Source organism: Vibrio sp., assembly GCF_047973365.1.
Taxonomy (GTDB): Bacteria; Pseudomonadota; Gammaproteobacteria; order Enterobacterales; family Vibrionaceae; genus Vibrio.
Window position 1 is genome coordinate 1 of the sequence record NZ_JBKEBW010000085.1, and the last position, 57,671, is coordinate 57,671.

50 protein-coding genes and 3 pseudogenes (1 of these 53 running past the window's edge) are annotated in these 57,671 nt (G+C 44.3%); 43 read left to right on the forward strand and 10 right to left on the reverse strand.

The window, feature by feature from the left end; all coding sequences use genetic code 11:
* Window positions 1-667, forward strand: a pseudogene (locus tag ACK5MF_RS11200) (group II intron maturase-specific domain-containing protein); the annotation flags it as partial.
* Between the two features lie 90 nt (window positions 668-757).
* Here the strand turns inward: ACK5MF_RS11200 and ACK5MF_RS11205 are convergent.
* Complete coding sequence (locus tag ACK5MF_RS11205; RefSeq protein WP_416922223.1) at window positions 758-1,519, reverse strand: DUF1853 family protein; 762 nt, start codon at window positions 1,517-1,519, stop codon at window positions 758-760.
* 103 nt (window positions 1,520-1,622) lie between these two features.
* On the opposite strand from ACK5MF_RS11205, the gene ACK5MF_RS11210 reads away from it, so the two are divergent.
* Window positions 1,623-2,381 carry a Nif3-like dinuclear metal center hexameric protein gene (locus ACK5MF_RS11210; protein WP_416922225.1) on the forward strand — a complete coding sequence of 253 codons (759 nt, stop codon included), beginning with the start codon at window positions 1,623-1,625 and terminating at the stop codon, window positions 2,379-2,381.
* A gap of 139 nt (window positions 2,382-2,520) precedes the next feature.
* Here ACK5MF_RS11210 and ACK5MF_RS11215 read toward each other — a convergent pair whose 3' ends face one another.
* The gene (locus ACK5MF_RS11215) at window positions 2,521-3,810 is read right to left on the reverse strand and encodes a citrate synthase (protein ID WP_416922227.1); all 1,290 of its coding nucleotides are present in this window, start codon (window positions 3,808-3,810) and stop codon (window positions 2,521-2,523) included.
* 395 nt (window positions 3,811-4,205) lie between these two features.
* Here ACK5MF_RS11215 and sdhC point away from each other — a divergent pair, with 395 nt between their 5' ends.
* From sdhC to sucD, 8 genes are all read left to right on the forward strand, one after another.
* Window positions 4,206-4,598 carry a succinate dehydrogenase cytochrome b556 subunit gene (sdhC, locus tag ACK5MF_RS11220; RefSeq protein WP_416922229.1) on the forward strand — a complete coding sequence of 131 codons (393 nt, stop codon included), beginning with the start codon at window positions 4,206-4,208 and terminating at the stop codon, window positions 4,596-4,598.
* Window positions 4,592-4,936 (forward strand): succinate dehydrogenase, hydrophobic membrane anchor protein, encoded by a 345-nt coding sequence (gene sdhD / locus ACK5MF_RS11225; protein ID WP_416922231.1) that lies wholly within the window; start codon window positions 4,592-4,594, stop codon window positions 4,934-4,936. Before sdhC ends, sdhD begins: the two co-directional genes overlap by 7 nt.
* Complete coding sequence (gene sdhA / locus ACK5MF_RS11230) at window positions 4,937-6,703, forward strand: succinate dehydrogenase flavoprotein subunit (protein ID WP_416922233.1); 1,767 nt, start codon at window positions 4,937-4,939, stop codon at window positions 6,701-6,703. It abuts the gene before it with no gap.
* A gap of 14 nt (window positions 6,704-6,717) precedes the next feature.
* A complete protein-coding gene (locus ACK5MF_RS11235) occupies window positions 6,718-7,428 on the forward strand; it encodes a succinate dehydrogenase iron-sulfur subunit (protein ID WP_416922235.1) in 711 nt (236 codons plus the stop codon).
* A gap of 88 nt (window positions 7,429-7,516) precedes the next feature.
* A complete protein-coding gene (gene sucA / locus ACK5MF_RS11240; RefSeq protein WP_416922237.1) occupies window positions 7,517-10,327 on the forward strand; it encodes a 2-oxoglutarate dehydrogenase E1 component in 2,811 nt (936 codons plus the stop codon).
* 28 nt (window positions 10,328-10,355) lie between these two features.
* Entirely contained in the window at window positions 10,356-11,570 is a 1,215-nt protein-coding gene (odhB, locus tag ACK5MF_RS11245; RefSeq protein WP_416922239.1) for a 2-oxoglutarate dehydrogenase complex dihydrolipoyllysine-residue succinyltransferase, read from the forward strand.
* Window positions 11,571-11,764: 194 nt separating this feature from the next.
* Complete coding sequence (gene sucC, locus ACK5MF_RS11250) at window positions 11,765-12,931, forward strand: ADP-forming succinate--CoA ligase subunit beta (protein ID WP_416922241.1); 1,167 nt, start codon at window positions 11,765-11,767, stop codon at window positions 12,929-12,931.
* The gene (gene sucD, locus ACK5MF_RS11255; protein ID WP_416922243.1) at window positions 12,931-13,803 is read left to right on the forward strand and encodes a succinate--CoA ligase subunit alpha; all 873 of its coding nucleotides are present in this window, start codon (window positions 12,931-12,933) and stop codon (window positions 13,801-13,803) included. Before sucC ends, sucD begins: the two co-directional genes overlap by 1 nt.
* Before the next feature lie 258 nt (window positions 13,804-14,061).
* Here sucD and znuB read toward each other — a convergent pair whose 3' ends face one another.
* Entirely contained in the window at window positions 14,062-14,844 is a 783-nt protein-coding gene (gene znuB / locus ACK5MF_RS11260; RefSeq protein ID WP_416922245.1) for a zinc ABC transporter permease subunit ZnuB, read from the reverse strand.
* A complete protein-coding gene (znuC, locus tag ACK5MF_RS11265) occupies window positions 14,837-15,625 on the reverse strand; it encodes a zinc ABC transporter ATP-binding protein ZnuC (protein WP_416922247.1) in 789 nt (262 codons plus the stop codon). The genes znuB and znuC overlap by 8 nt, the downstream gene beginning before the upstream one ends.
* An 80-nt stretch (window positions 15,626-15,705) precedes the next feature.
* Here znuC and znuA point away from each other — a divergent pair, with 80 nt between their 5' ends.
* From znuA to ACK5MF_RS11290, 5 genes are all read left to right on the forward strand, one after another.
* A complete protein-coding gene (znuA, locus tag ACK5MF_RS11270) occupies window positions 15,706-16,584 on the forward strand; it encodes a zinc ABC transporter substrate-binding protein ZnuA (RefSeq protein WP_416922249.1) in 879 nt (292 codons plus the stop codon).
* Between the two features lie 196 nt (window positions 16,585-16,780).
* On the forward strand, window positions 16,781-20,164 hold the full coding sequence (locus ACK5MF_RS11275) for a helix-turn-helix domain-containing protein (protein ID WP_416922251.1): 3,384 nt from the start codon (window positions 16,781-16,783) through the stop codon (window positions 20,162-20,164).
* A 504-nt stretch (window positions 20,165-20,668) separates the two neighbouring features.
* Complete coding sequence (locus ACK5MF_RS11280) at window positions 20,669-20,896, forward strand: FeoA family protein (protein ID WP_416922253.1); 228 nt, start codon at window positions 20,669-20,671, stop codon at window positions 20,894-20,896.
* On the forward strand, window positions 20,896-23,169 hold the full coding sequence (gene feoB, locus ACK5MF_RS11285; RefSeq protein ID WP_416922255.1) for a Fe(2+) transporter permease subunit FeoB: 2,274 nt from the start codon (window positions 20,896-20,898) through the stop codon (window positions 23,167-23,169). The genes ACK5MF_RS11280 and feoB overlap by 1 nt, the downstream gene beginning before the upstream one ends.
* Complete coding sequence (locus tag ACK5MF_RS11290; RefSeq protein ID WP_416922257.1) at window positions 23,166-23,396, forward strand: FeoC-like transcriptional regulator; 231 nt, start codon at window positions 23,166-23,168, stop codon at window positions 23,394-23,396. Before feoB ends, ACK5MF_RS11290 begins: the two co-directional genes overlap by 4 nt.
* An 81-nt stretch (window positions 23,397-23,477) precedes the next feature.
* On the opposite strand, the gene ACK5MF_RS11295 is transcribed toward ACK5MF_RS11290, so the two are convergent.
* Both ACK5MF_RS11295 and argS read right to left on the reverse strand, forming a co-directional pair.
* Window positions 23,478-23,906, reverse strand: a complete 429-nt coding sequence (locus ACK5MF_RS11295) for an HIT domain-containing protein (RefSeq protein WP_416922259.1) — start codon at window positions 23,904-23,906, stop codon at window positions 23,478-23,480.
* Window positions 23,907-24,012: 106 nt separating this feature from the next.
* The gene (gene argS / locus ACK5MF_RS11300; protein ID WP_416922261.1) at window positions 24,013-25,746 is read right to left on the reverse strand and encodes an arginine--tRNA ligase; all 1,734 of its coding nucleotides are present in this window, start codon (window positions 25,744-25,746) and stop codon (window positions 24,013-24,015) included.
* Window positions 25,747-25,970: 224 nt separating this feature from the next.
* Between argS and ACK5MF_RS11305 the strand changes: the two genes are divergently transcribed.
* Complete coding sequence (locus ACK5MF_RS11305; RefSeq protein ID WP_416922316.1) at window positions 25,971-26,564, forward strand: VOC family protein; 594 nt, start codon at window positions 25,971-25,973, stop codon at window positions 26,562-26,564.
* Between the two features lie 66 nt (window positions 26,565-26,630).
* Here the strand turns inward: ACK5MF_RS11305 and ACK5MF_RS11310 are convergent, their stop codons facing one another.
* Complete coding sequence (locus ACK5MF_RS11310) at window positions 26,631-29,408, reverse strand: insulinase family protein (protein ID WP_416922263.1); 2,778 nt, start codon at window positions 29,406-29,408, stop codon at window positions 26,631-26,633.
* Window positions 29,409-29,783: 375 nt separating this feature from the next.
* On the opposite strand from ACK5MF_RS11310, the gene sixA reads away from it, so the two are divergent.
* From sixA to ACK5MF_RS11430, 24 genes and pseudogenes are all read left to right on the forward strand, one after another.
* A complete protein-coding gene (gene sixA, locus ACK5MF_RS11315) occupies window positions 29,784-30,251 on the forward strand; it encodes a phosphohistidine phosphatase SixA (protein ID WP_416922265.1) in 468 nt (155 codons plus the stop codon).
* A 273-nt stretch (window positions 30,252-30,524) separates the two neighbouring features.
* Entirely contained in the window at window positions 30,525-32,621 is a 2,097-nt protein-coding gene (flhA, locus tag ACK5MF_RS11320; protein WP_416922267.1) for a flagellar biosynthesis protein FlhA, read from the forward strand.
* A 174-nt stretch (window positions 32,622-32,795) separates the two neighbouring features.
* Window positions 32,796-33,228: pseudogene (locus tag ACK5MF_RS11325) on the forward strand (flagellar biosynthesis protein FlhF); the annotation flags it as partial.
* A gap of 59 nt (window positions 33,229-33,287) precedes the next feature.
* Window positions 33,288-34,334: pseudogene (gene flhF / locus ACK5MF_RS11330) on the forward strand (flagellar biosynthesis protein FlhF); the annotation flags it as partial.
* Between the two features lie 13 nt (window positions 34,335-34,347).
* Window positions 34,348-35,235 carry a MinD/ParA family protein gene (locus tag ACK5MF_RS11335; RefSeq protein ID WP_416922269.1) on the forward strand — a complete coding sequence of 296 codons (888 nt, stop codon included), beginning with the start codon at window positions 34,348-34,350 and terminating at the stop codon, window positions 35,233-35,235.
* The gene (locus ACK5MF_RS11340; RefSeq protein WP_416922270.1) at window positions 35,228-35,962 is read left to right on the forward strand and encodes an RNA polymerase sigma factor FliA; all 735 of its coding nucleotides are present in this window, start codon (window positions 35,228-35,230) and stop codon (window positions 35,960-35,962) included. The genes ACK5MF_RS11335 and ACK5MF_RS11340 overlap by 8 nt, the downstream gene beginning before the upstream one ends.
* A gap of 45 nt (window positions 35,963-36,007) precedes the next feature.
* The gene (gene cheY, locus ACK5MF_RS11345; RefSeq protein ID WP_416922318.1) at window positions 36,008-36,376 is read left to right on the forward strand and encodes a chemotaxis response regulator CheY; all 369 of its coding nucleotides are present in this window, start codon (window positions 36,008-36,010) and stop codon (window positions 36,374-36,376) included.
* 56 nt (window positions 36,377-36,432) lie between these two features.
* Window positions 36,433-37,158 (forward strand): protein phosphatase CheZ, encoded by a 726-nt coding sequence (locus ACK5MF_RS11350; protein ID WP_416922272.1) that lies wholly within the window; start codon window positions 36,433-36,435, stop codon window positions 37,156-37,158.
* A gap of 9 nt (window positions 37,159-37,167) precedes the next feature.
* A complete protein-coding gene (locus ACK5MF_RS11355; protein ID WP_416922274.1) occupies window positions 37,168-39,450 on the forward strand; it encodes a chemotaxis protein CheA in 2,283 nt (760 codons plus the stop codon).
* Window positions 39,451-39,477: 27 nt separating this feature from the next.
* On the forward strand, window positions 39,478-40,611 hold the full coding sequence (locus tag ACK5MF_RS11360; RefSeq protein WP_416922276.1) for a protein-glutamate methylesterase/protein-glutamine glutaminase: 1,134 nt from the start codon (window positions 39,478-39,480) through the stop codon (window positions 40,609-40,611).
* A gap of 9 nt (window positions 40,612-40,620) precedes the next feature.
* The gene (locus ACK5MF_RS11365) at window positions 40,621-41,397 is read left to right on the forward strand and encodes a ParA family protein (protein WP_416922278.1); all 777 of its coding nucleotides are present in this window, start codon (window positions 40,621-40,623) and stop codon (window positions 41,395-41,397) included.
* Entirely contained in the window at window positions 41,390-42,385 is a 996-nt protein-coding gene (locus ACK5MF_RS11370; protein WP_416922280.1) for a chemotaxis protein CheW, read from the forward strand. Before ACK5MF_RS11365 ends, ACK5MF_RS11370 begins: the two co-directional genes overlap by 8 nt.
* Before the next feature lie 50 nt (window positions 42,386-42,435).
* The gene (locus ACK5MF_RS11375) at window positions 42,436-42,930 is read left to right on the forward strand and encodes a chemotaxis protein CheW (protein WP_416922282.1); all 495 of its coding nucleotides are present in this window, start codon (window positions 42,436-42,438) and stop codon (window positions 42,928-42,930) included.
* Window positions 42,930-43,427 carry a DUF2802 domain-containing protein gene (locus ACK5MF_RS11380; RefSeq protein WP_416922283.1) on the forward strand — a complete coding sequence of 166 codons (498 nt, stop codon included), beginning with the start codon at window positions 42,930-42,932 and terminating at the stop codon, window positions 43,425-43,427. The genes ACK5MF_RS11375 and ACK5MF_RS11380 overlap by 1 nt, the downstream gene beginning before the upstream one ends.
* 224 nt (window positions 43,428-43,651) lie before the next feature.
* Window positions 43,652-44,272, forward strand: coding sequence for a cytochrome c biogenesis heme-transporting ATPase CcmA (ccmA, locus tag ACK5MF_RS11385; RefSeq protein ID WP_416922285.1), 621 nt, complete (start codon window positions 43,652-43,654; stop codon window positions 44,270-44,272).
* Window positions 44,272-44,940, forward strand: coding sequence for a heme exporter protein CcmB (ccmB, locus tag ACK5MF_RS11390; RefSeq protein ID WP_416922287.1), 669 nt, complete (start codon window positions 44,272-44,274; stop codon window positions 44,938-44,940). Before ccmA ends, ccmB begins: the two co-directional genes overlap by 1 nt.
* Before the next feature lie 89 nt (window positions 44,941-45,029).
* Window positions 45,030-45,776 carry a heme ABC transporter permease gene (locus ACK5MF_RS11395; protein WP_416922289.1) on the forward strand — a complete coding sequence of 249 codons (747 nt, stop codon included), beginning with the start codon at window positions 45,030-45,032 and terminating at the stop codon, window positions 45,774-45,776.
* A gap of 2 nt (window positions 45,777-45,778) precedes the next feature.
* A complete protein-coding gene (gene ccmD, locus ACK5MF_RS11400; protein WP_416922319.1) occupies window positions 45,779-45,985 on the forward strand; it encodes a heme exporter protein CcmD in 207 nt (68 codons plus the stop codon).
* On the forward strand, window positions 45,982-46,464 hold the full coding sequence (gene ccmE / locus ACK5MF_RS11405) for a cytochrome c maturation protein CcmE (protein ID WP_416922291.1): 483 nt from the start codon (window positions 45,982-45,984) through the stop codon (window positions 46,462-46,464). The genes ccmD and ccmE overlap by 4 nt, the downstream gene beginning before the upstream one ends.
* Window positions 46,461-48,416 (forward strand): heme lyase CcmF/NrfE family subunit, encoded by a 1,956-nt coding sequence (locus ACK5MF_RS11410; RefSeq protein ID WP_416922293.1) that lies wholly within the window; start codon window positions 46,461-46,463, stop codon window positions 48,414-48,416. Before ccmE ends, ACK5MF_RS11410 begins: the two co-directional genes overlap by 4 nt.
* On the forward strand, window positions 48,417-48,992 hold the full coding sequence (locus ACK5MF_RS11415) for a DsbE family thiol:disulfide interchange protein (RefSeq protein WP_416922294.1): 576 nt from the start codon (window positions 48,417-48,419) through the stop codon (window positions 48,990-48,992).
* Window positions 48,989-49,465 (forward strand): cytochrome c-type biogenesis protein CcmH, encoded by a 477-nt coding sequence (locus tag ACK5MF_RS11420; protein ID WP_416922296.1) that lies wholly within the window; start codon window positions 48,989-48,991, stop codon window positions 49,463-49,465. Before ACK5MF_RS11415 ends, ACK5MF_RS11420 begins: the two co-directional genes overlap by 4 nt.
* Entirely contained in the window at window positions 49,465-50,682 is a 1,218-nt protein-coding gene (gene ccmI, locus ACK5MF_RS11425) for a c-type cytochrome biogenesis protein CcmI (RefSeq protein WP_416922297.1), read from the forward strand. The genes ACK5MF_RS11420 and ccmI overlap by 1 nt, the downstream gene beginning before the upstream one ends.
* A gap of 94 nt (window positions 50,683-50,776) precedes the next feature.
* Entirely contained in the window at window positions 50,777-51,535 is a 759-nt protein-coding gene (locus ACK5MF_RS11430) for a VacJ family lipoprotein (protein WP_416922321.1), read from the forward strand.
* 62 nt (window positions 51,536-51,597) lie between these two features.
* Here the strand turns inward: ACK5MF_RS11430 and ACK5MF_RS11435 are convergent, their stop codons facing one another.
* On the reverse strand, window positions 51,598-52,101 hold the full coding sequence (locus ACK5MF_RS11435) for a VC2046/SO_2500 family protein (RefSeq protein WP_416922299.1): 504 nt from the start codon (window positions 52,099-52,101) through the stop codon (window positions 51,598-51,600).
* A 140-nt stretch (window positions 52,102-52,241) separates the two neighbouring features.
* Window positions 52,242-52,826, reverse strand: a complete 585-nt coding sequence (gene sodB / locus ACK5MF_RS11440; protein WP_416922300.1) for a superoxide dismutase [Fe] — start codon at window positions 52,824-52,826, stop codon at window positions 52,242-52,244.
* A gap of 383 nt (window positions 52,827-53,209) precedes the next feature.
* Here sodB and ACK5MF_RS11445 point away from each other — a divergent pair, with 383 nt between their 5' ends.
* From ACK5MF_RS11445 to ACK5MF_RS11455, 3 genes are all read left to right on the forward strand, one after another.
* The gene (locus ACK5MF_RS11445) at window positions 53,210-53,545 is read left to right on the forward strand and encodes a Grx4 family monothiol glutaredoxin (protein ID WP_416922302.1); all 336 of its coding nucleotides are present in this window, start codon (window positions 53,210-53,212) and stop codon (window positions 53,543-53,545) included.
* Window positions 53,546-53,633: 88 nt separating this feature from the next.
* Window positions 53,634-55,580: a DNA topoisomerase III gene (locus ACK5MF_RS11450; protein ID WP_416922304.1), complete on the forward strand. Its 1,947-nt coding sequence runs from the start codon at window positions 53,634-53,636 to the stop codon at window positions 55,578-55,580.
* Window positions 55,581-55,817: 237 nt separating this feature from the next.
* Window positions 55,818-56,999: a conjugal transfer protein TraF gene (locus ACK5MF_RS11455; RefSeq protein WP_416922306.1), complete on the forward strand. Its 1,182-nt coding sequence runs from the start codon at window positions 55,818-55,820 to the stop codon at window positions 56,997-56,999.
* Between the two features lie 57 nt (window positions 57,000-57,056).
* Here the strand turns inward: ACK5MF_RS11455 and ACK5MF_RS11460 are convergent, their stop codons facing one another.
* On the reverse strand, window positions 57,057-57,671 hold the 3' portion of the coding sequence (locus tag ACK5MF_RS11460) for an aromatic amino acid transaminase (RefSeq protein WP_416922308.1). 579 nt of this gene lie beyond the right edge of the window; 615 of the gene's 1,194 nt are visible here — the last part of the coding sequence; the start codon falls outside the window, past its right edge — the gene reads right to left on this strand; its stop codon occupies window positions 57,057-57,059.

Consider the following 57,671-nt stretch of genomic DNA (forward strand, 5'->3'; position numbering starts at 1 on the left):
CATCTATCTGGATGCTTTCGATCAGGAAATGATGAAAAGGGTTCACCGAATAGTACGCTATGCCTTTGAGATACTGATCTTCTGTCGTAGTAAAGCAGGCTCAGAATATGAGCTTGTCCAAGCGACCAAGATTCTGGAGAAAGATCTGAAACTGACGGTGAACGAAACAAAATCTCACATAGCTCATAGCGATGATGGAGTGAAATTCCTTGGTGTAGAGATCGGGAGTGAATATACCCGTATACAGCCCAAGAAATTAGTAGAGTTCAAAAAGAAGTTGAAGCAGATGACGAAACGCAATGGTGGAAAACCCATAAGTGAAGTTATCTAGAACTTAAATCCTGTATTAAGAGGGTTCAGTCAATACTTCAGGATCGCCAATAGTAGCAGGGAATACTCAAAGATAGCAGGATGGCTGTGAAGACGTCTTCGCAGTATCCAACTGAAATTATGGAAGAAACCGGAGCGGTTGCACAGAAGGCTAAAACAGCTTGGATATAAGCCGCCGTTTAGATTTATCCGAATGAGTAGTTGGAGAAATGCGCAAAGTCCTCTAGCCAGTTATGAGATGCCAAACCAATGGTTCAACGAACTGGGGTTGGTAAATCTTGAGCAAGTAGGAACAGGGTATGTGTTTAGCAATTATGCTGAATGGAAGTATGCATGAGCCGTATACGAGGTCCGTACGTACGGTTCTGTGAGAGGGATGAGGCGGTAACGCCTCACCCTACTCGATTTACATTTGAGATAGTGATAACTAAATGGTTTGCTCTTGCGCTGGCCACGTTTCTGGCAATATGAACCAGAATACGCCTGATTTAGATTGGCAGTGCACAAAACCTTCTTGCGGTTCTGAGTAGCGTTGAGAGGCTTCGTTTCTTCCTGTTAGCCACTGAGCTTTATCCAACAGATAGAGTGGCTCTTTAATCAAGTGTGCTTGTGATTGATAACACCAACGGCCTTGTACTTGTTTGTCGTTGATAGAGAAGCCTAAACATTCATCAGGAACGGGTTCGGGAGTAAATGGGTTGATGTACAACCTGCCTTGCATCAGAAGGTGCTGCGAAGCGTTCGACCATAGAGGATGCTTTAATGAAAACTGTTCGCTGCTGGAAAGGGGTAACTGGTGGTTGAGCATATGAGACAGTTTCAGGTCGAGTCTGTCTTCGGCATTCGGGCCATACCAAAGGCCTTGATGAAGCAAATAGAATTTTACTGCGACTTCCCAGTGCTCAAATTGTTCGGTTTTGCGGTTTTTTAGAATGAAATCAACAGAACCTAATGTTTTACCTTCATGAACAAGCTGAATTTCTTCCGCAATAGCGCTGTAAGTCGGGGTGGATTTGAAAAGCTCAGAGCACAGGTGTTGATATAAAAATCCAAGTCTCTGGTTGCCTTGATATGCTGTCCATTTTCTTTGTGCAGGCTTGGAAAACGGTGCCTTGCTTGCAATAGGTGGTGAAGCTTTAAATATCGACGGGGTGTTTGTTACCCAATCAATTAACGGTTTTAAGTCCATATAGTTACCCGAGCATATTTCGACAATTTATTCTGAACCTTGTATCTTGAGGTTAGTTGGGTATATATAACCTCGTCATACCCATTAAGCAATGGAATTTGAGATGAATAATTTACAGTTTGAAGCGTTATTGAACGCGACTCTCTCTCCGCAATTAATTAAAGATTATTGCCCCAATGGTCTTCAAGTTGAAGGTCGCAAAGAAATCAAAAAAATTGTCACAGGTGTGACGGCATCCAAAGCTCTCATTGAAGAAGCAATAAAGATGAATGCGGATGCGATTTTGGTCCATCATGGTTATTTCTGGAAAGGTGAAAGTGAAGCGATTCGTGGCATGAAAGGCGAACGCATTCGTTCGTTAATAAAAAATGATATCAACTTATTTGCCTATCACTTACCACTTGATATTCATCCTGAGCTTGGCAATAACGCGCAACTCGCACAGTTGTTAGATATAGAGGTTCAAGGTGGTTTAGAAGGGCATCCACAATCAGTGGCGATGTTTGGTACATTGCAACAGGAAACCACTGGTGCTGAATTAGCTCAACGTATCGCGACGGTATTAAATCGCGAGCCACTGCATATTGCACCAGAGTTTGCAGATAAGACAATTAGGCTGGTTGGGTGGTGTACTGGCGGCGGTCAAGATTACATTGAATTGGCAGCGTCACAAGGAATGGACGCCTTTATTTCTGGCGAGATTTCAGAACGTACCACTTATTCAGCAAGAGAACTCAACATTCACTATTTTGCCGCAGGTCATCATGCAACTGAACGTTATGGCATCAAAGCGTTAGGTGAGTGGCTGGCAGAGCAGCATGGCTTTGATGTCACTTTTATTGATATTGATAATCCAGTCTAGTCGGTAAACGAAATAAAAAGAGCGAGAAAATATCTCGCTCTTTTTTAGTTCATCGCCGTCATTCCTGAATTTCGGGACGAAATGTCAGGAATCTAATCACAACGGGCGCTGCAAGTCGATTCCAATGATTAGCATATTGTTATTCGCGCTCGTGTAGTGGCTCGAATTCACGCATTTTTAGACCTGTATAGAGCTGACGAGGTCGGCCGATACGGTTTTGTGGGTCGCTGTGCATCTCGTTCCAGTGCGCAATCCAGCCGATGGTACGAGACATGGCGAAGATTACTGTGAACATAGATACTGGAATACCAATTGCTTTGAGAATAATACCTGAGTAGAAATCTACGTTCGGGTACAGTTTCTTTTCAATGAAGTACTCATCTGACAGGGCAATGCGCTCAAGCTCCATCGCCACATCCAGTAGTGGATCTTTGATGTTAAGCTCTTTCAGCACGTCGTGACATGCTTCTCGCATAACCGTAGCGCGAGGGTCATAGTTTTTGTAAACACGGTGACCGAAGCCCATTAAGCGGAACGGGTCATCTTTATCCTTAGCACGCTCAACGTATTCAGGAATCTTGTCTACAGAACCGATCTCTTCCAGCATGCGTAGACATGCTTCGTTTGCACCGCCGTGCGCAGGTCCCCATAGCGATGCGATACCAGCAGCAATACATGCAAACGGGTTAGCACCAGAAGAACCCGCGAGACGCACTGTTGAAGTTGATGCGTTTTGCTCGTGGTCAGCGTGAAGGGTAAAGATTTTATCCATCGCGCGAGCAACCACAGGGTTAACGTCATACTCTTCACATGGTGTTGCAAACATCATGTGCAGGAAGTTTTCTGCATAACCAAGATCATTACGTGGGTAAATGAATGGTTGACCTACCGAGTACTTGTAACACATTGCTGCCAAAGTCGGCATTTTAGACAGTAGACGGTATGCCGCGATTTCACGGTGCTGGTCATTATTAATGTCTAAAGAGTCGTGATAGAAGGCTGCAAGAGCACCAACAACGCCACACATAACTGCCATCGGGTGAGCATCGCGACGGAAGCCGTGGAAGAAGCTCGCAATTTGCTCATGAACCATAGTGTGACGAGTAACAATATGTTTGAACTCTTCATATTTTTCACGAGTAGGGGCTTCACCGTAAAGAAGGATGTAACACACTTCTAAATAGTCGGCGTTATTGGCTAATTGATCGATTGGGTAACCGCGGTGTAGAAGAACACCTTTGTCACCGTCGATGTAAGTGATTTGAGATTCACAGGATGCAGTGGCAAGAAAACCCGGGTCAAAGGTAAAATAACCATTTGCTCCAAGTTTACGAACATCGATTACTTGTGGGCCGATACTCCCGTCCATAATCGGCAGTTCAATTGGTGCTTTACCTTCAATGTGGAGGGTCGCTTTCTTATCTGCCATAACAATCTCCTTTGTTTATTATTTAATCCGTCCAGGATGTTTTGTGTGCCTTTTTTTACGTCTGATCCACATCAAAGTCAATTTTCTTAATCTGATGTGTGCACTTTCTTTGATTTTTTATACATATAAAGTTAAAAATCTGTTCTATGTAGCAAAAATTGTTACATCAATTGTATTAGAATGTTGCCAGCCGTATATTGGCGCAGTTATTTTTGGTGGAAACCTTATAAATTCAAGGCTAGAAACAAATAGAACGAGATGTTTTTATTCTTGGTGGTAACATTTGTTTTACAATTTATCTGTCGAATGCAACGGTAATCTGTTAATTAAATGTTAAGTTTTGTAGCTTTTGCAACCAAAATACATTCATAACTATAAATGCTCAATGGAGCTGAGTGAGCAAGCCCGTGAAAGAAAGAAAGTCAAGACCTGTTAATTTAGATTTGCAGACCATTAGCTTTCCGATTAGCGCAATCGCATCAATCCTTCACCGTGTGTCTGGGGTTATTACGTTTGTCGCAGTCGGCATTCTGCTTTGGTTATTATCCTTATCATTATCTTCGCCACAAGGCTTCATGGAAGCGAGTCAACTTGTCGGTGGTTTTTTTGCCAAATTTATTCTTTGGGGCATTTTAACCGCTTTGGCCTACCACATTGCTGGTGGTATTCGTCATCTATTGATGGATTTAGGTCATTTTGAAGAACTCGAATCTGGAGCAATGAGTGCGAAAGTTGCCTTTGGCGCAACAGCCGTTCTATCTGTATTGGCGGGGATTTTGGTATGGTAAAAAATGTTTCTTCATTCGGTCGTAATGGAGTTCATGATTTCTTACTCATTCGCGCAACCGCGATCATCATGACTCTTTATACGATCTATCTAGTGAGCTTCTGTGTGTTCACTGATATCTCGTACATCTCATGGACTGGATTCTTTGGGGGTACGTTTACAAAAGTCTTCACAATGTTGGCGTTAGTTTGTGTACTTATTCATGGCTGGATTGGCCTGTGGCAAGTACTCACTGATTACGTGAAGTGTTCAAAACTTCGTGGCGGTCTTCAATTAGTTGTCGTTGCCATTTTATTTGGATACTTCTTCTCTGGCCTGTTTGTTTTGTGGGGTGCGTAAGTGACTATTCCTGTTCGTGAGTTTGATGCCGTAGTAATCGGCGCTGGTGGTGCGGGCATGCGTGCGGCACTGCAAATTTCTGAGCAAGGCCTATCGTGTGCTTTGCTATCTAAAGTATTTCCAACTCGTTCACACACTGTCTCTGCTCAAGGTGGTATTACCGTTGCGTTAGGTAACTCTCACAAGGATGACTGGCAGTGGCATATGTACGATACCGTTAAAGGTTCTGATTACATCGGTGACCAAAACGCTATCGAATACATGTGTAAAAATGGCCCTGATTCAGTGATTGAATTGGAGCGTATGGGGTTACCATTTTCTCGTTTTGAAGATGGCTCAATCTACCAGCGTCCATTCGGTGGTCAATCGAAAGAGTTTGGTGGTGAGCAAGCAGCTCGTACCGCAGCGGCGGCAGACCGTACTGGGCATGCGTTGCTGCATACGCTTTACCAACAAAATATTAAGCATAAAACTACCATTTTCTCTGAATGGTATGCACTGGATCTGGTGAAAAACCAAGATGGTGCCATCTTAGGTTGTACAGCTTTATGCATGGAAACCGGCGAGATTTGTTACTTCAAATCTAAAGCGACCATCTTGGCAACCGGTGGTGCGGGCCGTATCTACGCTTCGACAACTAACGCTCACATCAATACGGGTGACGGTGTTGGTATGGCACTGCGTGCGGGTGTACCAATGCAAGACATGGAGATGTGGCAGTTCCACCCAACCGGTATTGCGGGTGCGGGTGTACTGGTTACTGAAGGTTGTCGTGGTGAAGGTGGTTACCTTCTAAATAAAGACGGCGAACGTTTCATGGAACGTTATGCTCCAAACGCAAAAGACCTTGCAGGTCGTGACGTTGTTGCACGTTCAATGATGATTGAAATTCGTGAAGGCCGTGGCTGTGATGGTCCATGGGGTCCACACATTAAATTGAAACTGGATCACCTAGGTAAAGACGTGCTTGAGTCTCGTCTACCAGGTATCTGTGAGCTGTCTCGTACCTTCGCACACGTTGACCCAGTAAAAGAACCCATTCCAGTTATTCCAACCTGTCACTACATGATGGGTGGCGTTCCGACTCAAGTTTCTGGTCAAGCGATCAAACAAGATGCTTCTGGTAAAGACAGCGAAGTACAAGGTTTGTTTGCTTGTGGTGAAATTGCCTCTGTGTCGGTTCACGGTGCAAACCGTCTGGGTGGTAACTCACTGCTTGACTTAGTGGTATTCGGTCGCGCGACCGGTCTTCACTTAGGTGAAACTCTTGCAGCGCAAGCAGAAGCGCGTCCAGCAACACAATCGGATATCGAAGCCTCTCTGGCGCGTACTATGCGTTGGGAAAACAGTAAAGGCGGCGAAGACCCATTCCAAATCCGTAAAGATTTACAACGTTGTATGCAAAACAGCTTCTCGGTATTCCGTGAAGGCGATGCAATGGCACAAGGTCTGGAAGAGCTGAAAGTGATTCGCGAACGTCTGAAAGATGCGCATCTATCGGATAAGTCTTCTGAGTTCAACACTCAACGTATCGAGTGTCTAGAGCTGGATAACTTGATGGAAACAGCGTTCTCTACAGCGGTTGCAGCGAACTATCGTACCGAAAGCCGTGGCGCACATGCTCGCTTCGATTTCCCAGATCGTGATGATGCTAACTGGCTATGCCACTCTATCTACAACCCAGAGACGGAACAGATGAGCAAGCGTGATGTCAACATGACGCCTGTACATCGTGAAGCGTTCCCTCCAAAAATCCGTACATACTAAGGGAGGACTGACTAATGAAATTGAACTTCTCTTTGTATCGTTACAATCCGGATGTAGACAACAAGCCGTATATGAAAGACTATGTGCTTGAAGTCGAAGATGGCTCGGATATGATGGTTCTCGATGCACTAATTTTGCTGAAAGAACAAGATCCTACAATCGCTTTCCGTCGTTCATGTCGTGAAGGGGTTTGTGGTTCCGATGGTTTAAACATGAATGGTAAAAACGGTCTGGCTTGTATCACGCCTTTGTCTGCTCTCAAAGGCAGCAAAATTGTGATTCGTCCACTACCTGGTTTGCCAGTTGTTCGTGACTTGATCGTTGATATGACCCAGTTCTATGACAACTACGCAAAAGTAAAACCGTTCCTGATTTCTGAAGGTGATTTACCACCTTCACGTGAAAACTTACAGTCTCCCGAAGAGCGCGCGCATTTAGATGGTTTGTACGAATGTATCATGTGTGCATGTTGTACAACCTCATGTCCTTCGTTCTGGTGGAACCCTGATAAGTTTATTGGTCCTGCAGGTCTTTTAGCCGCTTATCGCTGGTTAATTGATAGCCGCGATACCGCGACAGACGAACGCTTATCTAATCTTGATGATGCATATAGCGTTTTTCGTTGCCATGGCATCATGAACTGTGTAAGTGTTTGCCCTAAAGGGTTAAATCCGACGAAAGCAATCGGTCATATTAAATCTATGCTGATTAATCGTTCTGTTTAAATAGTCACAAGATTGCAGGCCTTAGGGCCTGCCTTTGTAGCTCGGCATAGACCGCAGCAAACGTGAAACTACTGGTTAAGGGAATATAATGCACAACGGCGTGATGAAGGCATGGCTCGAGTCTTCACACTTGGCTGGCGCCAATGCAACTTATGTAGAAGATATCTACGAACTGTATCTAAGTGATCCCGATCTGGTAAGTGAGGAGTGGAAACGTGTTTTTGAAGGGTTGCCTGCTCAACCTGAAAATGTGGTTGAACAGCCGCATTCACGTGTCCGTGATTACTTCCGACGACTCGCTCAAGAGACAAAGCATTACAATGTCCAAGTTAGTGACCCCGAAGTCGATGCAAAACAAGTAAAAGTATTACAGCTTATCAATGCTTACCGTTTCCGCGGGCATGAAGCTGCTAAGCTAGACCCTCTAAATTTGTGGAAGCGCCCACCTGTGGCGGAATTGGATCCTGCATTCCACAACCTTACTGAAGATGATATGGAAGAAACCTTTAACGTTGGTTCTTTTGCTGTTGGCACAGAAACTATGAAGTTAAAGGATATCTACCAATCTCTGGAACAAACGTATTGTGGTTCTATCGGTGCTGAATATATGCACATGACGGACACAGAGCAAAAACGTTGGATCCAACAGCGTATTGAGTCTGTTGTAGGCCAGCCATCTTTCACTCTTGAAGAGAAGAGCGTATTCCTTGATGAATTAACCGCAGCGGAAGGCCTTGAGCGCTACTTAGGCGCAAAATTCCCAGGCGCGAAACGATTCTCACTGGAAGGTGGTGATGCATTAATCCCAATGACAAAAGAGCTGATCCGTCATGCTGGTAAGAACGGCATGCGTGAAGTGGTTATTGGTATGGCGCACCGTGGTCGCTTAAACATGCTTGTTAACGTTTTGGGTAAAAAACCGCAAGACTTGTTTGATGAGTTTGCCGGTAAACACGACGAAACATGGGGTACAGGTGACGTTAAATATCACCAAGGTTTCTCAGCGGATTTTGCAACTCCTGGTGGCGACGTTCACTTAGCACTGGCGTTTAACCCTTCTCACCTTGAGATTGTAAACCCAGTAGTTATGGGTTCAGTACGTGCGCGTCAAGATCGTCTCGGTGACGAAGACGGCAGCAAAGTTCTTCCTATTACAATTCATGGTGACTCAGCGGTTGCCGGTCAAGGCGTGGTTGCTGAAACATTCAACATGTCACTGGCTCGTGGTTACTGTGTTGGCGGTACGGTTCGTATCGTCGTGAACAACCAAGTGGGTTTCACGACTTCAAACCCTCGCGACACACGTTCAACTATGTACTGTACTGACATCGCGAAAATGGTTCAGGCGCCAATCTTCCACGTTAACTCTGACGACCCAGAAGCGGTTGCGTTCGTAACACGCATTGCTCTGGACTACCGTAACGAGTTCAAACGTGACGTCGTGATTGACCTTGTTTGTTATCGCCGTCATGGTCACAACGAAGCTGATGAGCCAAATGCCACTCAGCCTTTGATGTATCAGAAGATCAAAAAACACCCAACACCTCGTAAGCTTTACGCAGACGTACTGATCGACCGTAAAGAGAGTGATATTGAAACCGCCACTCAGTTGGTGAATGAATATCGTGATGCTCTGGATCGTGGTGAAGTGGTTGTTAAAGAGTGGCGCCCAATGGCTATGCACTCTGTAGACTGGTCTCCTTATATAGGCCATGACTGGAATATCGATTGGGATAGCCAAATCGATCTAGAACGTTTGAAAGAGCTTGCAAACCGCACCTGTGCACACCCAGAAAGTCATAAACTTCAAAGCCGTGTTGAAAAGATCTACAACGACCGCAAGTCGATGATCTCTGGTGAAAAAATGCTTGACTGGGGGATGGCAGAAACGTTGGCTTACGCAACTTTGGTTGATAACGGTAAGAGAATTCGTATCTCTGGTCAGGACTCCGGTCGTGGTACTTTCTTCCATCGTCATTCGGTTTTACACAACCAAACGGATGCAAGTACGTATATTCCGCTAGCGAACATTCATGACAACCAAGGTCCATTTGAAGTTTTGGATTCAGTGTTGTCTGAAGAAGCGGTATTGGCATTTGAGTATGGTTATGCGACTGCGGAACCGGGCGGTTTAACCATTTGGGAAGCTCAGTTTGGTGACTTCGCCAACGGCGCTCAGGTGGTTATCGACCAGTTCATCTCTTCTGGCGAACAAAAGTGGGCGCGTCTATGTGGTTTGACCATGTTGTTGCCTCACGGCTACGAAGGTCAAGGTCCAGAGCACTCATCTGCGCGTTTGGAGCGTTATCTGCAACTATGTGCTGAACAAAACATGCAAGTTATCGTACCGTCTACACCAGCACAGGTTTACCACATGCTGCGTCGTCAGGTTGTACGTAAGATGCGTCGTCCGCTCATTGTTATGTCACCAAAATCATTGCTTCGTCACCCATTGTGTGTGTCAAGCATGGAAGATCTTGCGCAAGGTACATTCTTGCCAGCCATCGGTGAAGTTGACGATTTGAATCCTGCTAACGTTAAACGCGTTGTATTCTGTTCAGGTAAAGTTTACTACGACTTACTGGAGCAGCGTCGTAGCAATGAGCAAGATGATGTAGCTATCGTCCGTATTGAACAACTGTACCCATTCCCGATGGAAGAAGTACAAGCAGCTATCGAACAATACACAAATGCCGTTGATTACGTTTGGTGTCAGGAAGAGCCACAAAACCAAGGTGCTTGGTACTGTAGTCAACACAATTTCCGTGCGGCAATCCCAACGGGTGCCGATTTGAAATATGCGGGCCGTCCTGCTTCTGCATCTCCAGCAGTAGGCTATATGTCGGTACACTTGAAGCAGCAGAAGGCGTTGGTTGATGACGCTCTGAACATAGCTTAAGAACTAGAAGTAAAAGGAAGACACAGATATGACAATTGAAATTCTGGTTCCAGACTTACCTGAATCAGTAGCGGACGCAACTGTCGCAACATGGCACAAGAAACCGGGCGAGATGGTTGCTCGTGACGAAGTGATTGTTGAAATCGAAACGGATAAAGTTGTTTTAGAAGTACCAGCTCCGGAAGAAGGTGTACTAGAAGCGATTCTGGAAGAAGAAGGTGCAACCGTTCTTTCTAAACAACTACTTGCACGCCTAACTCCTGGAGTTGTTGCAGGTGAGCCAACTAAAGACTCTGCGGACTCAAGCGAAGCTTCTCCAGACAAACGTCACAAAGCGACCTTGACTGAAGAAACCAACGATGCGCTAAGCCCGGCAGTTCGTCGTCTGCTTGCAGAACACAACCTGGAAGCGAGTGATGTGAAAGGTTCTGGTGTTGGTGGTCGTATTACTCGTGAAGATATCGAAGCGCACCTGGCATCGAACAAAGCAGCACCAGCTCCTGTTGCTGAAGCAGCAGCGCCAGCGCCAGCACCTGTTGCCGCTCGTAGCGAAAAACGCGTACCTATGACTCGCCTTCGTAAGCGTATTGCCGAGCGTCTGCTTGAAGCGAAGAACAGCACGGCAATGTTAACGACCTTCAACGAAGTGAACATGAAACCTATTATGGATCTTCGTGCTCAATATCAAGACCAGTTCGAGAAGCGTCACGGTATCCGTTTAGGCTTTATGTCTTTCTATGTGAAAGCCGTAACTGAAGCACTGAAACGTTACCCTGAAGTGAATGCTTCATTGGATGGCAACGATATTGTTTACCACAACTTCTTTGATATCAGCATCGCTGTTTCAACGCCACGTGGTTTGGTGACGCCAGTGCTTAAAGATGCGGATACTCTTGGCTTTGCTCAAGTGGAAAAAGGCATCAAAGAACTTGCACTTAAAGGTCGTGACGGTAAGTTGACGGTAGACGAATTAGTCGGTGGCAACTTCACTATCACTAACGGTGGTGTATTTGGTTCACTGATGTCTACGCCAATTATTAACCCACCACAAGCCGCAATCTTAGGTATGCACAAAATCCAAGATCGCGCGATGGTCGTGGACGGCAAGATCGAAATCTTACCTATGATGTATTTAGCACTCTCTTACGATCACCGTTTAATCGATGGTCGTGAGTCAGTAGGCTTCCTGGTAACCGTTAAGGAACTACTAGAAGATCCTGCACGTCTGCTATTAGACATTTAATATCGCTAAAACGTCTAGTTACCCTTGGGTAGCTAGACGCCTATAGCGCTCGAGGCTAGACTGCTCAACCATGACTGGCCTTCATATAAGTTTCAACGACTTATTTGTAAAGCCCTACGAACGCAAACGCAGCCAAGACTGTAGCGTTATGGAAATAATAATTCCTTCAAAGGAAGAACAAACGGAATATCAAAATGAATTTGCATGAATACCAAGCAAAACAGCTGTTTGCAGAATTTGGATTGCCTGTACCCGAAGGTTACGCATGTGATACGCCACAAGAAGCTTTCGAAGCTGCTGGCCGTATCAGTACAGCCAAAAAAGTCGTTAAGTGTCAGGTTCACGCAGGCGGCCGCGGTAAAGCGGGCGGTGTAGAACTTCACGATACGAAAGAAGGTGTTAAAGAGTTCGCTCAAAAGTGGCTAGGTAAAAACCTAGTAACTTACCAAACAGATGCAAACGGTCAGCCTGTTGCTAAGATTCTGGTTGAAGAAGCGTCAAACATCGCCAATGAACTGTACCTAGGTGCAGTGGTTGACCGTGCTACACGTAAAATTGTGTTCATGGCGTCAACAGAAGGTGGTGTAGAGATTGAAAAAGTTGCTGAAGAGACTCCAGAGTTGATTCACAAAGCAGCCATTGATCCACTCGTAGGCCCACAAGCTTACCAAGGTCGTGAACTCGCGTTCAAACTAGGCCTTGCTGGTGACCAAATCAAACAATTCGTTAAGATCTTTATGGGTCTTGGCCAAATGTTCTCTCAGTACGACCTAGCTCTACTAGAAATCAACCCGCTTGTGATTACTGGCGAAGGCAACCTATTGTGCCTAGACGGTAAAATCAACATCGATTCAAACGCTATGTACCGTCAGCCTAAACTGCGTGAAATGCACGATCCTTCACAAGAAGACGAGCGTGAAGCACACGCTGCTCAGTGGGAACTGAACTACGTAGCTCTAGACGGTAACGTTGGCTGTATGGTTAACGGTGCTGGTCTGGCAATGGGTACCATGGACATTGTTAACCTACATGGTGGCAAGCCTGCAAACTTCCTAGATGTCGGTGGTGGTGCAACGAAAGAGCGTGTCGCTGAAGCATTCAAGATCATCCTATCTGATGACAATGTAAAAGCCGTTCTGGTAAACATCTTTGGTGGTATCGTACGCTGCGACATGATTGCAGAAGGTATTATCGGAGCCGTGAAAGAAGTTGGCGTAAATGTTCCGGTTGTTGTTCGTCTAGAAGGTACGAATGCGGAGCTAGGTCGTGAAGTTCTTGCAAGTTCTGGTCTTGATATCATTGCAGCTGAGTCGCTAACTGACGCAGCTCAAAAAGTTGTTGCTGCTGCGGAGGGCAAATAATGTCTGTACTTATTAACAAAGATACTAAAGTGATCTGCCAAGGTTTTACTGGCGGTCAAGGTACTTTCCACTCTGAGCAAGCGCTCGCTTATGGCACACAAATGGTTGGTGGTGTATCTCCGGGTAAAGGTGGTCAAACTCACCTGGGTCTACCGGTATTCAACACTGTACGTGAAGCAGTAGAAGCAACGGGTGCTACAGCCACCGTAATTTATGTACCAGCACCCTTCTGTAAAGATGCAATTCTAGAAGCTATCGATGCTGGCATTCAGCTTATCGTAACTATTACTGAAGGCATCCCAACCATCGATATGATCGATGTGAAAGTGAAGCTGGAAGAAACTGGCGTACGTATGATCGGTCCTAACTGTCCGGGTGTTATCACTCCTGATGAATGTAAGATCGGTATCATGCCTGGTCATATTCATAAGAAAGGTAAAGTAGGTATCGTATCTCGTTCTGGTACTCTGACTTATGAAGCAGTTAAGCAGACTACTGACGAAGGTTTCGGCCAGTCTACGTGTGTTGGTATCGGTGGTGACCCAATTCCGGGTTCAAACTTTATCGATATTCTGAAACTGTTCCAGGAAGACCCAGAAACTGAAGCAATCGTAATGATTGGTGAAATCGGTGGTACAGCGGAAGAAGACGCAGCAGCGTTCATCAAAGCAAACGTAACTAAACCCGTCGTTTCTTACATTGCAGGTGTTACTGCTCCTCCAGGTAAACGTATGGGCCACGCGGGCGCAATCATCTCTGGTGGTAAAGGTACAGCGGAAGAGAAATTTGCTGCACTTGAATCTGCTGGCGTGAAAACCGTGAAGAGCCTAGCGGACATCGGTAAAGCTCTGCGTGAAGTTACTGGTTGGTAATTTCATCCTAGATAAAGAAAACCCAAGCTTAAGCTTGGGTTTTTATTTGGTGGATTGTAGATAAAAGGCTGTCATACCAGTCTGGAAAACTTTGTGATCAGTGAATGGGTATCGATAAGCAAACCCTCTGAGCCACGGATGGCTCAGCGGAGCTCCATGGAAGGTCGCTCTTATAAAAAATAAGGGCGTGTTTGTGTTCGATGCCCATTCGCTGTTCCACCGATGTTCGATCTGATCACATTTTTACCTAGGACGGTATCAGCTTCTTTTTACGATATGGCTAAGCATAAACATGCTGCTCGCACTAATAACGACGGAAGGACCTGCGGGCGTATCAAAATGCCACGATAAGGTTAAACCACACAGCACGCTTATAATGCCAATAGCCGATGCAAGCAGCGCCATTTGTTCTGGTGTTTGAGCCAGTCGTCTTGCGGTAGCCGCTGGAATAATAAGCAGTGACGTCATGATTAAAGCACCTACAAACTTCATGCCCACAGCAATCACCAAACCTACTAATAGCATGAGTACCAGGCGCATCAGGTCAATATTGATGCCTTCTACCGAAGCAAGTTCCTCATTCACACTGCTGGAAAGCAATGGACGCCAAAACAGATAAAGAATCGCACCGACAATGATCACACCACCCCAGATAAAAATTAGGTCAGAAGGGTTTACTGCAAGCAGATCACCGAACAGATAGCTCATTAAATCGATACGAACATTGTCGAGAAAACTTACTGCAATCAGACCAAGCGACAGAGAGCTGTGAGCCAGTATGCCGAGTAATGTATCGGTAGCAACCAACTGCTGCTTTTGCAGAGTCACTAAAATAAAGGCCAATCCAAGGCAACAAATGAGTAGCGCGAAATAGAGATTGATATCCAGTAAGAAGCCAAGCGCAATCCCCATTAAAGAAGCGTGAGCTAACGTATCGCCGAAATAGGCCATTTTGCGCCAAACGACAAATGAACCTAGTGGTCCTGCAATAATTGCAATACCAATACCAGCAAGAATCGATGGAAGTAGAAATTCAATCATGTTGATGATGACCATGAGAGTGATGAGAACATGTACCAGCATCGCCTTTTACCGGTTGACCAGAAAGATCGTGATGATGATGTTCATGGTTATGATGATAAAACGCCAATGTTTCGCGGCTACGATCACCGAATAATTCAATATAACTCGGATGTTTAGTGATGTTCTCTGGTGTGCCGGAACAGCAGACATGATGATGCAAGCAGATCACTTCGTCGGTTTTTGCCATAACCAGATGAAGATCATGAGAAACCATAAACACACTACAGCCAAAACGTTGACGAATAGTGTTAATAAGATCATAGAGGTCAATCTGACCTTGCATATCCACACCTTGCGCAGGTTCATCCAATACCAGAATGTCAGGTCTTTGCAGCAATCCGCGAGCAAGCAATACGCGCTGGTTTTCGCCACCAGAAAGTTTGTGCATGTCATTTTTTGCCAAATGTTCCGCACCAACTAACCTTAACGCCTCGGTCAATTCTTGACGACTATATTTACCCGCAAGTTTGAGAAAGCGTTCTACAGTCAGTGGCAGAGTGTCATTCAGTTTGAGCTTCTGCGGGACGTAACCAATCTTAATATTTTTGGATTTCAGGACCTTTCCTGAGGTTGGCGTATGGAGACCAAGCAACACTTTTACCAGAGTTGACTTCCCAGCCCCGTTGGGACCAATAAGGGTGGTGATCTTTCCTTTGGCAAGAACAAGGTTGACGCGATCTAATACTCGGAGTTGGTTGAAATCTACACAGATATCTTGCAACTCAATAAGCGCTGACATTAATGGAACTCATTTGCAATTGATAGGTGTTATAATGTAACATTTATCCTAAATTAACGCTACAGGATATGCCACATCCCATGTTTTCCCGAATCGCTCTTTTACTGAGTCTTACCCTCTTGCCTCTTTCTGCCTGGGCAAATACCATTTTGACCAGCATCAAACCTATTCAGATGATCACTCATGAACTGACTTTGGGAGTCACTGAGCCAGATGTCTTGCTCTCTGCCAATGCCTCGCCACATGATTATGCGCTCCGTCCTTCTGATGTGAAGATAATTCGAAATAGTTCATTGATTATTTGGTTCGGTAAAGATCTTGAACCATTTCTCGATAAGGTTCTAAGTCAGCAAGAAAATGTTTTAACATTAAGCCAGATCCCTAATCTCAAGCTGCGCTCTTATGGTGAAGAGGAGCACCATGATGATGGTCATAATCATGGAACCCATGATCCACATTTCTGGTTGGGTGTTGAGCAAGTCGAACAAGTAGCTAATGCCATAACACAAAAACTGATTGCTATGGATCCAGAGCATACGGACATTTATGGCAAAAATTTAAATCATTTCGTTGGCTCATTACATACGATGGATGCTCAGATTGCGGCGCAATTAGCAAGTGTAAAAGCAAAACCATATTACGTTTTCCATGATGCGTATGCTTATTTTGAGCAGCATTACGGGCTCAATAATATTGGTCATTTTACCGTAAGCCCAGACAGGAAACCGGGTGCTAAAACGCTTATCAGCATACGTAACGCGTTAGCGGCTAACCAGGCAAAATGTGTTTTCTCCGAACCGCAATTTCAACCTGCGGTGATTGAAAGTGTAGTAAGAGGAAGTGATGCCAAAATGGGAGTGTTAGATCCTTTAGGAATGGACATTCCTATAGCTCAAGGCAGTTACTTCGCTTTTCTTAACTCAATGAGTGAAAGTTTCTACAACTGCCTTTCAAACTAGACTTGAATATTTAGGCTACCATAGGTCTACACCATGAAAGACGTTGTGATAGCGTCTTTCTCGTGTGATATAGGTTGTGAAAGATAATTTTATTTCATTTATTTCGACATCCATTGTCGTTTTTCTATACAATGCCGCTTCTTTTTTGTCGCGAATTAACTTGTGAAAACCGCTTCGGTCGTAGAAAGGGCTTATTGTGTATCGCTTACTGTCTATTCTTTTTGCTATTACTTGCTTTGTATCGTTGTCGGTAAATGCTATCGAAAAGACGCCTTCGGTGTTTTATCCCCTTCCAACACAAACTCAAGGTAAGGTATACGCTGCGAAAAGCCTGTTTGTTGGCGATGCAGGCGGCATATGGTTACATGATGTGCATGGCAAAGTTCGCTTCTTTGATGGGCAGACTGTTTTACCTCGACAGGGTTCTATTTTATCGAACGATTACCCGCTGCTAGTCTATTTAGACAACGCATTCTGGACGGTTATTGATGGTAGTTTGACGAAATTATCAACAAATAATGAGAAAAGCGCGGTTGTCTCTTTTGCTAAAGGGACTGTGATAGAGAAGATTGGTACTTCTGGAAAATCCATTTGGCTGGTTAGCCAGGATTATTTTTACATCTATAACACCCAGTCGAAGTTGTTTGAATCTTATTCTCTCGAGGCTCTCACTCACTTTGATAAATCAAAACGTGTAGTCGTTAATGACGCAACATTCGGTATTTCTAAATGGGTATTAGCGACCAATTCAGGAGTATTCTTATCCGAAAATCGTAGCTTCAGCCATATTCCTCGCTCCGGAGATGATTATGTCGAAACGTTGTTTTTCTCAGAAAAACGTCGGGAGATGCTCCTTGGAACGCTTGACGGAGTATTACTTATCGATCTGAATAACAAAAGCAAGCATCCACAGAAAATCGCCAAATCCCATGTGCTGTCTATTACAGAAACTGAAAATGAATATTGGATCGGCACAGAAAACGGTTTGTTCGTTCACTCGCTATTGAGCCAAACTACCACCAAGTTAAAAAGTAACGTTCACAGCAACTACTCGCTCAAAGGAGATAAAATTTTTTCCCTGGTGAATGACTCGCAAGGTGGAATATGGATCGCTTCAGAAAAAGGCGTGTTCTATTACTCAATGTTTGGGCAAAAATTTAGCCGTGTATTAAGCAAGCAAGTCAACAGCGGTATCGAAAATTCCGCTATTCAAAGCCTGGTTTATATTTCTGACAGCGATGAGTTCCTGCTGACAACCTCGACAGGTGTGACTCGGATTAATTATAAAAACCGGCAGCCAAATGAACTTATTTTTGAAGGCCAAGTTTTTGAGGGGCAGGTTTTTGAGGGACAAATTAATGATTCGATCTTACAAGGCAATCAGTTGTGGCTGGCGACTGATCAAGGTTTGATACGTTTCGATGTCGTTCAGCTAAAGGTGATAGACGCCGCTTTGCCGCTGTTATTGAGTCATTCTAAAGTGGACAGAATAGAAGTTGATAACAAGGGTGAGCTTTGGGGCGTTTCTGGCAATAAGCTGTGGTCATATAATCCAATGACGCAGACATTTTTTGAGTATGGCGATGACTGGATTGTGAATGTTTACTTGCCTGCTACCGTGACACAATTAAAAGCGACGCGATATAACGGCATCATCATAGGTACAGAGCATGGCACTTATTCGATTGACGATCAGAAAATTACCTTCAATATTTCTAGTGGTGAGTATGGTAAGAATCATTCTGTTATTGAAGACAAAGAAGGTAGTGTTTGGTTTGCCAGTGATTATGGTGTTTATAAGAAACTAATAGGGCAAAGTGAACTGCAGCCCATATTGTTGTCTGAAGACAGTATCAGTCCTAAATGTCTAATGGAAACGCCGGAAGGCATTTGGTTGTCCTCTTCAAGGGGGTTAACTCTCTACAGCCATAATGGGCATGTAAAAAAACATTTTGGTGAGCCTTATGGGTTAATCAACAACGAGTTTCTACCCGGAATTTGCGCCTCTTCTGGTTACAGTTCCTCATATCCGCAATTAGTCATTGGCTCTGCTCTTGGTTTCGTAGGCGTCTCTGCCGACGAATTGTCCGTTTCCAGTTTACCACATTCACCTGTCATTATTAGCCAGGTAAAAGTTGACGATAAATTGTTGTCGGTAGGTAACTCTGCGAAATTCAGCGTCGATTATGGTCATTCAATAAGCTTAACGTTTGGCGCTTTACCCCAAACGGTGAATTTAAATCTGGAATATCAGCTAGCAGAAAGCGGAGCCTGGTTGCCAATAGACGGATCCCAACTAACCCTTGAACGTTTACGGCCGGGTAACTATCAATTGCGTTTGCGTAGTTCAACGGCAGAACAGCGTAATAGACTCGAAAGCCATATCGCATTTCAAGTCATTGAGCCATGGTATCTGTCGATGGCTGCATTCACCGTATATGTTTGTAGTTTTATGTCGCTACTCATATTGATTGTGTGGTGGAGATCTCGAATGATGATCAACGCTAACCGTTTACTTAAAGAGCAGATTGAGCTGAAGACTAGCCAACTAAAGCATCAGAGTAAAATCGTCCTGAGTAACAATTTTCAGCTTCGTAAGCAGATTCAAGTTCGACATGCTCTTTTAGAAAATATTCTCGTAACCATTGAACCGAGACTGGAAAAGCTAAAGCTTGGCGTTCGCCAAGCCAATCAGTTGGAGTGGGAAACGCTAGTAGAAGAAGCTCGAATAGAATTAGAGCAAGTTAAAAATATCCATTCAGATAGTGGATCAACATCACTGACACACAACCTATCGTTGGTCCTGGAATCCGTAGTGAGCAGTTGGCATGATGAGTTTTCTCATGCGGGAATGGCTTTGGAGCTGGAGATTGAATGCAAAAGAAGTTTGGTAAAACTGAAACAGTTTAATCTTGACGTTATCTTCAATGCGTTATTGGCTGAAGCGATAAAGCGATTGTATAAAAAACAGACGCTCGTTGTACGTTGCTATGAAATCGAGAACCGAGTTCTGGTTACTCTGTGTGACCAAGGTACTAGCGCCAAGAATATCGAACAGACGATGATTACCACATCGGGGTTTGCATTGAATCAACTTGGTGATCTTGTTACGCAGTCGGGCGGTGAAATTAATGTGTATGTATCTAAAGAACACAACATGGTGCAATTGACATGGCCGATAGCCGATTTAGAGCCGCTAGAGAGTAGTTTGATGAGCTTTGCTAAAGAGTTAACTGAAAACATTTTAGATGATTCTGAGCTCCTTTGGCTTAATAAAGTTGAGCAGTTGGTGATAGATAATTTCTCTGATGCTGAGTTTAGTACTGCTCACGTCGTTAAAGTGCTGTTTATGTCAGAACGCAGTTTTCAAAGACGTTTTAAAACGGCGACGGACAAAACATTCAAAGAGTATCTCAACGAAGTGCGATTAGAGAAAGCATGCCAACGCTTATTAAGTGGTGAGAAGGTGTCACAGGTTGCTTTTGAATGTGGCTTCAATGACCCTTCTTATTTTAGTCAACGCTTTAAACATCACTTTGGTTTATCACCAACGCAATTTATCGATGAACATCAAGAATAATGAGTGTTGATTGTTATCAGGGTAACATTGGACGCAATATGGGCTTGCTGTTAGCAGCAAAAAAAACGTGGTATAGCCGGGGGACTATACCACGGGTGCCAAAGACACCTTCGCTTGCTGCCGGAGTGACTTAGCATCACTTCTGGAATAAATGTCTTCGAGAATGTGTGAAGACGGAGGGACTATAATCACACCGCACGAATACCCTTATAAAATTAACGACAATTTTGTATAAGAAAACCGACAATGTATAATTGTCGTTTTAATCTATTGTTTTTAAAGGACTATTGTTTGTGTTTTTGTTGTTTTGTCAAAAAGCAAATTCTTGAAAGTCAAAATGTTATTTGTGGAATTAACGTTTTTAACGAGAAAAAGGATCCGGGGTGTAGTGGTCTCTTTATTAAGCAATGTTTGATTTCACGCAATATTTGTTTGGTTGTTGGCGGGTATTATTGTCTTAAATAAAAATGTTTCTCATTAACAATACGATTGGCGAAAATAATAATGAAACTATCTGACTTAAATGATGGCGACCGAGGCACTGTTCTGACGATGAACAGTTTGTCTAATGAGGTTAGGAAAAAGCTTATGGTGATGGGGCTATTACCTAATACAGAAGTGAAGCTAATTCGTAGAGCGCCAATGGGCGATCCGCTACAGGTTGAAGTGAGAGGAATATCATTGGCAGTGCGAGAAAGCATTGCATCGTCGATCGAAGTGGAGAAAGCATAATGCAATATCAAGTGCTCACAGTTGGTAACCCTAACAGCGGCAAAACGACTCTATTTAATGGTCTTACTGGTGCAAAGCAGCAAGTAGGTAACTGGGCTGGTGTCACTGTTGAAAAGAAAACCGGTCGCTATTCGCATTCTGGTGATGATTTTAGACTGACGGATTTACCTGGAATTTACGCTTTGGACAGTGGTAATGATAGCAACAGTATTGATGAGTCCATTGCATCAAGAGCGGTACTAACACATCCGGCAGACCTGATTATTAACGTTGTTGATGTCACTAGCCTGGAACGCAGCTTATATATGACGTTACAGTTGCGTGAGTTAGGTCGTCCAATGGTAGTGGTACTGAACAAAATGGATGCTCTGAAACGCGAGCGCCAACGTATTGATACCAAATTGCTCGCGCAAATGTTGGGTTGCCCAGTATTTACTCTTTCTGCCAACAACAAAGATCAAGTTCGCCGCTTCAAAGAGAAATTGCACAAACAACTAATTCAGGGGATTGCCCTGAAAGAGATCGAATTAAATTACGATGACAGCTTCGAAGCATCGATAAAAAATTTAATGCCGTTGTTCAAAGAACAAGATGTTTCTGCTCGCGCTTTAGCGATTCGTGCGCTGGAAAACGATTTAATGGTGATTAATGGTCTGCCAGAAGCTGACCGTGCTGAGGTTCATAGACAGCAACGAGAATGTGGTTTGGATATCGACCTTCATGTCGCCGATATTAAGTACACGTTCTTACATCAGCAGTGCAAACAAATTCGTTGTAGCGAAGGTAAATTGAGCCATAGTTTTACTGAGAAAGCGGATCAAGTCATTTTAAACAAATGGGTCGGTGTGCCTTTCTTCTTTGTGGTCATGTACTTGATGTTTATGTTCTCTATCAATATCGGTAGTGCGTTTATCGACTTCTTTGATATCGGTGTCGGAGCTCTTCTGGTTGATGGTGGACATTATTTACTTGATGATCACTTGCCTGTCTGGCTTGTCACTGTGCTGGTGGATGGTATTGGTGGCGGTATCCAAACCGTTGCGACATTTATTCCGGTTATTGCCTGCTTGTACCTGTTCCTGGCGGTATTAGAAAGTTCTGGGTATATGTCTCGTGCGGCATTTGTGCTGGACAAAGTGATGCAAAAAATCGGTCTTCCGGGTAAAGCGTTTGTTCCTTTGGTGCTTGGTTTTGGTTGTAACGTGCCTTCTATCATGGCAACGCGCACCTTAGACCAGGAGCGCGAACGTAAGCTTGCGGCGTCTATGGCTCCGTTTATGTCTTGCGGAGCACGTTTACCTGTATATGCACTGTTTGCAGCGGCCTTCTTCCCACAAAGTGGTCAAAACATCGTATTTGCCCTTTATCTGTTAGGTATCATTGCGGCTGTGTTCACTGGTTGGGTTTTGAAAAAAACACTTTATCCAGGTTCAAGCGACAGCTTAGTGATGGAAATGCCAGATTACGAATTGCCAACGTTGCAAAACGTATTGATCAAAACTTGGCAAAAGCTAAATCGTTTCGTACTGGGTGCAGGTAAAACCATTGTTTTGGTTGTCGCAATTCTAAGTTTCTTGAACTCTGTGGGTACTGACGGCTCATTTGGTAACGAAGACAGCGAAGCATCAGTGTTATCGAAAGCAGCACAGGTAGTCACTCCAATATTTGCGCCTATTGGTGTAAACCAAGATAACTGGCCTGCGACTGTCGGTATCATCACTGGTATTTTCGCCAAAGAAGCGGTTGTTGGTACGTTGAACAATCTTTATACCTCTGTGGATGATGAAGAGGATGCTGAATTCGATCTAATGGCGAGCTTAGAAGAAGCGGTGATGTCTATTCCTGAAAACCTAATGGGGTTAAGTTTCTCTGATCCTCTTGGGATTGAGGTCGGCGACCTTTCTGATAACCAAGCAGTGGCTGAAGAACAAGAGGTTGATTCATCTATCTTTGGTAACTTGAACTCTCATTTCGAAAGTGGCAGTGCAGCGTTTGCTTACCTGATTATGATCCTTCTATACACACCATGTGTGGCTGCGATGGGTGCATATGTTCGCGAGTTCGGTAAAAAGTATTCGTATTTTATTGCTGCTTGGACGATGGGGTTAGCTTACGGATGTTCGGCAATTTTCTATCAAGCAGTGAACTTTGCAAATCATCCTGCAACAAGCATCAGTTGGATTGTAGCCATTATCGCTGTTTACTACGCTGTGTTCCAAATGCTTAAGAAAGCAGGACGCAAACAGCAGACGCTTGAGGTTCAAGTAGCATGATTTTAACCGAACTGAAGCTGGCTATCGAAGAGCAAGGTAGCATCACTCGTAAAGAACTCGCGAAACGTTTTTCGATCAGTGAGGATGGGGTTGATGCCATGCTTGGCATATGGATTAAGAAGGGTATTATTTCTCGTCTAATCGATACTAATGTCGCTCAATACGTCACAAGAGTTCGCTATGTCATCAACCGTGCAGATAGCCTTTCAGTGACCGTGACCATGTAATCCCCAAAAAAGCAGAAAGCCGCATAATTACGCGGCTTTCTTTTTGAGCAATATCTTATTGTAAGTTCAAACTAGACAGCATTAAGCGGTGACAAAAATTTTGCTCATCGACAGCAAGCTGCGCAGTTTCACTAACATCTCTTCTTGCAGCGCTTCATTACGAACAATGCCTTTGGTATTGCCCCAGATTGGTCCGGGCCAGGCAACATCATCTTCAAAACGAGCGATATGATGGATATGCAGTTGGGGGACCATATTGCCTAATGCACCTAGGTTCAGTTTTGTTGGTTGAAACAACGCTTCTAAAGCTTGGTTTACCGCTTGAGACTCAACAAGAAACTGTTGTTGCTCTTTCATTGGCAAGTGGTGCAGTTCTTTTAAATTGGCTTTCTTCGGAACTAAGATAATCCATGGTGCAGCGTCGTCTTTATGGAGTAGAGCAACACAAAGCGGGAAGTGGCCAATCACATCGGTATCTTTGGCAAGTTGTGGGTGAAGGTGAAAACTCATATAAAACATCCATGATAGAAACTGAAAATGATTATACGGTAAGCAAAACAAAAAAGGTTGACATCTCGCCAACCTTTTTTCAATTTGCTTGCATTAACTTGCTGTATTACATGCGCTCTAATGTGTTAATGCCTAGCAGCGACAAACCTTGTTTGATGGTCTTCGCTGTTAGCGCAGCCAGTTTCAAACGGCTTTGTTTCACTTGCTGATCTTCAGCGACTAAGATTGGGCATGCTTCGTAGAAGCTTGAGAACTGACCAGCAAGCTCAAACAGGTAGCTACACATGATGTGTGGTTGACCTTCACGAGCTACCGCCTGTACTGCTTCTTCGAATTGAAGTAGCTTAGCGATCAGTGCTTTTTCCTTTTCGTCGGTAACTTTGATCTCGCCACTGAGTTCATCCATCGATAAGCCTGCTTTGGCGAAGATAGAAGCAACGCGAGTGTACGCGTATTGCATGTATGGCGCCGTGTTGCCTTCGAAGGCTAGCATGTTGTCCCAGTCAAACACGTAGTCAGTGGTACGGTGTTTTGAAAGGTCTGCGTATTTAACCGCTGCCATCGCGACTGTAGTTGCGATATCCGCTTTTTCTTCGCTTGATAGCTCAGGGTTCTTCGATTCGATCAGCGTTGCTGCACGTTCTTCGGCTTCATCGAGAAGATCAGCAAGACGCACTGTGCCACCGGCGCGAGTTTTGAATGGACGACCATCTTTACCCAGCATCATGCCAAATGCGTGGTGCTCTAAAGACACTTCTTCAGGGATGTAACCTGCTTTGCGAACAATGGTCCAAGCTTGCATTAGATGTTGATGTTGACGCGAGTCGATAAAGTACAACACACGGTCAGCACCGAGAGTTTCATAACGGTACTTAGCACATGCGATATCGGTTGTGGTGTAAAGGAAACCGCCGTCGCGTTTTTGGATGATAACACCCATTGGCTCACCATCTTTGTTTTTGTATTCGTCCAAGAATACAACTTGTGCACCGTCATCTTCTTGTGCCAAGCCTTTTTCTTTCAGATCTGCGACGATAGCTGGCAGCATGTCGTTATACATGCTTTCACCCATCACATCGTTACGAGTAAGAGACACGTTGAGGCGATCGTAGTTACGCTGGTTTTGCACCATAGTTACGTCAACCAGTTTCTTCCACATATCTAGACAGAACTGGTCACCACCTTGCAGTTTTACAACGTAGCCACGAGCTTTTACTGCGAACTCTTCATCTTCATCGTAAAGTTTTTTCGATTCACGGTAGAAACCTTCAAGGTCAGAAAGTTCCATTGATACTTCACCAGACTCTTGTTGGATACGCTCAAGGTTTGCGATAAGCATACCGAACTGAGTACCCCAGTCACCAATGTGGTTAGCGCGAATGACTTTATGACCCAAGAATTCAAGTGTACGAACAACAGCATCGCCGATGATGGTAGAACGTAGGTGACCTACGTGCATCTCTTTTGCAACGTTAGGCGCTGAGTAGTCAGCAACGATAGTTTGCTGTGCTTCAACGGCCACGCCCAGACGCTCGTCAGCAAGCGCAGCTTCAGCTTGAGCAGCAAGGAACTCTTCGCTTAGGAAGATATTGATAAAGCCCGGTCCAGCAATTTCGGTTTTATTTGCGATACCGTCGAGATCGAGAACATCCAAGACTTTTTGTGCGAATTGTCGCGGGTTTGTACCTAACTGTTTAGCAACGCCCATCACGCCGTTAGCTTGGTAATCACCAAACTGTGCTTTTGCAGATTGGCGAACGGCAGCAGGGCTTCCTGCTGGTGCGCCAGCGGCTTCAAGAGCCTGAGATACTTTGTCATTAATCAGTGCTTGAATATTCACTCGGGTGTCCTTCAATTCTGGGAATTGGTTGCGTATGCATAAAAATCACTACACGGCTATAAATCACCAGATCGTAGTGAATGCATATCTTGATCTAGTTCATAAATTGGCGCACATAATAGCAATTTTATTAGCGCGCTTATAGGGAAGAAATCGTGAAATTTACTACTTTTGCGCCTGCTTTTGATAGTATCGGTGAAAAATCATTATTTCGGACGCGTAAAATGCTTCAGCCATTGCTGGATACAGCTCTTCATCCTAGTCAGATGAAACAAAACTTAGCACCATTTATCGAAAAGATTGAGCAATTAACGGCTCTGCTAGAGATCGACCTATCGGCGTATAAGCTTGATCATGTTGCCATGCGGATCAATGAGTTGGAGTTGGCAAAATTGGCGCATCAAGCCTGGTCTCTAGAAGGGGAAGTGATTTCTCAAACCCAAATCAACGGTCGTCCAATTATTGTTATCGCATTCAAACAACCTTTGATGATTAAAACTTGGCATATTGAGTGTTTAGAGCTGCCTTATCCCGCAGAAGGTAAGATTTACCCTGAGCAAAGTTGGGAACATGTGGAATTTGTCGTTCCATCAGAAGCGCAAACAGCCGATGACTATTTGGCGTATTTGAAACAGGTGTTTCCTGATCTTGCGTTGAACTGGGACAATCTTGCAGACAAAGGTATCAAAGTGAAGCTATCCAGTCCCAAGGGCGAAGGTGAGCGATTGAATAACCCGACAGTGGCGTTCAAGTGGCAAGGCGTGTGTATCAAGTTACATCCCCATTCATTAAAAAACATTGTTGAATCGGAACAGTAACTTCCCCTAAATCACATCAAGTCAAAGTAAGGAGTGGTATTTCGCAACTCCTTATTTCATCGAAATCTAGCCGATATCGTACGCTTTTGGTCTGAGCTGGAACTCTTCCGTTGAACCAATTTCCAGCCCTAAATGAAGCGGTTCGCAGTCCTGATGGACATTGCCAAGCGTATGCATAATGAGCCGGTTGGCCGTCCTTGGTTTGAGCGTATTAACCACGAAACGGATCATGTCTGTTCTACTCAGTTGTTTGAGTTCGTCGAGAACAATTTCTCTTTGATTAAAGTTCCAATCTTTATTGCCTATGGCTACCCATAAGCGTTGCGCTCGCGTTCTGAGTGTCGGATCGGGCGTCGCAATTTGATTCCACAGACCTCGTTTACTGCTATGCCATTGGTACTCATTGAGCTCCAGAAGTACCATATAAAACGCATTGAGAAACTCATCAATCGAATAAATGAGATCCGTCGGTGCCGCGTTTGGCGACTGCACATAAAGTACTAACCCCGGATGACGATTCATTGGCATATTGCCCGTTCCGACCATATAGCCTAGCTGTTGTTTGGTTCTTATTTCATGGAAAAACGTTGCAGACATCAAGTGATTGGCCAAAGAATAGAGAGCGATATTACGTGGCTCGATATCTTCACATTGGTAATATACCACCACAGCTGAATCATCCTGATCACACAACTGTTCGCGTTGGAAAGTACCGCTATTACCTAACATCACAAGCGGTCGTAAAGACTCTTCGTAAGTCTGGTTTTTCACTCGCAATGCATCTTTGAGCACTTCCGCCATGTCATGAGCATCTCGTGCCTGCCAGTCACCATAAACAAACATTTCTACATGCAAGTTCGCCAAGATTGAATCGACGAATTCCGCCAAGTCTGTAACTTCAATCGTTTCTAACGCTTCAAGCAACGCTGAGTAGGGGGGATTATTAGGCTGCAACAGCCCCGTCATATTGCTAAATAGCTGAGAAATGGGCTTATCGTGAGCCGCATTACGCCAATTACGTAGCAGTTGTTGTTTGATGGTGTCAAAACGTTTCGGACTAAAACTGCGCTCAGCGAATTTGCACAAAATCATGGCCATTAACTGTGGCTGCTTTTGACTAAATCCAGAGATAGAAAGAGTCACACCACCTTGATGGGCATACATGTTGTAACCCATACCCACGATTTCAGCCTGATAGGTTTCTTTTGCCAGAGCATCGAGAAACATTTCCACACAGAGTCGTGTCTTCACGATGTTTTGTACGTTCGCTACAGAATGAGGGCTATCGATAGCTATATAGATAACACCTTTTGGTACACGAAATTCTGTATCTTGCAAATGCCATAAACGGAATCCCGGCAAATCTTGCAGAATTTCTGGTTGTGATTGTTCTTTCTCTACGGGTTTAGGGTCTAGATCGTAGCAAATAAACGGGTTTTTAGGCGGCAGTGTCAGCGGCCACGTTTTATCACTTGTACGATAAATGCTGGCTTGAGCATCGGTAAATTTTTCAACTGAGTAAGGTGTAAAATACCAATTAGCTTCTGTGTCGTAGTGTTGTCCTTGAGCAATGATAGTGACACGTAGGTTATTTGGTGAAAGATAAGGTAGAAAGCTTTTCAGTAAGTTTTCATCGTAATCTTTCATCAAATAGTCGCCGTAAATAGTATCTTCTGCCGCATAATGCTGCATATTCACCGCTAAATGACTGACGATATCCATCGGACGGTTGGTTTCCTGGAAACGGAAAGCAGATTCCAATACTGCGCGTTTCTCAAGGTAACGCCATTTGTCTAACCCTTGCTCGGCAATCAGTTGAATGTATTGAAACAGCGCCTGAATAATTTCATCAGTTTTTTTCAGGCCTTTGACGGTGAGAGTACAACTGATGGAAAATTCGCGATAGTTGCTACCACTGGCACCTCCACCAGCCGAAAGAGAGGTAATCCAACCTTTATCTTTCAGTGCTAACAATAGGCTTCCTTCACCTTCATAGCCGATTAAATGGGCAAAGTAAGACAACGGCTTATAAGGATAATGAGCATCCACATTCGGCATGGGGAAATTCATTACCAGTTTACGAATTTCTTTTAACGGTTCGACACGAATGGTTATTGCCGTTTGTGCTGGGGTGACAAATGGTTCACGAATTGACTTTCCGCGTCGGTGTTTGTTTTCAATGGTTGAAAATTTCTCTTTGACCCACTGTTCCATCTCATCAAGAGTTTGTGGACCCATAAGCGTCAGCGTCATGATGTCCGACGAATATTGCTCAGAGTGAAAGGCAATAATTTCGTCGCGGATTGATTTACCTTCTCTGTCACCTAATGTCTCGATATTGCCGACTGAGAATTTTGCAAACGGATGGAGTGGGTTAACGGTTTCTTTTTGCACCTGATAGAGTCGGCGAGAATCGTCATTGAGTTTTAACTTGTACTCAGAATCGACGGCGTGACGCTCTTTATCCAAAGCTTCTTCATTAAATAGCGGTGCGGCAAAAAATTGACTAAACCGCTCAAGTGCTTTTTCAAAAGCATTGGTGGTAACATCGAAAAAATAGCAGGTGTGCTCTGTGCCAGTCCATGCGTTATTGCTGCCACCATGTTGGCTGATAAAACTTTGAAAATCGCCAACTTTCGGGTACGCCTTAGTACCTAAAAACAGCATATGCTCCAGATAATGAGCCATACCTTGCCGTTCCATAGGATCGTCAAAATGCCCTACATTAACCGCCAGTGCAGCCGCAGATTTTTGCGCACTTTCATCTTGGATCAACAAAACTCTCAGCGCATTTGGCAGAGTGAAGTGTCGATAGCGGTTTGAATCATTAGGACTTATGTGCACAGAGAATCTCCGGAGTAGCACGGGATCTTAAGTATGGCACTGATACGACTTACCGCAAATACGAGATCGGTTTTTTATGAGCTGGATATTTATAAACGAGAACGCTTATAAACTTGGAACTTATATTAACATATTGTCATTTTAGTCTTTTCACTGCGTTTTTAACAGACTGATAGTTTTGAAATTAACGCTAAATTTCGATTAGCAAAGAATAAATACAGGCTAAAAATGGTGTAAAGACTTGATAGATGGCATGAGAGTTGCCTTGTATAAGCGATTCACAAATTGCAGTAAAAGTGGTCGCGAAGTTGAGTGAAAGACGATTATAATCGCCGCCAAGCAGCAACAGACTGCATTAAGATTAAGGTAAAAAAGATGAAAGTTTTTATTATGCGTCACGGAGAAGCCCAGCATTATGCTGCCAGTGATGCAGAGCGAGCCTTGACAGATAGAGGTCGAAATGAGTCTGTCGCTGTTGCCAGAGCTTGTGCGACGCAGAAAAATATCGCTCACGTAGATAAAGTATTTGTTAGCCCGTACTTACGTGCTCAGCAAACTTGGCAAGAAATTTCGCGCCATTTTTCGGCAGATATTATTGAAGTTTGTGAGGGCATCACGCCATACGGTCAAGCAGAAGATGTGTTCGAGTTCGTCGCTGCTTGTATTGAAACGGAGCAGCTGGAATCAGTATTACTGGTGTCACATTTACCATTAGTGGGGTATCTGGTTTCTGAGTTTGTACCGGGAATGGTTGCACCTATGTTCCCTACCTCTGGACTGGTTTGCATTGAATATGATGTCGCCGCTCGCAAAGGTGAGTTGGTGTGGAATATCCACCCTTAATTGAATAAGCATCAAGAGGCTGTCGTAAGGTGGCCTTTTCTATATTCGCCCGTCTACATTTTTCTTTCTCTCTTGTACAAACCGTGCGTTAGCATTTTGAGTCATTAGTGCAGCCATAAAATTGGCGCATCAGCATGGACTAAAAATTGCATCATCAGGCTAAAATGTTGTCATTTAGTTATTTTTACGTGCGCTTTGCAATGTGCAAAATAGGCACTGAATGCTGCAAACCGAATTATTCAATTTTAGTATTAGCGAACAGTTTATAGGCCTATGAAGTTTACTCTGCCATTTGCGGATAAGTTACCTTCCATTCCACAGCGCAGTATGCCAGCGATTGGCGCGCCTATTATGGTGCTTGCGACTCTTGGCATGGTTGTTTTACCAATCCCTGCCTTTTTGTTGGACTTATTCTTTACCTTCAATATAGCGCTGGCACTGGTGGTGTTATTGGTCACCGTTTACACCCGTAGACCCCTCGATTTCGCAGCATTCCCGACAGTTTTACTTATTGCGACCTTGCTCCGCTTAGCCTTGAACGTGGCGTCAACCCGTGTGGTTTTACTGAAAGGTCATGAAGGAGGTAACGCTGCCGGTAACGTGATTGAAGCTTTTGGTAGCGTGGTTATTGGTGGTAATTATGCTGTCGGTCTGGTGGTGTTCCTTATCCTGATGATCATTAACTTTATGGTTGTCACCAAAGGTGCAGGACGTATTTCTGAAGTGAGCGCTCGCTTTACCTTGGATGCTTTGCCCGGTAAACAAATGGCAATTGATGCTGACCTGAACGCTGGTTTAATCGATCAAGAACAAGCAAGAACTCGCCGTTTTGAAGTTACCAAAGAAGCGGACTTCTATGGTTCGATGGATGGTGCCTCTAAGTTCGTTAAAGGGGATGCCATTGCCGGTATCCTAATCCTGTTCATTAACATCATCGGTGGTCTGTCTATCGGTATGGCTCAATATGGTTTGGGCTTTGGCGAAGCGATCGAAATTTATACCCTGTTAACTATTGGTGACGGCCTGGTGGCGCAGATCCCATCGCTATTATTATCGATTGGCGCAGCTATCATGGTAACGCGTCAAAATACCGATGAGGACATGGGTGAGCAGGTTATCTTTCAACTGTTTGATAATCCTAAAGCATTGATGATTACCGCAGCAATACTCGGTGTTATGGGGATAGTGCCGGGAATGCCACATTTCGCTTTCTTATTATTGGCCTCGATTTCTGGTGGCGCTGCATATTGGATTCAACGTAAACAGAAAGCAGCAAAAGATGAGAAAACCAACCTACCGGCAACATTAGATGGCGAAGCGCCGGCACAGAAAGAACTCTCTTGGGAAGATGTTCAGCCAGTCGACATTATTGGTTTAGAAGTGGGTTATCGTTTAATCCCATTAGTCGACAGAGATCAAGGTGGCGAATTGCTTGAACGTGTTAAAGGGGTACGTAAGAAGCTATCGCAAGACTTTGGTTTCCTTATTCCCGCGGTACATATCCGTGACAACTTAGAGCTCACACCGAACAGCTACCGCATTACTTTGATGGGAGTTGCCGCTGGCGAAGCAGAAATTCGACCTGACCAAGAGCTTGCTATCAACCCGGGGCAAGTGTACGGGATGATTGACGGTGAACGCACCTTTGACCCTGCATTTGGTTTAGAAGCGGTTTGGATTCGAGAAGACCAACGGGAACATGCTCAAGCTTTGGGCTATACCGTTGTGGATTCGTCAACGGTACTGGCGACACATTTGAGCCAACTATTGACCAATAATGCGTCGCAACTACTTGGTCACGAAGAAGTACAAAATCTGCTTGAAATGCTGGGTCGTTCAACCCCAAAACTGGTGGAAGGATTTGTGCCTGACCAGCTTCCTTTAGGCGTAGTGGTTAAGGTGCTGCAGAACCTTCTGAATGAAGCTATTCCCATTCGTGACATTCGTACTATCGTGCAAACACTTTCTGAATATGCCAGTAAGAGTCAAGAACCTGACATACTCACAGCGGCTGTTCGTATCTCGTTGAAACGTCTAATCGTTCAGGAAATCAATGGTATAGAGCCAGAGTTGCCAGTAATTACTTTAATTCCTGAATTGGAACAAATATTGCATCAAACCATGCAAGCTTCAGGTGGTGAGTCCGCGGGGATTGAACCGGGGCTTGCCGAACGTTTGCAAATGGCGTTGAGCCATGCAACACAAGAGCAAGAATTAAAAGGTGAGCCGGCAGTATTGCTCACTTCAGGTGTTCTCCGCTCGACATTGGCTAAGTTTGTGAAAAATACCATTCCTAGCCTACGTGTTCTTTCGTACCAAGAAATACCTGATGAGAAACAAATTCGAATTGTGCAGGCGGTAGGTAATTAACTGCGGTTAGCGGTACCCAAACTACTTGAAGTTGCAGGTAGTCGGCAAGTGAGTGAATCCCCATGAGCATAGATAAACTATGTGATTGGGGTGAACGAACGTAGGCAACACCGCTGCAGCTTCAAGTAGGAAGGGTATAATTAGTTTGCCTCACATTAAAGACGGATATCAGCATTGAAAATAAAACGATTTTTTGCCAAAGATATGAAAACTGCACTGCTCCAAGTCAAAGAAGAGTTGGGTGCGGATGCGGTGATCATGTCAAATAAAAAAGTCGCTGGTGGTGTCGAAATCGTGGCGGCAGTGGATGGTGAACCGTCTGCGTCTCCAACTGTGTCACAACAGAGAACTCAACAACCTTACAGCTCCCAACCCAGATTCAGCAATAGTCAAGTTTCTCAATCTTTGACGCGCCAACCTGCTCGACGTGAGTTAGAAGAAGATCGAGTGAGTTTGCAGGCAAGTGCAGCGGAAGGTCGTTCTATGACTCAACGTTTTGCCAATATGCTCAAGCAGTACAGCAACGGAGCTATGCCCGATCAAGAAGACCGTCGTGCTGAAAATGAAGATTCTCTATCTGCGTTATTGCAGCGTCAAAGAGAAAATACCAGTTCGCTGCAATCTAGTTCATCGCTATCTAGTTCATCACTATCTAGTTCATCACCATCTGGTTCGCCACAGTCTAAGCTGAGCCGTTGGGCTGAAGAAGAAGAAACGAACCGTGAGCAACGCAAATTGCGTTTGGATCCGTCACGCTATGAACGCCAACATTCTGACGAAGCCAAAGTTTCTGCGCAGGATTTAGAAAATATGCGCGAAGAGATGGCCTCAATCCGTCGTCTTTTAGAACATCAAGTTTCAGGACTCATGTGGCAAGAAGTTGAACGTCGTGAACCGTTACGAGCAATGCTAATTAAGCGTTTAGAACGTATGGGAGTATCGCTCGATTTGGCCGACCAACTCGCCTGTTATATACCAGAAGATACGCCACCACCTAAAGCTTGGCGAGCCTTGCTGGGACTGGTTTCAGACCAGATCCCCGTCGTAAAACAAGACATATTGAAACGAGGTGGGGTCGTTGCATTACTTGGACCGACTGGCGTAGGCAAAACGACGACGGTTGCTAAGCTCGCGGCACGCGCAGCAATGGAGTTTGGTTCCGACAATGTTGCTCTGGTGACCACAGACACATATCGCATTGGCGCACATGAACAACTGTCGATTTACGGAAGAATTATGGGTTGTCCTGTAAGAGTCGCTAAAGATTCCAAAGAGTTAGCCGAAGTAATATATCAGTTGAGAAATCGCCGACTCGTTTTAGTCGATACAGCGGGTATGGGACAACGTGATGTTCGCTTATCAGAACAATTAGATACCTTGATGCAAGAGAGTGGTGAAATGATTCATAGCTACCTTGTTTTGCCTGCGACAGCGCAGAGAAAGGTACTGCAGGAAACCATTGAACACTTTAGAAGAATTCCGCTTTCAGGGTGCATCATGACTAAGCTCGACGAATGCTTGAGTTTGGGCGAGTTTGTCAGTGTGGTAGTGCAAAACTCACTGCCAGTGGCTTACATCGCCAATGGACAACGTGTTCCAGAAGACATAGTGCTTGCTCAGCCTAAATACATGGTGGCGAAGGCAAACGAATTACTTGAGAAGTCGACAGAAAATGAACCTCACTATTGGAATAGTGATTCAGAAAGATTCTAGGCGGCGTACAGATATGACGAATAAAATGATATATGACCAAGCAAGCGGCTTACGTCGCTTATCTCAGCCATCACTGACTAAAGTCATTACCGTGACTGGTGGTAAAGGTGGTGTGGGCAAATCAAACGTGACCTTAGGCATGGCTATCTGTATGGCTCGCGAAGGCAAAAAAGTCATGGTTCTGGATGCGGATCTAGGGCTTGCCAATATCGACGTCATGCTCGGTATTCGTCCTAAGCGTAATTTAGGACATGTTCTTGCTGGTGAGTGTGAACTGAAAGATGCTATAACTGAAGGACCCTATGGAATTCAGATTATTCCAGCAACGTCGGGTACTCAGTCGATGACAGAGTTGTCACATGCGCAACATGTGGGTTTAATTCGAGCGTTTGGTACGCTAGAAGATGAAATGGACGTGCTTTTAGTTGATACAGCGGCAGGTATTTCTGATATGGTTGTCAGCTTTGCTCGCGCAGCTCAAGACGTAGTGGTGGTGGTGTGTGATGAACCGACCTCAATCACAGATGCATATGCATTGATCAAACTTTTAAGCAGAGAACACCAAGTTAGAAGATTTAAGATTGTTGCAAACATGGTGAGAAGTTATCGTGAAGGTCGGGAATTATTTGCTAAATTGACATTAGTCACAGAAAGGTTCTTGAATGTTAGTCTTGAACTCGTAGCATGTATTCCTTTGGATGATAATGTTCGTCAGGCAGTGAAGAGACAGCGTAACGTGGTTGATGCTTTCCCTCGTTCTCCAGCGTCTTTAGCGATTAGCTCTTTGGCGAATAAAGCAACGACGTGGCCGATACCGAAAACGCCGAGTGGTCACTTAGAATTTTTTGTTGAGCGGCTACTTAATCGATCCGAAACAGTAGAGGAACCATTTGGTGAATAAAGCGCTTACTTACAATCAATATGGAGCTTTGAACAGCCAACAGCTGTTTCTAGAGCAATATTCTGTATTGGTTAAGCGTATTGCACATCACTTGATTGGACGTCTGCCGCCCAACGTTTTGATTGACGACTTAATCCAAGCCGGGATGATTGGTCTGCTGGAAGCGCAAAAGAATTACGACGGGAGTAAAGGCGCTAGCTTTGAAACCTATGCAGGTATTCGAATCCGTGGAGCTATGCTCGACGACATTCGACGTGGTGACTGGGTACCGCGATCGGTTCATAGACATAACCGGGAAATTAGCCAGGCGATCTCTGAATTAGAAGGAATACTGAATCGAGATCCAACCGATGCCGAAGTTGCAAAACATTTAAATATGCCGCTTGACCAGTATCATACTGTGTTGAGTGACATTAACTGCTCTCGCATTGTTGGTATTGAAGATTTGGGGGTATCAGATGATGCGATTTCACCATTGGATGATGACGAGGATAACTCGCCATTCAAAGATGTCGCTGATGAATCGTTCCGAAAAGCATTAATTGAATCAATAAAATCGCTTCCAGAGCGTGAAGCTTTGGTACTTTCGCTTTATTATGATGAAGAGTTAAACTTAAAAGAAATTGGTGAAGTCATTGGTGTGAGTGAATCTCGAGTCAGTCAAATACTAAGCCAATCTATGCAACGTCTAAGAACAAAGTTAAGTTCTTGGACACAAAATGACTAAATATCACTGATTTTGAACTCAGTGGAGGCAATTTTGAATAAAAACATGAAGATCCTTATTGTTGATGACTTTTCAACAATGCGCCGTATTGTAAAGAATCTACTTCGTGATTTGGGCTTCAATAACACACAAGAAGCCGATGATGGTTTGACGGCATTGCCAATGCTCAAAAAAGGTGGTTTTGACTTTGTAGTAACAGACTGGAACATGCCTGGTATGCAAGGTATCGACTTGTTAAAGCACATTCGTGCAGACGCTGAATTGAAACATCTTCCTGTTTTGATGATTACTGCGGAAGCAAAACGTGAGCAGATTATTGAAGCCGCTCAAGCAGGTGTTAATGGTTATATTGTAAAACCGTTTACCGCTGCAACTCTTAAAGAAAAATTAGATAAAATATTCGAACGTCTGTAAACACTTTTGCACGGCAGAAGGTGCTCTATTCATTACGCGTGTAAGGCTAAATGAGAATGATTTCATTAGAACAAGCCAAAGAACTCGTTGAACTGCTAGAGAATGGATTGCAAGACGAAGCGAATCTACTTTTAAAGCAAGTTTTTGAGTCTGAACGTAACCCGATGTTTAAAGAGATCGGGGAACTGACCAGAGATCTGCATGATTCACTTAAGCAGTTTCAAATAGATGACCGAATGGCAGAAATTGCAAAGGATGAGATTCCAGATGCAAAAACTAGGTTGAATTATGTAATAGAAAAAACAGAAGTAGCAGCAAACAAAACGATGGATGCTGTTGACCGCTGTATGCCTATTGCTAACAATTTACATGAAATGTTACTGCTGATTCGTCCCCAATGGAACGAGCTTATGCGTGGTCAGATTGAATTCAGTGAATTCAAAGCATTATGTCACCGTGTTGATGATCTGTTGTCTCACGTTGAAGGTGACAGCAGTGAGTTGCGTGGTCAGTTGACCGAAATACTGATGGCACAAGACTTCCAGGATTTGACCGGTCAAATCATTCGTCGTGTGATTACTTTGGTCAACGAAGTAGAACAACGTTTAGTCGACATTTTGACGGCGTTTGGTAAACAACAATCAGAACAACAGAAACAAACAGTTAGCGAGAAAAAAGCATCCTCTGAAGCTGAAGGTCCAATTTTGAATCCTCACGAAAGAGCGGATGCTGTCGCATCTCAAGACGAAGTAGACGATTTATTATCGAGTCTTGGTTTTTAGGGGTAACTTATGAGCTACGATTTAGACGAAGACATTCTTCAAGACTTTTTAGTTGAAGCAGGTGAAATCCTCGAGTTGCTTTCTGAGCAATTAGTCGAGTTAGAAAATGACCCTGAAAATAAAGATCTGCTAAACGCAATTTTCCGTGGTTTCCACACGGTAAAAGGTGGTGCGGGTTTCCTATCACTCACTGAGCTAGTTGAAACCTGTCACGGTGCAGAAAACGTATTCGATATTCTGCGTAATGGCCAACGCAGTGTTACCCCAAGCCTCATGGACACTATGCTTCGCTCACTTGATACCGTGAATGAACAGTTCCGTGCAGTTCAGGATGGCGAGCCTCTCACTCCTGCCGATCCAGCACTACTTGATGAGCTGCATAATTTATGTAAGCCAGAATCTGAAGACGCTCCTGCTGCTGCACAAGAACCTGTCGTTGAAGACGTGCCCGTTGTTGGTGAACCAATAGTTGAAGAACCAATAGTTGAAGAACCGGTTCAAAGCCAGCCGAAAGAAAGCAAATTGTCGGCTGACTCTATCGATGAAATTACTCAAGATGAATTTGAAAATCTGCTGGATGAGTTGCATGGCAAGGGCAAGAGCCCGGGTGCTGTCGCTAAGCCTCAAGCCACTCCTGTGCAATCAAGTGCGGTGACAAATGCGGATTTAAGCGGTGATATCACCGATGATGAGTTCGAAAAACTGCTTGATGAACTCCATGGTAAGGGTAAGAGTCCGATCAACGGTAGCGCTCCGCAAGTATCGACTCCACAAGAACCTGCTCAGCCCACCGCTCCAAGTAAGCCAACGCAACCTGCTGTATCAAGTGCAACAGGATCTGACGGTGACTTAATGACCGACGAAGAGTTCGAAAAACTTCTCGATGAGCTACACGGTTCTGGTAAAGGTCCATCAATCGAAGAGTTGGACATGGCAACACGTCCAGTCGCAGCGCCTTCTCAAGCAGCGGCTCCTGCGGCAGTTGCAAAAGCTCCATCACCGCCTAAAGCCGTAGCACCTAAAGTCGCAGCGACAGAAAAGCCAGCAGTACCTGCGGTTAAACAGTCTAAAGAAAAACGTGAAGTCGCAGCAGCCAAGAAGCCGCAGAACCAAGCCGAAGCCACCGTACGTGTAGATACCTCGACCCTTGATGTGATTATGAACATGGTCGGTGAGTTAGTATTAGTACGTAACCGTCTGTTGAGTCTGGGTTTAAATAGCAACGACGAAGAAATGTCTAAAGCAGTGGCGAACCTTGATGTCGTGACTGCTGATCTGCAAGGCGCAGTAATGAAAACGCGCATGCAGCCAATTAAGAAAGTGTTCGGTCGTTTCCCGCGTGTCGTTCGTGATTTGGCGCGTAGCCTAAACAAAGATATTGTGCTTGAAATGCGTGGCGAAGAGACGGATTTAGATAAAAACTTGGTTGAAGCTTTAGCTGACCCATTGATTCACTTAGTGCGAAACTCTGTTGACCACGGCATTGAGATGCCTGACGAGCGTGCCAAGTCAGGAAAATCTCCAACCGGTAAAGTGATTCTTTCAGCCTCACAAGAAGGTGACCATATCGAACTCGCTATCGTTGATGATGGTGCCGGTATGGATCCTCATAAACTTCGCTCTATCGCTGTTAAGCGTGGCATGATGGATGAAGACGCGGCTTCTCGTTTAACAGACAAAGAGTGTTTTAACTTAATCTTCATGCCTGGTTTTTCTAGTAAAGAAAAAATCTCTGACATCTCGGGTCGAGGTGTAGGTATGGACGTGGTTAAAACCGCGATTAACACGCTTAATGGTTCAATCGACATTGATTCAGAGTTAGGTAAAGGTACCAAGATCACCATCAAAGTACCGCTAACCCTTGCAATTCTACCAACCTTGATGGTTGGTGTTGCAGGTCACCCATTTGCGCTGCCTTTGGCAAGCGTAAACGAAATCTTCCACTTAGACTTGAGCCGAACGAACGTGGTCGATGGACAACTGACGATTATTGTCCGCGAGAAATCGATTCCGCTTTTCTATCTGCAAAACTGGTTAGCACCAAGAGCGGGGCGCGTAGAAGCACGCAAAGGTCACGGTCATGTGGTGATTGTTCAACTTGGCAGTCAACGTGTTGGCTTCGTAGTCGATACATTAATTGGTCAAGAAGAAGTGGTTATCAAGCCATTGGATAAGTTACTACAAGGTACTCCGGGTATGGCGGGAGCAACGATTACCAGTGACGGTCATATTGCTTTGATTCTGGACGTTCCAGACCTACTGAAACGTTATGCTGCGGCTTCAAGAATCTAAGTAACAGTATTAATTTTAAGGAAAACTATGGCGATTAAAGTATTAGTTGTAGATGACTCAAGTTTTTTCCGACGCCGGGTAAGCGAAATTATTAACGCTGAATCACGCCTTGAAGTTATTGACGTAGCAACTAACGGTAAAGAGGCGGTCGAGAAAGCAGAACGTCTAAAACCAGATGTGATCACTATGGATATTGAGATGCCTGTAATGGACGGTATTACCGCTGTTCGTCAAATTATGGCATCTAATCCCACCCCGATTTTGATGTTTTCTTCCTTAACGCAAGAAGGCGCTAAAGCAACGTTAGATGCGTTAGATGCCGGTGCTCTAGATTTCTTGCCGAAGAAGTTTGAAGATATTGCAAGAAACCGTGATGAAGCGGTGAGCTTATTGCAGCAACGTGTGATTCAAATTGCTGTGAAAAAGAGCTTCATGCGTCGTCCATTGGCTTCTGCTCATCCTGTAAACACTTCCTCAGCAACGAGTTCGTTAACCCGTACATCAGCCAGAACGACAACTTCCGCTCCAGTAGCTCCAGTGACTAGACCAGTATCTACTGCTGCTCGTTTTAAAGCGTCAGGCAAAAGCTATCAGCTAACTGCTATTGGTACTTCTACTGGTGGTCCGGTTGCGTTACAAAAAATTCTGACTAAGTTGCCGGCTAATTATCCTCACCCGATTGTGTTAGTGCAGCATATGCCGGCGACATTTACTGCGGCCTTTGCTAGTCGTCTGAATTCATTATGCAAAATTGAAGTGAAAGAAGCGGAAGATGGTGATGTGTTACGTCCAGGTGTGGCTTATTTGGCACCAGGTGGTAAGCAGATGATGGTTGAAGGTCGTCCAGGTGCCGGGAAGCTTCGCATTCTTGATGGCGGAGAGCGAATGAATTATAAGCCATGTGTGGACGTCACATTTGGTTCAGCGGCAAAAGTCTATAACGACAAAGTATTATCAATGATTCTAACTGGCATGGGGGCGGATGGGCGCGAAGGTTCTCGTATGCTGAAGTCTGCGGGTTCAACTATTTGGGCGCAAGATGAAGCCAGTTGTGTGGTTTACGGTATGCCGCAAGCTGTCGCGAAATCAGGTATTTCATCTGAAGATCTGCCACTAGACCGCATCGCAGAAAGAATGTTGGTTGAAGTAGGTCTTGCATAAGGATATTTAATGATTGTTTGGAGCGTAGCGAACCAAAAAGGTGGCGTAGGTAAAACCACAACAACGATTACGTTAGCCGGTTTGTTAAGTCAACAGGGGAAACGTGTATTGCTAGTGGATACGGATCCACACGCATCGTTAACAACGTATTTGGGGTATGACTCAGATGGCGTTCCAACCAGTTTGTTCGATTTGTTTCAATTAAAAGAGTTTAACGAGCAGAACATTAGTCCATTGATATTGAAAACTGACGTTGAAGGTATTGATTTGATTCCTGCGCACATGTCATTGGCAACGTTGGATCGTGTGATGGGTAATCGTAGCGGTATGGGATTGATCTTAAAGCGTGCGTTAATGGTTTTGCGTCAGCATTATGATTATGTACTCATCGATTGCCCACCGATTCTGGGCGTAATGATGGTGAATGCGCTTGCTGCAAGTGACCGCATTCTTATTCCTGTTCAGACTGAATTTTTAGCGATGAAAGGCTTAGAACGTATGGTGCGTACTTTGGCGATTATGCAAAAGTCACGTAACCGTGAGTTCAAAGTGACGATCGTGCCGACTATGTACGACAAACGTACGCGTGCTTCTTTGCAAACCTTAACGAAGCTTAAGAAAGACTACCCAGATCAGGTGTGGTCTTCAGCGGTACCTATTGATACAAAATTTAGAGATGCGAGTTTGAAGCGCTTACCAGCATCCCATTTCGCCGAAGGTAGTCGCGGCGTATTTGCTTATAAACAGTTGCTATTGTATTTGGAGAGGCTTGCTATTAATGAGTAGTAGCCATTCACTATCCAGTGAACAAGCATTAGATGATTATTTTACAGCTCTTCTGCAAGAAGAGCTGGTCGAGACGATTGTTGAAAAGGAACCTGAGTTGGTTGCTATGGTTCAGTCCGCTGCAGAAACTCAGCCTATTGCAGAAACCCAGCTTGTTGCAGAAAAAAGCTATTTGACGGATCCTCTGCACGGCTTGCCTGAACTGGAAATGCCCGATCTGCGAGATGTTCAGCGTCTGTTAAGTCAGATGGAAGCCAGCAACCCGGTGGAAGAGTTAGAACTTGAGCAGGTGCTGGAACAAAATATCATTGATATCCAAGTTGCAACTCAGCCGGTTGCCGACGAGATTCAAGAGTGGGATATCACTACAGATATCACAGAAGTTGAAACTGAAGCTAAAGTTGAAACGATTGAGGTCGAATTAGCAGAAGCACGTGTAGAAATCGAGCCTGAAGTTGTCGTTGAACAGCAAGCTGCGCTTGAACCACAGACACAATCCGGCGCAGCGGCACTGGGGCATTGGGAAACACCAATTAGAGAGCAGAATTTCCAAGTTCTATACTTCGATGTCAATGGTGTCACTTTTGCTGTTCCATTAGATGAATTGGGTGGTATCCACCGCAAGGGTGAACTTAACCATTTGATTGGTCGCCCAGCTTGGTATTTAGGTTTACAAACAAACCGTGACTCTCAACTGGATGTTGTCGATACTGCTAAGTGGGTGATGGCTGAGAAATTGCGTGATGACAGCTATAAAGACGCTTATCAGTATATCGTTATGCTAGGTGAGAGCATGTGGGGCTTGGCATGTGCTCAATTGCTGGGGACAGAAACACTAAGCAGTGAAAAAATTCGCTGGCGAGAGCAAGTAGGTAAACGCCCTTGGCTTGCTGGTATGGTTAAAGAAAAGATGTGTGCTTTGATCCATGTTGAAGCATTGATAGCTATGCTTAATGCAGGGCTTGATGTAAAAGCATTAGATAAATAGCTCTGGATAAAATAATATTTTTGTCGGTAACGACTTAGAGAGGAAAAGGTATGTCTCAAGCTAACGGAGTCGAAGTTAGAAAAGAACACTCGAAGGACGAAGTACTTCAGTGGGTGACGTTCCAACTAGAAGAAGAAACTTATGGCATCAATGTAATGCAAGTGCGTGAGGTACTTCGTTACACCGAAATTGCACCTGTACCTGGTGCGCCAGACTATGTTCTCGGCATTATCAACCTGCGTGGTAATGTTGTGACTGTTATTGATACTCGTGCTCGTTTTGGACTGATGCCGGGTGAAACCAGCGACAACACACGTATTATCGTTATCGAATCTGAGCGTCAAGTGATTGGCATTCTGGTTGATAGCGTTGCTGAAGTTGTCTACCTACGCTCTTCTGAAATTGACACTACGCCAAGTGTCGGTACTGACGAAAGCTCTAAGTTTATCCAAGGTGTAAGTAACCGTGATGGTAAATTGCTAATCTTGGTTGACCTAAACAAGCTGCTTTCTGATGAAGAATGGGATGAAATGGCTCATCTGTAATGAATGAGTTGATGTCCTACGCATCTCCGTTACTAGCGGGTGGTGTTGCATTGTTCTTAATGCTGATTGGCTTGGTATGGCTTAGCCTGCGCCGAGCCATGATTCGTCAAGCGGATTATTTCAGGCAACAGCTTCGTAATGCCGATAAAGAACAGCAGAAAGTGAACAAACAAATGCTAGAAGTTCGCTCTGTTGTTATTGGATTAGGCAAAACCGTTAACGATCAGCAAGACATTATCAAGCACTTAAACGACAGATTGAAAGAGCTTGAAAATGCAGATACTGATGCGCGCTTATATAGCAGAGCGAGCAAGATGGTGAAATTGGGTGCAGATCTTGATGAGTTAATCGAAGAATGCGAATTACCGAAAGCAGAAGCTGAATTGATGATGTCTTTGCAGAAAAAGTTGCAAGGCAAGGAGGCGATTCCGCCATTGTCAAGTCATCCGGAAGGCAAAACGCGTATAGCACCAAACCGACCACCAGCCAGAAAATAGTCCCGTTAAGTAATCATGCATGGCATAAATAAAAAGGAAGCTCACGTTTCCTTTTTGTATTTTATTTACTGATGATTAATAACCACAAAGTGGTAGTGGATAAAACAAACCGCTCAAAATTAACCTTTTCTTACTTAGTTTCGTGATTCGTAATGCCCTTCTTCTATTTTGTCTAAACTGTGGTGTGTTAATATAGCCGCTCCTAATTTGTTATATAGAAGCTCATGCTAGAAGTTAATAATCTCACTGCAATTCGTGATGAAAAGGTGCTATTTGAGCATCTGTCATTCACGATTGACGCTGGCGAACTCGTTCAGATTGAAGGTCGCAATGGTACGGGTAAAACCACATTACTGCGGATCATTACCGGGCTTGCTGACCGTGATGATGGTGAGATTTATTGGCATAACGTGAATATCGAACAAGACAGAGACAGCTATCACTCAGATCTGCTGTTTTTAGGTCATCAGACCGGTATTAAACGTGAACTTACCGCCTTTGAGAATCTTCATTTTTACCAATCTGTTCATTCATCAAAAAATAGCAAAGATGATATCTACCAAGCGTTGGTACAGGTTGGATTAGTCGGGCGTGAAGATGTGCCTGTGGCTAAGTTGTCAGCCGGACAGCAGCGTCGTGTGGCGTTAGCAAGATTATGGTTAAGCGAACAGAAGTTATGGATTCTCGATGAACCTTTAACGGCAATAGATAAACAAGGCGTTAAAGTGCTGGAAACACTGTTTCTAAAGCATGCCGATAGCGGTGGCATCGTTATTTTAACCACACACCAAGATATGTTCGCCGACCATGACAAATTGCGCAAAATTAAGCTAGGAGAAGCCTAATGTTCTCAATCATGGCGATGATCATTAAGCGTGAACTCCTTATCGCATTCCGGCGTCAGGCCGATATTTTTAACCCACTGTGGTTTTTTATTATTGTGATCACTTTGTTTCCACTCAGTATTGGTCCTGAGCCGGGTCTGCTTGAGCGTATTGCGCCTGGCATTGTTTGGGTTGCGGCTCTGCTGTCTGCGCTGCTCTCATTAGAGCGTCTGTTTCGCGATGATTTTCAAGACGGCGCACTTGAACAAATGATGATTATGCCCGTGCCATTATCTGTGGTTGCGTTGTCAAAAGTGATCGCTCATTGGTTGCTTACTGGTGTGCCGTTACTCTTAATCAGCCCGCTGCTTGCTATCCTATTGTCACTGAATTTTGATACTTGGCTAGGTGTCGTGGCGACATTATTACTTGGCACGCCAACACTCAGTTTTGTTGGCGCTATCGGGGTAGCACTCACCGTTGGTCTACAAAAAGGTGGCGTACTACTTAGCCTGGTCGTTTTGCCTTTGTATATACCCATTTTGATTTTCGCCACATCAGCGATAGATGCTGCTTCTTTGGGGATAGCCTATAACGGCCAGCTTGCTATATTAGCCGCTATGTTGGTCGGTGCGATGACCTTAACGCCTATGGCTATTAGTGCAGCATTACGAGTAAGTGTTAACTAACTTAACAACGATTTTTTTATTTCGCCTAAATTTACACAAAAAACTTAACACCAATAAGTTAAGTATCAGAAGCAAAGTGAGGACAAACAATGTGGAAATGGCTCCATCCCTACGCTAAGCCAGAATCTGCGTACCAGTTATGTGGGAAGTTTTTCCCGTGGTTCACCGTGTTAGCTTTTACCTGTTTGACGGTGGGTACGGTTTGGGGGCTTGCGTTCGCTCCTTCCGATTACCAACAAGGTGATAGCTTTAGACTGATCTATATCCATGTACCATCGGCAATTTGGTCTATGGGCGCTTATATGTCGATGGCGATTGCTGCATTTATCGGTGTCGTCTGGCAGGTAAGATTGTCTAGTATGGCTGCTCTCGCCATGGCTCCAATTGGTGCGGTGTATACATTTATTGCTCTTATTACTGGTGCCGTTTGGGGCAAACCCATGTGGGGGGCATGGTGGGTTTGGGATGCTCGCCTAACATCAGAGTTAATTCTTCTTTTCCTTTACCTTGGGGTCATCGCGCTTTATCACGCGTTTGACGACCAAAAAACCGCTGCGAAAGCGGCAGGTATTCTTGCGATAGTTGGTGTCATTAACCTGCCGATTATTCATTTCTCAGTTGAGTGGTGGAATACCCTCCATCAAGGGGCAACGATTACCAAATTTGATAAGCCTTCCATTTCTGCCAATATGCTCTGGCCGTTGATATTGAACATTTTCGGTTTCGCGTTTTTCTTTGCTGCGTTGACCGTCGCTCGTCTGAGAAACGAAATTATCAGCAAAGAGAGCCACCGTCCTTGGGTTATCCAACTTGCTCAAGCTGAAAAAGGGGAATAATGATGTATTTTACAACCTGGTCAGATTTTATCGCAATGGGTGGCTACGCCGGCTATGTATGGGGTGGTTTTGGTATTACTTATTTATCCATGGCTATTTTATGGTTCATGAGCATCAATCGACGCAACACGCTAATGAAAGAAGTAAAAAATAAAATCAAACGTCAAGAGCGTATCGAAGCGGCTAAACATATGGAGAACACACTGTGAACCCAAGACGTAAAAAGAGGCTCGGTATTGTCCTCGCCATTCTCATCGGTTTAGGTACAACAACTGGTTTGATTCTTTATGCCTTAAATCAAAACATGGATCTTTTCTATACCCCGACAGAGTTAGTGCATGGTAAGGATGGTAAGAAACCGGAGGTTGGTCAGCGCTTACGTATTGGTGGTATGGTGACTGTAGGTTCAGTCAAACGTGATCCCAACTCGTTAAAAGTAAGCTTTTCATTGCATGATGTAGGCCCATCAGTAACGGTCATTTATGACGGCATTCTTCCGGATCTGTTCCGTGAAGGGCAGGGCATCGTCGCACAAGGTGTTTTGGTTGATGCGACGACAATCGAAGCGTTCGAAGTCTTGGCGAAACATGATGAAGAATATATGCCGCCTGAAATCGCTGACGCGATGGAGAAGAACCATGCGCCGATGACTTACACCTCTGAGCAAAAACAAGGAAGTGGTCAATGATTGCAGAAATTGGTCACTTTGCCCTGATTATTTCTTTGGGTTTAGCTGTCTTGCTAAGCTTTTTTCCTTTGGTTGGTGCTTCGCGTAACAACACTCTGCTGATGAACTCTGCGCGCCCATTAGCATGGGGTATGTTCTCATTCTTGCTATTGTCATTTGGCATTCTTTTGTGGGCTTTTTATAGCAATGATTTTACGATTAAATATGTCGCGAGTAATTCAAACAGTCTTCTGCCATGGTATTACCGTTTAACTGCGCTTTGGGGGGCTCACGAAGGTTCACTGTTACTTTGGGTAGTCATCCAGGCTGCTTGGACAGTTTCCGTGGCGAGTTTTAGTCGTGGTATGCCACAAGAATCTGTCGCTCGGGTGCTTGCGGTTATGGGTATGATTTCAGTCGGTTTCCTGCTGTTTATTATCGTCACATCCAATCCATTCCTGCGCACTTTGCCGTATTTCCCTATTGATGGCCGTGATTTGAACCCGTTGTTACAAGATCCAGGCTTAATTATTCACCCTCCGATGTTATACATGGGGTATGTGGGTTTTTCGGTTGCGTTCTCTTTTGCTATTGCTTCACTGATGACGGGGCGCCTTGATACTGCGTGGGCCCGTTGGTCTCGTCCATGGACAACCGCTGCTTGGCTATTTTTGACATTAGGTATTGTGCTTGGTTCTTGGTGGGCATACTACGAACTCGGCTGGGGTGGCTGGTGGTTCTGGGATCCGGTTGAAAATGCCTCTTTTATGCCTTGGCTTGCGGGCACGGCGCTGATCCATTCACTGGCGGTGACTGAAAAACGTGGGACGTTCAAAGCGTGGACGGTTCTTTTGGCTATTTCTGCATTTTCATTAAGCTTGCTCGGTACATTCTTAGTACGTTCGGGTATTTTGGTATCAGTGCATGCGTTTGCCTCAGATCCTGCTCGTGGGATGTTCATTCTCGCTTTTCTCGTCTTTGTCATTGGTGGTTCGTTACTGCTGTTTGCAGTAAAAGGTGCATCAGTGCGAGCGCAAGGTAACTATGAGTTGCTATCACGTGAAAACGCGCTGTTGGCAAATAACGTGCTACTCATCACGGCTTTGGTCGTGGTTCTTATTGGTACGTTGTTGCCACTGGTTCATAAGCAGTTAGGCCTTGGCTCGGTTTCTATCGGCGCGCCATTCTTTAACAGCTTGTTTAGCTGGTTGATGGTGCCATTTGCTTTATTGCTTGGTGTTGGTCCGTTGATTCGTTGGAAGCGCGACAATTTATCTGCTGTCATCAAGCCTTTGATTATTTGTGCGATTGCCTCTTTGGTACTGGCGGTGTTGTTGGTATTTGCAACGGCTGATTCATTTACTGGGCTGGCTTTTATGGGCTGGGCAATGGCATGGTGGATCATCTTGCTGCACGGTTATGAAGTTTACCAACGTGCGACCCATCGTCACACCTTTATGCTTGGTGTGAAGCAGATTCATCGTAGTCATTGGTCGATGGTGTTAGGTCATATCGGCTTGGCAGTGACCATTATTGGTATTGCGATGGTGCAGAACTACAGCATTGAACGTGATGTACGTTTAGCGCCGGGAGAACACTTCCAACTTAACGAATACGACTTCTACTTTAAAGGTTTACTCGATCGAGATGGTCCGAACTATGATGGTTATGTGGCTAAGTTCGAAGTGACAAAAAATGGTCAATACATCAATACGCTGAATGCAGAAAAACGCTTCTATAACACCGCTAGGTCTATGATGACTGAAGCGGCAATTGACCGCGGTTTAACACGAGATCTCTATATTGCCATGGGTGAACGTTTAGATGGCAGTGATGCTTGGGCAGTGCGTTTGTACTACAAGCCGTTTGTGCGTTGGATTTGGGCTGGCGGCTTATTCATGGTTGCCGGTGGTGTGCTCGCCATGAGCGACAAACGTTATCGTTTCAGAAAAGCTGCAGCGAAGGAGGCTTAAATGAATAAGAAGATACTCTTTATCCCTCTCGCTATTTTTATCGGATTAGTCGCGATTTTCTTTACACAACTTGTGCGTAATGCAGGTGGCGATGATCCGACCAAACTGGAATCTGTATTGGTGGGTAAAACAGTACCTGAATTTCGCTTAGAGGATCTTGCAGAACCGGGCAAACTTTATGATCAGGCGATATTCCGAGGTGAGCCGCTACTACTTAACGTGTGGGCAACATGGTGTCCAACTTGTTATGCCGAGCACCAATATCTCAATCAGCTAGCAGAACAAGATGTGAAGATTATTGGTTTAAACTACAAAGACCAGCGCGCCAAAGCCGTTCAATGGCTCAATGAGTTAGGCAACCCGTACTTAATCAGTTTATTTGATGGTAATGGTATGTTGGGTTTAGACCTTGGTGTGTATGGCGCCCCTGAAACTTTTCTGATTGATGCTAATGGCGTGATTCGTTACCGTCATGTTGGGGATGTAAACCCAACAAACTGGAAGCAAACATTAGCCCCCATCTATCAGCAACTGCGCCAGGAGAATCAACAACTGCAACAGGAGGCGAAAAAATGAGAGCTAAATTATTCGCTTTAATTGCGTCTCTATTGTTGTCTTTTTCTGTGATTGCAGCGATTGACGTTTATGATTTTGAGACCTCAGCGCAGGAAGCTCAATTTCATGAGTTGAGTAATACTTTACGTTGCCCTAAATGTCAGAATAACTCGATTGCCGACTCCAATGCTGCACTGGCTCAGGATTTACGTCAAAAAGTTTATGACATGACCAAGCAAGGTAAATCAAAAGACGAAATCGTCGATTACATGATTGCCCGCTACGGAAATTTTGTTACCTATAACCCACCCTTAACCCTAAGCACTGCAATATTATGGGTAGCGCCGCTATCCGTACTTGTTGTTGGTTTTATAGTCATCTTTATGCGCACTAAACGTCGTAAAGTCAGTGCTCAAGCTGTTGAATGGGATGAAAGCAAAGAACAACGCTTAAAAGCCTTATTAGAAGAAGATAAAGACGGAGAGAAGCAGTAATGACGTTATTTTGGGTATTAACGCTAATCCTTGTCGCTATTGCGTGTGTCTTCGTCGCTATTCCTTTGCTAAAGCCAAAAATCAATAATGACGCAGCTTTGCGTGACGAATTGAATAAAGCCTTCTATAGAGACCGCCTTGCTGAACTTGCGGTGGAAGCAGACGAAGGTTTGATGGAAGATCAGCAAGAGTTAGTGGCTGATCTTAAGCAATCTCTGTTGGATGATATTCCAAATGAGTCAAGTAAGAGTGAAGAACGTTCTTTATCAACGATGATGGTGCTGGTTCCGTCACTGGTTCTTGTGGTTGCATTGAGCTACGGTTTGTATGCCATTTTCGGTAACTATCAGCAAGTGCAGCATTGGCAGCAGATTAGTCAGAATTTTCCAGAGCTTTCTAAGAAATTGATGAATCCTCAGGGGGTTGAACTCACAGACAAAGAGATGGAAGACTTAACGTTAGCGTTAAGAACTCGCTTGCATTACGAACCAGAAGATTCGACTGGGTGGTTATTGCTAGGACGTATTGGTCTGGCGAATCGCGATATGGAAACCGCGATTGGTGCGATGAAAATGGCTTATGCAATTGAACCCTCTGACGGGGACATAAAATTAGGTTACGCTCAGTCTCTGATGCTTTCTAATGACCAAATGGATCAGCAAAATGCTCGCGCACTACTGAACAAAATGTTGCAAGCCGATTATGTTGATCTGCGCGTGTATTCGCTTTTGGCATTTGATGCGTTCGAACGTCAGGATTTCTCAACGGCGATCAAGCATTGGCAGTCAATGCAAGAGATGATTGGTGCAAACGATAGTCGTTATGAGATGTTAGCGCGTAGTATTGCTAGCGCAAAAGCGAAAATGGAACCTGTTAAGCTGGATGAACACGCAGTGTCAGTCACCATCTCATTAAGCAGCAAAGTTACACTTCCTGAACAAGGGGTTGTGATTGTATCTGTACATTCTGCTGATGGTGCGCCAATGCCAATTGCCGCTGCAAGGTATCCGTTAGGCAGTTTCCCATTGACGGTTATTTTGGATGACTCCAACAGCATGACGCAGGGGCGTAAATTATCCGATTTGCCATCACTGCTTGTGCGAGTTCGAGTTGACTCCGACGGTAACGTGGCAACGAAAGATGGGGATTGGTTTGGCGAAAGTGGTGTTGCTGAGTTAGGCAGTGCGGTAACCGTTGAAGTCAATAAGCAGTACTAACTGTGCCATTTCATAAGAACATAGAAGGTCAATACTGAAGTTGACCTTCTATCTAGTATAGTTAAGGGAACTAGTGGTTAAGGAAAGAATGGTAATAGTAAGTCGAATCACAAGGATTATGTTATTGAGCTTGATAGTTATCCTCACTGGATGTAGCTCAGTACCTGAAGACCAAAGTGTGTCAGACCCCGAGGCGAACGACCCCCTTGAAGGGTTTAACCGCGCTATGTGGACGATAAACTATGATTATTTAGATCCTTACTTGCTTCGTCCTGTCTCTTTAGCTTATGTGGAATATACGCCAGATCTGGTGCGTCATGGTATTGCTAATGTCCTTTCCAACCTTGATGAACCGTCCAGTATGGTGAACAACTTACTGATGGGGAATGGCGGCAAAGCGCTTGATCACTTCAACCGTTTTTGGATTAACTCAACCTTTGGTTTGCTTGGACTTTTTGACCTTGCATCTGACGCTGGTATTACCAAACATGGGGAAAAAACGTTCAGTGATGCCATGGGCAACCATGGTGTGGGCAAAGGTCCTTATGTGATGATTCCGGGATATGGTCCTGCGGTGGTTCGAGAAGCAGGTGATGTTGTTGATGGCTTATATTTGCCGCTTTCATACTTAAATATTTGGGCATCTTTAGGTAAATGGGCGTTAGAGGGGATGGAAACGCGAGCAGCGTTGGTCAGTCAAGAAGCGTTACTAGAGAACTCACCAGATTCCTATTCATTCACTCGTGCCGCTTATCTCCAACGCAGAGACTTTACCGCCGAGGTAGAAACAGCAACTGAAGTTGATGATAGCGAGGAGGATTATCTGGATTCCTATATGGAAGAAGGCTTCTAAGCCATAAGCAGAGAATCGTCGCAGACTTTAGTGTGAGTTTGTCCACGACGTCTAGTAAAGATTTAAGTTTGAGCGCGCAATTGATCGTGACGATAAGCAGTAGTGAGCTTATTGTACAGATCATAGGGAAGCGTCTTTGGTGGCGACTTAACTGCCAGGTGCCGTCGTTCATGCCCAGAAAGGTTGAGATAAACCTCTTCCGGCAGATCTTGGGTATCCTCAGGCAAATAAGTCAGCACTTCAGGAGTCAGATAGTGACTGAGTTTAGCACTTGCCAATCCGCCATGATGAAATAGCTCAGCTTGCTTAGCCGAGATGGCATAGGAGCTTTGATCGTTTCTTAAGGGTTGGGGTTTAGCTAACTCAAAACGTTCTCGCAGAAGCTCATCGCTCGTTTGAGGCTGCTCGATAAGCTCTACGGGCGTGTTGTCCCGCACATCATTTGAGAATAGAGCAACAAGCAAAGAAAAATCGGCGCGTCGTCCTTGATGGACGGCGTGACAAATCCCTGAACCTATGTTCAGTTCATTGATGATTCCTGCCTTATCTAAAGTATGTACTTGCATTTTGCTCTCCGCTTGATGCACTTATAACGGCAACGGAGGCAAAATCTTTAGTTATCAGCTTAACTAAAAAATAAAAAAAGCCTGCAAATCTGCAGGCTTAGGATTGTTTATTTTGTCATCGCTTAAGCAGCGACTAGAAATTATTTAGCTAGGTTAGCTGCTACGAATTCCCAGTTAACCAGAGCCCAGAAACTGTTCATGTAGTCTGGACGTAGGTTACGGTAGTCGATGTAGTATGCGTGTTCCCATAGGTCAACCGTTAAAAGTGGCGTAACACCTTCTTCTGTGATTGGCGTTGCTGCGTTAGAAGTGTTAACGATAGCTAGAGATCCGTCAGCTTTTTTCACTAACCAAGTCCAAGAAGAACCGAAGTTATTGATTGCTGAATCGGTAAATTTCGCTTTGAAATCAGCGAAAGAACCGAATGCTGCATTGATTGCTTCTGCAACAGCACCTGTTGGTTCGCCACCTGCGTTTGGCGCTAGACAGTGCCAGTAGAAAGTGTGGTTCCAAACTTGTGCTGCGTTGTTGAAAACACCACCAGTAGAAGTTTTGATGATCTCTTCTAGAGTTTTGCCTTCAAATTCAGTGCCAGGGACCAAGCCGTTAAGTTTAACAACGTACGTGTTGTGGTGCTTACCGTAGTGGTACTCAAGAGTTTCTGCTGAGATATGTGGTTCTAACGCGTCTTTCGCGTAAGGAAGAGCTGGTAGTTCAAATGCCATTGCTCGATTCTCCATATAGGTGAAGAGAGAGAACTCTCTCGATTGCTTCCAATATCGTTTTTGTTTTCGTCGGTACGACTGACTGATTTACCCAAGTAAATTGGTATAGCTATTTTAGCAACTTTTTACTTTATTAAAACCCCAATTCATAATAAAAGTGTTTTATATCAGAACAAGATGGACTAAAGCGGGCGAAATGTGAAAGCGATATCCGTCATAGTTCATCAGGCTAATAGCCTCTCCAAATAGTAGGCTAAGCAATTAATAATTTCGAATGATATGGTGCTGATGAAGCTGAAATCCCATACTAATAATGTGCTTTTTATTCTCATTTAATGATTTAGAATGTGGGCATCAAGTCCAAACCCCATTAAGAGGAAGCAATGGAAACCATCGATAAGATCAAACAGCAAATTGAAGAAAACGCGATCCTTCTTTACATGAAAGGCTCACCTAAGCTACCAAGCTGTGGTTTCTCTTCTCAGGCTGCCCAAGCGCTAATGGCTTGTGGTGAAAAATTTGCGTATGTAGACATTCTACAAAACCCAGACATCCGTGCTGAACTACCTGTATATGCTCAATGGCCAACTTTCCCGCAACTTTGGGTTGAAGGCGAGTTGATCGGTGGTTGTGACATCATTTTGGAAATGTTCCAAAAAGGTGAGCTTCAACCGCTAATCAAACAAGCGGCAGCTCGTTCGGCAAGCAATGAAGAATAATACTGTTTATATTTACAGTTTTTCTTGATTTCGTAAGGCCACATTCGATAATGTGGCCTTAATTTTTCCTACATTTGTAATAATGACCATGAGCCGATTATTCATTGCTGAGAAACCAAGTCTGGGTCGAGCAATTGCCGATGCATTGCCAAAACCACATAAAAAAGATCAGGGTTTTATTCGATGTGCAAATGGTGATGTGGTGACTTGGTGTATAGGACACTTACTTGAACAAGTCGAGCCGGACGCTTACGACGAACGCTATAAAAAATGGAATTTAGTGGATTTGCCGATTGTGCCAGATCAGTGGCAATTAAGACCTCGCAAATCCGCCAGTAAGCAGCTTAGCGTTGTCAAAAAGCTGATCAAAGAACACAGTGACATTATCCACGCAGGCGACCCGGATCGCGAGGGGCAGTTGTTGGTGGATGAAGTGATTGATTACTGCAAAGTCGCGAGTAATAAAAAAGCGTCGATTCAACGCCTTCTAATCAGTGACCTCAACTTACCTGCGGTAAAGCGCGCTCTTTCAAGCATGCGCAGCAACCGAGAATTCATCCCACTTTCTGTGTCCGCATTAGCACGCTCTCGTGCTGACTGGCTGTATGGTATGAACATGTCACGGGCATACACTTTACTTGGGCAAAAAGCCGGTTATCAAGGCGTATTGTCGGTAGGAAGAGTACAAACGCCGATTCTTGGGTTAGTGGTTCGTCGTGACGAAGAAATTGAAAACTTCATTCCCCGTGACTATTTCACCTTGCATGCGCTTATTCCTTATCAAGACTCCAACGGTTCTTTTGATATTCGTGCTCGCTGGAAACCGAGTGAAGCGTGTAAACCTTGGCAAGATGAAGAGGGAAGAGTTCTCAATCGTAAGCTGGTTGAAAATGTCGCCCAGCGTATTGCAGGTCAACCAGCCAAAGTAGTTGAGTCTGAACAGAATCAAACCAAGCAATCAGCACCATTACCGTATTCTCTCTCAGCATTACAGATTGATGCCGCAAAACGCTATAACATGAGTGCGCAGCAGGTACTTGATACCTGTCAGAGCTTATATGAAAAACATAAGCTGATTACCTATCCACGTTCTGATTGTCGTTACCTGCCGAAAGAGCATTTCTCTCAGGCGAGCTCACTAGTTGACGCCATTACTAATAACTCGAAAGAGCTCGTTTCCGCTCTCGCAGGTGCAAACTTATCGTTGAAATCGAAAGCCTGGAACGATTCAAAGGTTGATGCTCACCATGCGATTATACCTACGCCTAAAAAAGCTGCAGTGAATGCACTTTCAAGCTATGAAATGAATATTTATCAATTGATTGCGCGCCAATATCTAATGCAATTCTATCCGCCAGCGGTTTATGCCGAGGCTAAGTTAGTATTCGATATTGCGGGTGGTGTTTTTGTTGCCTCTGGTCGTCAGCTTGTGTCTGTGGGTTGGAAAGCTTTAACGGGTAAAGCAGAACAACTAGAAGAGGGGGTTGATACCGTGCCGCCGTTGCCGATTGGCAGCGAACTTACCTGCCGAGAAGGTGAAATTAAAGATAGAAAAACAGAGCCCCCAAAACATTTTACCGAAGCCACGCTATTGCAAGCGATGACTGGCATAGCTCGTTTTGTTGAAGATAAAGAGCTAAAAAAAATTCTGAGAGAAACCGATGGGTTAGGCACAGAGGCAACTCGGGCGGGAATATTAGATACGCTGTTCAAGCGCCAGTTATTAAAACGAGATGGCAAAATTATTCGCAGCACACCAGCAGGCAGAGGTTTAATTCATGCGTTGCCTGCGGATTCCACTTATCCGGATATGACCGCGCATTGGGAACACCAACTGCAAGCAATGGCAGAAAAAGGTCAAGCATATCAGCCTTTTATGTATGCACTTCAAGAACGTATTAACCGACTTATGCTTCAGGTAAAGAACGGTCCGATACCTGAATCATTAAGATCGCTCCCTGCGGTTGAACGACCCGCTTTTAAGCGTAAAAGGCGTTCTTATCCTCAATCAAAAGCAAGTTCGAGAACAAAGTAAATATGCCTCATTAATGAGACGTTTATCGCAACTTAAAGTAGGTATTTGGCATAAATGTGAGCGATGTCAATATTTGACCTAATGCTTTTGTGTGGTTTAGGTTAGGGAATTGTCAATTTTCTGTTTGTTCATATAATCACAAAGCACTTTTAAAACTTTCTGGTGAAATCTTTTCAATGCTAATTGTCGTTGTTAATCGATCTTGCTAGTTAAAGTTACAATCACTTTGGATGAAAAATGAACAAAAATAATTTATTAGCAGTTGGTGCTTTAGCGATTGTTTCAACCTCGTCTATCGCCGCTCCTTACGTTGCTGACGCGCGTAGCCAGGGTATGGGTAACACAGGTGTTGTATCTGCTGATTACTTAACTGCCCCTCTACATAACCCAGCTTTGGGTGCAATGTATAAAGAGAACGATGATTTCGGTCTTTTATTACCTGCGGTTGGTGCCAATATCAATGACCAAGATGACTCATTCACGTTGATTGATGATATGGAAGGTGTATACAACAACCTTGACAATAGTATTCAACAAAACGATGTTGCTAACTCTGTTGCAAGCGCACAAGAACTACAAGCTAATCTAAACGAGCTTTCTGATAATGCGCCAATGACTGTGAATGCAGGCTTAAGTATGGTCATTGCGATACCAACAAAGCATGTAGCCGTGAACTTGTTTACTACTGGCTATGTAGAGATGCTCGTTAAGCCTGAAATAGAGACGACTAATGATAATATTCAAACCATCCAAGACGCTGAAGATGTTTTGGATGCATACGATCAATCTAGAGTCGCTCTCGTTGCATTCGGTGTTTCAGAAGTCGGTCTATCATTTGCTCGCCAGTTTGAAATCGCTAACCAAAACTTCTCATTCGGTATTGCACCTAAATATCAATACCTAGTGACTTACTCACAAAATGTCACTTTAGAAGACTTTGATCTCGACGATTACGATCAAAGTGAAGTATCGAAGAAAGCTTTCAATATGGACCTTGGTGCGATTTGGTATAAAGATGCATTCCGTGTGGGTTTAACGGTTAAAGATGTACTGAAACAAGAAATTGAGACAGATATCGGCGGTTACACATACGAACTTGCACCAAAAGCAACCGTTGGCTTAGGCTACACCGGAGACTTCTTTACTGCGAGTTTAGATGCTGATCTGACTACGCAAAAACGTTTCAAAGAATTGGATTCTGATGACTCTCAGTTTGTACGTGTTGGTATTGAAGGCAACGCATGGGGCTGGGCACAGCTACGTGCTGGTTACGAAATGGATCTAAAAGACAACCTAGAAAATTCAATTACAGCGGGTATTGGTATCAGTCCATTCGATGTAGTGAGTCTAGACATTGCAGGTTCTTACGCTGGTGAAAACCAATTCGGTGCTGCGATGAACTTAGCGTTCACTTTCTAATCTTCTGCATCAGCAGAGCTTAAGATTGAGCCCCTCATATTTGAGGGGCTCTGTTTTTTACAAAGCAGCAAACGCTTTAGCGACACGTTCAACGTTTTGTTCGTTCAGACCAGCAAGGCACATTCGACCGCTGTTGATAAGATAAATCGCGTGTTCATTGCGTAGTGTTTCTACTTGTTGCTGGCTAAAGCCAGTGTAGCTGAACATACCTTTCTGTTTAATCAGGAAACTGAAGTCTGATTCTGGACGTAGCACGGTTAGCTGGTCATGCAGCTTTTTACGCATTGTTTCAATACGAGTGCGCATGCCTTCCACTTCACCAAACCACAGTTTTTTTAATTCTTCGCTATTTAAGACATTTGATACAAGCACAGCGCCATGTTTTGCCGGGCTAGAGTAGTTACGACGCACAGTGGCTTTTAGCTGACCTAAAACGCGAGAGGCTTCTTCATTATTACCACAAACGACGGAAAGGCCACCTACGCGTTCGCCGTAAAGAGAGAATGTTTTCGAGAAAGAGTTGCTGACAAAGCTCACGACTTCTTTTTCTCGCGCAATTTTACGAATTACGTAGGCATCTTCACCGATGCCTTGACCATAACCTTGGTATGCCATATCAAAGAAAGGAATCAGCTTGTTGCTCTTAATCACTTCAATCACTTGGTCCCACTG

Excerpts from the sequence above, each read along its gene's own strand:
- ACK5MF_RS11205 (WP_416922223.1), bottom strand. The coding sequence starts at position 1,519 with ATGGACTTAAAACCGTTAATTGATTGGGTAACAAACACCCCGTCGATA.
- ACK5MF_RS11210 (WP_416922225.1), top strand. The coding sequence starts at position 1,623 with ATGAATAATTTACAGTTTGAAGCGTTATTGAACGCGACTCTCTCTCCG.
- ACK5MF_RS11215 (WP_416922227.1), bottom strand. The coding sequence starts at position 3,810 with ATGGCAGATAAGAAAGCGACCCTCCACATTGAAGGTAAAGCACCAATT.
- sdhD (WP_416922231.1), top strand. The coding sequence starts at position 4,592 with ATGGTAAAAAATGTTTCTTCATTCGGTCGTAATGGAGTTCATGATTTC.
- ACK5MF_RS11235 (WP_416922235.1), top strand. The coding sequence starts at position 6,718 with ATGAAATTGAACTTCTCTTTGTATCGTTACAATCCGGATGTAGACAAC.
- sucA (WP_416922237.1), top strand. The coding sequence starts at position 7,517 with ATGCACAACGGCGTGATGAAGGCATGGCTCGAGTCTTCACACTTGGCT.
- odhB (WP_416922239.1), top strand. The coding sequence starts at position 10,356 with ATGACAATTGAAATTCTGGTTCCAGACTTACCTGAATCAGTAGCGGAC.
- sucC (WP_416922241.1), top strand. The coding sequence starts at position 11,765 with ATGAATTTGCATGAATACCAAGCAAAACAGCTGTTTGCAGAATTTGGA.
- sucD (WP_416922243.1), top strand. The coding sequence starts at position 12,931 with ATGTCTGTACTTATTAACAAAGATACTAAAGTGATCTGCCAAGGTTTT.
- znuB (WP_416922245.1), bottom strand. The coding sequence starts at position 14,844 with ATGATTGAATTTCTACTTCCATCGATTCTTGCTGGTATTGGTATTGCA.
- znuC (WP_416922247.1), bottom strand. The coding sequence starts at position 15,625 with ATGTCAGCGCTTATTGAGTTGCAAGATATCTGTGTAGATTTCAACCAA.
- znuA (WP_416922249.1), top strand. The coding sequence starts at position 15,706 with ATGTTTTCCCGAATCGCTCTTTTACTGAGTCTTACCCTCTTGCCTCTT.
- ACK5MF_RS11280 (WP_416922253.1), top strand. The coding sequence starts at position 20,669 with ATGAAACTATCTGACTTAAATGATGGCGACCGAGGCACTGTTCTGACG.
- feoB (WP_416922255.1), top strand. The coding sequence starts at position 20,896 with ATGCAATATCAAGTGCTCACAGTTGGTAACCCTAACAGCGGCAAAACG.
- ACK5MF_RS11290 (WP_416922257.1), top strand. The coding sequence starts at position 23,166 with ATGATTTTAACCGAACTGAAGCTGGCTATCGAAGAGCAAGGTAGCATC.
- ACK5MF_RS11295 (WP_416922259.1), bottom strand. The coding sequence starts at position 23,906 with ATGAGTTTTCACCTTCACCCACAACTTGCCAAAGATACCGATGTGATT.
- ACK5MF_RS11305 (WP_416922316.1), top strand. The coding sequence starts at position 25,971 with ATGCTTCAGCCATTGCTGGATACAGCTCTTCATCCTAGTCAGATGAAA.
- sixA (WP_416922265.1), top strand. The coding sequence starts at position 29,784 with ATGAAAGTTTTTATTATGCGTCACGGAGAAGCCCAGCATTATGCTGCC.
- flhA (WP_416922267.1), top strand. The coding sequence starts at position 30,525 with ATGAAGTTTACTCTGCCATTTGCGGATAAGTTACCTTCCATTCCACAG.
- ACK5MF_RS11335 (WP_416922269.1), top strand. The coding sequence starts at position 34,348 with ATGACGAATAAAATGATATATGACCAAGCAAGCGGCTTACGTCGCTTA.
- cheY (WP_416922318.1), top strand. The coding sequence starts at position 36,008 with ATGAAGATCCTTATTGTTGATGACTTTTCAACAATGCGCCGTATTGTA.
- ACK5MF_RS11350 (WP_416922272.1), top strand. The coding sequence starts at position 36,433 with ATGATTTCATTAGAACAAGCCAAAGAACTCGTTGAACTGCTAGAGAAT.
- ACK5MF_RS11355 (WP_416922274.1), top strand. The coding sequence starts at position 37,168 with ATGAGCTACGATTTAGACGAAGACATTCTTCAAGACTTTTTAGTTGAA.
- ACK5MF_RS11360 (WP_416922276.1), top strand. The coding sequence starts at position 39,478 with ATGGCGATTAAAGTATTAGTTGTAGATGACTCAAGTTTTTTCCGACGC.
- ACK5MF_RS11365 (WP_416922278.1), top strand. The coding sequence starts at position 40,621 with ATGATTGTTTGGAGCGTAGCGAACCAAAAAGGTGGCGTAGGTAAAACC.
- ACK5MF_RS11370 (WP_416922280.1), top strand. The coding sequence starts at position 41,390 with ATGAGTAGTAGCCATTCACTATCCAGTGAACAAGCATTAGATGATTAT.
- ACK5MF_RS11375 (WP_416922282.1), top strand. The coding sequence starts at position 42,436 with ATGTCTCAAGCTAACGGAGTCGAAGTTAGAAAAGAACACTCGAAGGAC.
- ACK5MF_RS11380 (WP_416922283.1), top strand. The coding sequence starts at position 42,930 with ATGAATGAGTTGATGTCCTACGCATCTCCGTTACTAGCGGGTGGTGTT.
- ccmA (WP_416922285.1), top strand. The coding sequence starts at position 43,652 with ATGCTAGAAGTTAATAATCTCACTGCAATTCGTGATGAAAAGGTGCTA.
- ccmB (WP_416922287.1), top strand. The coding sequence starts at position 44,272 with ATGTTCTCAATCATGGCGATGATCATTAAGCGTGAACTCCTTATCGCA.
- ACK5MF_RS11395 (WP_416922289.1), top strand. The coding sequence starts at position 45,030 with ATGTGGAAATGGCTCCATCCCTACGCTAAGCCAGAATCTGCGTACCAG.
- ccmD (WP_416922319.1), top strand. The coding sequence starts at position 45,779 with ATGTATTTTACAACCTGGTCAGATTTTATCGCAATGGGTGGCTACGCC.
- ACK5MF_RS11410 (WP_416922293.1), top strand. The coding sequence starts at position 46,461 with ATGATTGCAGAAATTGGTCACTTTGCCCTGATTATTTCTTTGGGTTTA.
- ACK5MF_RS11415 (WP_416922294.1), top strand. The coding sequence starts at position 48,417 with ATGAATAAGAAGATACTCTTTATCCCTCTCGCTATTTTTATCGGATTA.
- ACK5MF_RS11420 (WP_416922296.1), top strand. The coding sequence starts at position 48,989 with ATGAGAGCTAAATTATTCGCTTTAATTGCGTCTCTATTGTTGTCTTTT.
- ccmI (WP_416922297.1), top strand. The coding sequence starts at position 49,465 with ATGACGTTATTTTGGGTATTAACGCTAATCCTTGTCGCTATTGCGTGT.
- ACK5MF_RS11435 (WP_416922299.1), bottom strand. The coding sequence starts at position 52,101 with ATGCAAGTACATACTTTAGATAAGGCAGGAATCATCAATGAACTGAAC.
- sodB (WP_416922300.1), bottom strand. The coding sequence starts at position 52,826 with ATGGCATTTGAACTACCAGCTCTTCCTTACGCGAAAGACGCGTTAGAA.
- ACK5MF_RS11445 (WP_416922302.1), top strand. The coding sequence starts at position 53,210 with ATGGAAACCATCGATAAGATCAAACAGCAAATTGAAGAAAACGCGATC.
- ACK5MF_RS11450 (WP_416922304.1), top strand. The coding sequence starts at position 53,634 with ATGAGCCGATTATTCATTGCTGAGAAACCAAGTCTGGGTCGAGCAATT.
- ACK5MF_RS11455 (WP_416922306.1), top strand. The coding sequence starts at position 55,818 with ATGAACAAAAATAATTTATTAGCAGTTGGTGCTTTAGCGATTGTTTCA.